Raw genomic sequence first — 57671 nt, 5'->3', positions numbered from 1 at the left:
ACTCGCCGGTGTCTTGCTCCAGCAGCCAGATCTCTTGATCCTCGATGAGCCGACGAACCACTTAGATCTAGAGGTGATCGAGTGGCTCGAGGGTTACCTCTCACGATCACGGCTCACGCTCCTACTGGTGACCCATGACCGTTACTTCCTCGATCATATCTGTACTCGTATCGTGGAGATGGATCAGCAGCAGCTGTATAGCTATGAGGGCAACTATGAGACCTTCCTCGCCAAGCGGCAGGAGCGTCTAGAGCAAATGGCACAAACGAGTGACCGACTGGCTAATATCTATCGTCAGGAGTTGGTCTGGATGCGTGCTACCCCACAAGCACGAGGTGGCAAGCAGCGTGCCCGCAAGGAGCACTTTGCAGAGCTATCTCAGGAACTCTCTCAGGCGCGGCAGATACTGCGTGAGCAGACGGCCATCGAGCCGCTTCACTCGTCCGTTCGCCTAGGTAAGCAGGTGATCGAGCTGGAGGGCGTCTCCAAGAGCTTTGAGGAGTCGAAGCCACTCGTCCGAGACTTTGACTATACCTTCTCACGCAGAGATCGTGTCGGCATCGTCGGCCCCAACGGTTGTGGCAAGACGACTCTGCTCAAGATGATCATTGGCGAGCTAGAGCCAGACAGCGGATCGGTACTTATCGGCGAGACGGTACAGTTTGGCTACTTCGGTCAGAAGTTGCCGAGCTACGCCCCCGACAAGCGGGTGATCGACGTGATCTCCGACATCGCTAGTCACATTACGGATCCTGTGACGGGACAGTCGGTCTCAGCCACACAACTATTACAGAGGTTTCTTTTCACCAGTGATCGTATCTACACGCCCGTGTCACTACTCAGTGGTGGCGAGCTCAGACGACTCTACCTCTGTACCGTGCTGATGGCTAGCCCCAACCTGCTCATACTCGATGAGCCGACGAATGATCTAGACATTACGACGCTGGGTGTACTGGAGAGCTACCTTAGCTCCTTCGAGGGAGTCCTTATTATTGTAACGCACGATCGCTACTTCCTCGACAAGCTCGTGGAGCATCTCTTCGTCTTCGAGAGGGGAGGACATATTCGAGACTTCCCAGGCAACTTTACTCAGTACCGTCTGCAGCAGGAGGTCGAAGCGCAGCAAGCGTCTGAGCAGGCTACGCCTCGGGAGACCAAAAGCACACCGCCTGCGGCTAGTCAGGCGACTCGTCAAGGCAATAGAAAGAAGCGACGCAGCTATCGTGAGGAGCAAGAGTTTCAGCAGCTGGAGCAGCAGATCCCACAGCTCGAGGGACGCATTGCGGAGCTAGAGCAGCGGATGTCTTCGGGGAGCCTTAGCAACGAAGAGCTGCTCAAGGCTGGAGAGGAGATCGCACAGACGCAACAAGAGATGGAGCAGGCGTCTGAGCGTTGGTTTGAACTAGCCGCTATCGAAGAGGAATCATGAGATTAAGACTACCCATCTGGCTGGCTCGCCAACTCTACAGTCGCGAGAATCGTCGTCACAGCAAGGTGTACGCCTTGGTGCGCTTTGCGATCCCGGCCATAGCTCTGAGCCTGGCGGTCATGCTCCTAGGCATTGCGATCATGGACGGCTTTCAGTACAGTGTCCGTGATACGGTGCGGCTCGTAACAGGCGATGTGATCCTCTGCGAGTATGGCAAGCAGCCGATAGACCTAGATAATGTGATCACCCTGACGCCCCAGATGACGCAGCGGATGAACGAGATGCCAGAGATCGCCTCCGTGCGCCCCGTCCGTACGGCTGTCGGCATGATCAAGACAGATAGTACTTATCAAGGAGTAGCCGTCACGGGAGTAGACGACTTTACATTCCTCGAGCCACTCTGCGCCATGGGTGATTTGTCTGACAGTACGCTTGCGGAGGGGGCAAATCCGATCGTCCTACCTAAAACCTCTGCGCAGAAGCTAGGACTAACGATCGGTGACAAGGTCGTACTCTACTTCCTAGGCGACAAGGTGTCAGTACGCTCCTTTACGCTGATAGCAATACTGGAGCTAGCCAATACGGCGCAGCCACTTGCCTATGTGACCAACGACCTGCTGGGACGCGTGGGGGACTGGCAACAAGACCAGTACACACGCATTGAGATCCTCGCAAAGAACAGGGATCGCTCCCTCCTAGATATGGAGACCACGCTCTCAGATCAACTGATCCAGTCGCTCTCGGAGCCGGGCGTTACCAAGGAGACGCTAGGGATCTATACCGGCTCTCAGATCAATGGCGGAGTCTATCAGTGGATCGACTCGCTACGACCGAATGTACAGATACTGCTGGTGCTGATGGCGCTCGTGGCAGCCTTTACGATGATCAACGCGCTCCTGATCATTATCCTAGACTTGACGCAGACCATCGGCTTGCTCAAGGCTCTCGGCATGACCTACCGCTCGCTCACGACGATGAGTCTAGCGATCGCTCTGCGCATCATCGCCTGGGGTATGCTCTGGGGCAACCTCCTGGCAGGCATCATCATCTGGAGCCAGCATCAGTGGCAGTGGCTCACGCTTGACCCGAATATCTACTATATCTCACACGTTGCGATGCGTATCCGTCCAGGGGCGTGGATCGTGGTCAATGTGGCGACGCTCTTGCTCTGCCTCATTCTCCTACTCCTCCCGGCACGTATCATCCAGCGGATCTCACCGACGACGGCACTTCGCTTCGAATAACTACTAACTATGACGAAAAGCTCTACCGCTTCCCCCAAAAAAGGTCTTATACAGACTATCTATCAGGAGATAAAGACCCTCTTACTGGGGTTCAGTCAAGTGTTTCTCCTGCAAAGCACATTGTCAGGCGCCTTGATCCTCGTGGGGCTCTTCTGCAACTCTTGGCAGCTAGCCCTCTTAGCTCTCTTGGGTTGTCTGGTCTCACGATCGGCTGCCTCGCTCTGGCGAGATACGGAGCAGGAGATAGCCGATGGTCTATACGGCTTCAACGGCACCTTGGTGGGTATCGCTCTAGGAGTCTACTGGGAGATTAGTTGGCTCTCGATACTTCTACTGGTGGTTGGGGCAGCACTCTCCACTTGGTTGGCGCGTGCCTGTCGTCGGCATGCTCAGCTACCAGGGTTGACGGCTCCTTTTATCATCGCTGTGTGGGCGCTGCTACTAGTGAGCATGCTAGCTCCAGAGCGTATGGGACTGCTCGACACCGCAGCGCAGCTAGAGGAGGGTGCCCCCTTGTGGCGGATGCTCGGTGTGGCGCTTGGGGATAGTGTCGGGCAGGTGATGTTTCAAGCGAATGTCTTGACAGGTCTCTTCTTCTTTCTGGCGATCGCCTGGGAGTCACGCCGCAAAGCGCTCTACACCTTGCTAGGAGTCTTCATTCCTATGCTTGCGATACCGTTTGTCCCAGAGACTGTATGGCGTGAAGGCTTGCTGGGCTACAACGCCGTGCTCTGTGCCATCTATTGGGCAGGCACTAGCGAGCGCAGCTTACGCTATGCGGTCGTATCGGTAGTGCTCTCTGTGCTCATAGAGCTGCTCGCACTTTACGCTGGTCTGATCCCGCTGACGGCTCCCTTCGTGCTCTCTGTATGGGTCGTCTGGCTATGGAGTAGACGTCGTCAGCTAGCTATCGCTAAGAGATAAAGTTAGACGGCTGAGCATAATACGTGGCGAGGGGGGTTGCGTCGCAAACATTTAATGCTTAACTTTGTACGAGTAATAGGAGTGCTCCCTCCTAGGGGGGCTTTCCGCCTTTGTGCAAACGCTTGCATACACATTAAAAATACAATATAACTCTCATGACAAAAGTAGGTATCAATGGTTTTGGTCGTATCGGCCGACTAGTCTTCCGCGCTTCGATGAAGCGTGATGATCTCGAGGTAGTAGCAATCAACGACCTCATCGATGTCGAGTATATGGCATATATGCTCAAGTATGACTCTGTACATGGACGCTTCGACGGGACGGTCGACGTACAGGATGGCATGCTCGTAGTCAACGGTCGCAAGATCCGTGTGACAGCTGAGAAGGAGCCACGTCTGATCAACTGGGGCGCTGCCGGCGTAGAGTATGTCGTAGAGAGTACAGGACGCTTCCTCACCAAGGAGCTCTCACAGGGACACATCGAGGCTGGCGCTAAGTATGTCGTCATGTCTGCTCCCTCTAAGGATGACACTCCTATGTTCGTCACTGGTGTCAACCTAGAGAAGTATGTCCGCGGTACGCAGTTCGTCTCTAACGCTTCTTGTACGACCAACTGTCTCGCTCCGCTCGTAAAGGTGCTCAACGACAACTTCGGCGTAGAGCAGGGTCTTATGACTACCGTACACGCTGCTACGGCTACACAGAAGACGGTCGACGGCCCCTCACTCAAGGACTGGCGTGGCGGACGCTCTGCTATCGGCAACATCATCCCCTCCTCAACGGGTGCTGCTAAGGCTGTCGGCAAGGTGATCCCTGAGCTCAATGGTAAGCTCACCGGTATGTCTTTCCGCGTACCTACGATGGATGTTTCTGTCGTGGACCTGACGGTACAGCTCAAGCGTGGTGCTAGCTACGACGAGATCTGCGCTGCTATGAAGAAGGCTTCGGAGACCAACCTCAAGGGAATCATGGAGTACTGCGACGAGCTACTCGTGAGCCAGGACTTCGTGAGTGATCCACACACCTCTATCTTTGACGCTAAGGCTGGTATCGCTCTGACTGATACCTTCGTCAAGGTAGTCGCTTGGTATGACAATGAGTGGGGTTACTCTAACAAGGTACTCTGCCTCATCGCTCACATGGCTGAGGTCAATAAGTAATCACGCTAAGACTAGCGAAGAGTTTTCACTCTAAAACAATCGGACGCAAGGCGCAGGTGGTAGAAAGAGCATCGAGTGCAACCTCTACCTCTGTGACTTGCGTCTCGCTTTTTATCCCTAAAGCGTATCACGAGCCGTGGCAGACTCTGCGAGGCTGTTGCGGTAGTGGTGCCTTCCTTTACTTATATATTAAGACGATAAGCTGATGGACTTTTACGAACTAGATCTAGAGGATGAGGTCCTCGACGGACTGGATGCGATGAACTTTGTGGAGACCTCTCCAATCCAATCGGAGACGATCCCCCCACTTCTAGAGGGGCGAGACGTCATCGGTTGTGCGCAGACTGGCTCGGGCAAGACGGCAGCTTATCTGCTCCCCTTCCTCAATAAAGTAGCACGTCAAGAGCTACCCAAGGAGCACCTTGGAGCCGTCGTCATGGCGCCCACACGAGAGCTCGCCAAGCAGATCGATCAGGAGGTCGAGGGCTTTGGCTATTACGTATCGGTCTCCACGCTCGCTATCTACGGAGGCACTGACGGCATCGCGTGGGAGCAGCAAAGACGAGGCATGGCGCTTGGGGCGGACATCGTCATCGCTACACCAGGGCGACTGCTCTCGATGCTACGTCTCGGGGCGTGTGATCTGTCGCATGTGCAGTACTTCGTATTAGACGAGGCGGATCGCATGCTTGATATGGGCTTTTACGAGGACATTATGGAGATCTACAAAGCACTGCCTGAGGATTGCCAGCATGTGATGTTCTCTGCTACGATGCCTAAAGAGATCCTCAAGCTCTCAGAGAGCATATTGGTCGACCCCGTCCTTGTCGAGCTAGCTGTGGCAAAGCCTCCTAAGTCGATCATGCAGACCGCATACATCTGCTATGATGCGCAGAAGCTCCCGATCATCCGATCCCTCTTTACGAATCCTGAGTCTGAGGTGTCACGCACCATCATCTTTGCGGGAACCAAGGCGACTGTCCACGCACTTGCTCAGACACTCTCTAGAGATGGACTACCCGTTGCCGAGATGCACTCGGATCTGTCTCAGGAGCGCCGTGAGGAGGTCTTGAGAGACTTCCGCATGGGACGCATCAAAGTACTTGTAGCCACTGATATCGTGGCGCGTGGTATCGACATTGACGATATTGCGGTAGTGATCAACTATGAGGTGCCTCGCGACTTTGAAGACTACGTTCACCGCATCGGGCGTACAGCACGTGGTGCCGATGGCAAGGGCTTGGCGATCACACTCGTCTCGCCCAGTGATCAGCAGGACTTCGCACGCTTGGAGCACTTCCTCGAGCAGGAGATCTATCGTATCCCGCTCGACCCTTCACTAGGCGAAGCTCCCGCCTATGCCCCTAATGAGCGTGCTAATAGTCGTGGCGCCGCCAGAGGCAAAGGCAACGGACGTAGCAGATCGCAAGGCAAAGGCAACGGACGAGGTAACGCCCAAGGCAAAGGTCGCTCTTCACAGCGCAAGGGTCGCTCTGGCGGTCGCAAGGGTAGCAAGCAGTAGCCGACTAGCAGTAATTGACGCTATGAAAGCTCATCAGCGTATCGGCATCCTGAGCGATACGCACGGATATATCGATGATCAGATCTGTAAGGCGCTTGCCGCGTGTGATCTGATCTTTCATGCAGGAGACATCGGCGCTCCGCAGGTGCTAGAGCGGCTGCAGTCCATAGCCCCCACGCTAGCTGTCTATGGCAATATCGACGACGCTGCGCTACATGCACAGCTTCCAGAGGTGGTTCATACAGAGGTGGCGGGTGTGGAGCTGGTTATGACACATATAGGAGGTTATCCAGGGCACTATGAGCGTGTCTTTGCGCCTTATCTCACACCGTGGCGTGAGCATCCGATGATTACCATCTCGGGGCATAGTCATATCCTCAAGGTGATGCCCGACAAGTCCCGTCCGGGATTGCTCCATATCAACCCTGGAGCGGTGGGGCGCAGTGGGTGGCATCAGAGTCGCACCCTTATACGTTTGCAGATTACCTCAGGGCGACCACACGATCTAGAAGTGGTCGAGTGGCCTCGCTGAGATACCGATCGTTTGAGCGATCGGTTAGATCCCCTTAGCCTCATCCATAGAGATCAGATTGTTCATCAGGGCGTAGATCGTCAGACCACTAGGCGAGTGTATGTCTAGCTTGGCGGCTATGTTGCGCCGGTGCGTCACGACCGTGTGCGGTGAGAGGTGCAGGACATCGGCTATTTCCTTATTGGTCAAGCCTCGTGCTACCCACGTAACCACCTCACACTCTCGCTGCGAGAGGGGCGTCTGCTTTGCCTCCTCGCTCTCTAGAGACTCCGTATCAGGTTGCTCTGCTTCTTGTATTAACTGTATCAAGCTCTGTGGCTCGATCGTTGGTAAGCAGACGAAGCTGTAGCCTTTGTAAAGATCCTCTGGGAGTAGATTGTGATTGATCGCAACGAGTATAGGCTCCTTGCCGGCGGGTAGTAGATCTGGATTGTACTGTACACCCGTCAGGAGCGGGTTTGCGATGATTATGTCAGGAGCGATGAATGTAATATGCTGTCTCAGGGCATCTAGATCGAGTAGATCCACACATAGCTGTACGGAAGAGTCGGGGAAGCCTCTACGCAGCGCTAGCTGCAAGCCATAAGCGAGGAGCTTGTGGGGCTCGATGATAAGTATCGTGTGTTGCATCCGATGGTGCTTTTATGCGTGTCTGTTGCTAGCTTGGAGCGTCTCCTCGATCTGCTTGATGATCGGTACGAAGAGACAGTCCTCTATATGATTGTGCCACATCAGGTCACTCTCGGTGGTAAAAAGCTCGTGCAGGACATTTGTCAGCGCATAGTCTCCCATCGACTGGTAGTACTTGATTAAGATATTCTTGAGATCGGTGATCTTCATCTCTATATGGTCGTGTCTACTCTCAAACTCGTCGATCGAGTAGCCCTTGTCGCAATCTCCCTTTAGCAGACGATGGACGTAGGGGAAGAGCACCTCGTCCTCGTATCCCATGTGCTTGTGTACCTCCTCGACATAAGCATCGTAGAAGCGGTGGATCAGGGCAGCCACCTCTGGCGAACCCTCCTCGACAGCGGTAAAAAGATCGCCTCGCAGATTTGGAAGCTTATAGTCCAGGAAGTAGTGATGCGATCGCTGCAGATAAGCTATGAGCGACTCAGCCGAGATCTCTTGTAGCAGCTCCTCTGAGATCGTGTCGGACTGAGTCGTCAGCATATTGACGACAGCGAGGAGCGTATTCGTATCGACACCATTAGCCCGGCACACCTCATCGACGCTCTTGTCTCCGAAGCCTAGAGGGATGCCAAAGCGAGTGATCACCATGAGTAAGTCATAATGCGTCAAGATCAACTTACTCAGAGAGGTGTGAGCGTCGAAGGGATGATTGAGGAGGGTAGGGGGATTCATAGACAGATTAGTTTTTGGTAAGTGTGTTGCTCTAACTAGATACCGCAGACAAAGATACAAACGATCGGCTGACCGCTCAATACCTATCTGTAGGTAGAGGTTAGAGATTAGATTTTAGAAGTTAGAGATTAGAAGTTAGAGAGTTGTGGGTAGGGGTGCTAGTGCTGCTAGTAGCTCTAGTAGCACTAGTCCCCTTGGCCAACAGCCAATGGCTAGCCGCTAGTCGACTAGGACGCGGTATAGCTGGTCGCCTATGCGAACGAGGTAGGGTCCTGACGGTAGTGTCGAGCTGTTGTATGGCTCACCGCATCGTGCGGTGCCGATCAGTATGCCCTGAGCTGTGTAGAGAGACATCTCCGTATCTGCTGCATAGCCCTCGACGATGAGTCGATCGTTGGCAATATAGACACGCGGAGTCTCTGCCGTCGGTGTGGTGAGTGCATTGCCCCGGCAGAAGGTTACCTCCAGATTGATCTCCTTATCGACCTTGACACCGACCTCTAGTTCGTCTCGCCAGTCGGTCATCTCCTCGCCGTTGACGATCCACTTGTCCACCCGTAGCGTCGGGTCTGGCGTGGCGACACAGTACACCGTCTCGCCCTCCTTGACCAGTGTCCCTGAGTTTATGATCTCTTGTGTACTGCTGAGTCGTACGGAGAGGTAGCCTCCAGGACCATAGGTGAAGTTAAACGGATACTGTGGCACCGTAAGCTCCCTAAAGACAGCGGTCACATGACCATCACGATAGAGCTCGTAGTAGAAAGGACTCCCCTCGTCTAGTGCTCGCTCGCCGTCGGTCCTCCAGTAGTCTAGCTCATGTCCCTTGTCCGCTTTAGCCACGAAGGTGATCTCTGTGCCTGCAGGGATACGGTCGCCCGACTTAATCTTTACCGCTGTGCCCATATTATTCATATAGTAAGCATCCTCGATGATGCCACCACCCTCACTATCGTAAGTGATCGTGTAGCCCTCTGCGGGGAGCTTCTTATAGTGAGCGACGATATTTACATCGTCTGTGATAATGTACTCAATGAGATATTGGTAAGCCTCGTGACAGCGCTCGCCATTGATCTCATAGTAGTCTACCTGATAGCCATCCTCTAGCTCAGACTGTATGTACACCTTGGTGCCACGCTCCACGAGATCGCCCGAGGCAAGCTCTTTCCAGGGATTGACGATGGCGACACTCAGAGTCCCTCCCTCATTCATAGAGAAAGTGACCCGCGCCTGTCCCGTAGGTTGCTCGCTAGCAGTGCGTGGCACACGAGCCACGATTTGATTCGTCTCGGCCGCCGTTGCATAGTGTGGGTAGTAGTCATTGTGCGTCTGAATGCCTACCAGTAACGTGTCTAGTTGCTGCCCTCCTCGTGTAAAGAGCGACTCGGATAGCTTGAAGACACCCCTCTCTACACTGTATTGATCTGAGAAGATCGGTGTATTGGGTGCCTCTCCCTCCTCAGAGGCGATCATCACGTTGGGATAGGTCGTGGTGTAGCTCTGTCCCTTGGCATCTTGTACTGTCTGCTGGAAGGAGAGATCTATCGTCCGAGGCGATACATGGATAGGGTCAAGAGTTATCTCGGGGCACTGGTCATAGTTGACATCAGACTCTCGCAGCTCATCGGTAAAGAGCGGCAGTTGATCATAGGTGAGAGCATTGCCCATAAGGTTAGCCTTCCGAAGTGTGGCGAGTCCCTTGACGCCTACCAGACGACGTAGCTGCGGATTGTTGTACACCTCTAGAGAGCTAAGCTGTGTCAAGCCCGTGAGATCTATCGCTTGTAACTGTAGCTGCGTATTGAGCTTGAGCTTCTGCAGATGCTTCTGTTGCGTCAGGTCGAGGGTGCCTTGCAGTGAAGGCATCTCAGGGGTGCCGAGACGTGTCGAGAGCGAAAGCTCCTCGAGTGTGCCGTCTTGCGGTAGGGTGATGCTCCGCAAGTTTTGCACCTTAAGTACCTTAAGCTGCGGACAGCGAGAGACATCTAGGTGGTAGGGCGTCGTAGAGCCCGACATGGGACAGGCGAAAGCAAAGTCTAGTCGCTCTAGGACGGGTGAGGCTATCTGGCCAAAACCTAAGACATTGAGCTGTCCCTCCGTAGCCCACGGCTCCTCGAGCATCGTCACAGAGGTACCATCGATAGTTATCTTAGTCCCCTCCGCCACAGGCTTAGCATAGGTGTGGGTGACAGCCTTAGCATAGCGACTCTTGGGGTCAGCTAGCGTCTCGCTCGACCCGTCTCCCCAGTAGATGGTGACCGAGGCGCCAGGTAGCGTGTTGTACTTAAAGGTCACGGAGCTACTCCCTGGAGTCACACATAGCTTGATAGGATACTCTAGAGCGTCCTGAGCCAGTAGCGCCTGGAGTGGTAGTAGGCAGAGTAGGAGCCAATAGGTAATCTTTGCTTTCATACAGATATGGATCTATTGATACGATGACAAAGGCTCTCGACACAACTATGGGAACTTAGTTGCAGAGCCTTGCAAGATCAACCAAGCTCCCGTTGATATGGCGAAGATAGTTATTTCTGATGACAAAGTGTAATCAGATAGGTCTGAGCGTCCGTTGTCGAACAGACCAAAACAACGAGTACTGACTCCGTAACTTTTGATACAACGGACGCTCAGACCGAGCGTCCCTACGGAGATCGGGGTTACAGCGTTTGATGAGTAGAATTGTCGTGCTGACGTAGCTTGTGTAGGGGCGGACCTGCGTGTCCGCCCGCAGAATAGACTGCGCTCAGGTGAGGACGGGCGGACACACAGGTCCGCCCCTACGGAGATCGAGGTTACAGCGTTTGATGAATGGAATTGTCGTGCTGACGTAGCTTGTGTAGGGGCGGACCTACGTGTCCGCCCGCAGAATAGACTGCACTCAGGTGAGGACGGGCGGACACACAGGTCCGCCCCTACGGTGGAAGCTTCCACCCCGCCGAGCGGTTCACCCGAAGAGAAGTCGACTGAGTTTCCGAAACGAGAAAAAACTTCGCATTTTACTTGCATATAAACTTAGAAAGCAGCGGGCTAGACGTCAACCACAAAGGCGCATCAAGCAGTACTGCTTGATGCGCCTTTTGTGTGTATGACGGGCATGTCATACATCTGTGGTGAAAGTCCACACGGGGCGTAGTTGCCAACGAACCCCATAGCGACTTGCAAGTTTCAAGGGGTGACCCTTGGGAGAGAAGAAGCAATAGCGAATTCGTGGCCTGACGAACAGAAACCTAATACCAAGGCGTATCAAGCGGACAAGCTGGCACGCGACAGTGAAGCTCCAAAAGGCAACCGTAACCTTGATGCGTAAATTAGGCAGGTAAACGATGAAAGATGTATGGCTTATCCCGTGAGGCCTCGGCAGTCCTCAAGGATAGTAACAACGAATGTCGAGGAGTCAGCAGAGGTCGAAGTAGCCGTTCTCGCGCAGAACAAGGCGAAGGACCGAATAATTCGTAACGTTAATCAAGAATGTATGTTCCGATGTACATTGCTGACGAGTGGCAACGGTCAAAACGTCAATGCGATCGACCACATAGAGCTAAGCACGCGAGCATCGGAAGCGGAAATTAAGAAAGACGGAAGATGAAACTAATCGAACAGATACTCGCCAAGAATAATGTACGCGAGGCACTCAATCGTGTTGTGAGCAACAAGGGCGCCTCGGGTATAGACGGTATGAAAGTCGAGGAGCTCCGCGACTATATGAACGCCAATTGGACGAGCATCAAGCAGTCGATCCTAGAGCGTAGGTACAAGCCAGCCCCCGTACGGAGGGTTGAGATACCTAAGCCCAACGGAGGCGTACGCAAGCTCGGTATCCCGACCGTTGTCGACCGAACCCTTCAACAATCGATTGTCCAAGTCCTGACTCCCATCTTCGAGGCAGAGTTTCAAGAGAACAGCTACGGCTTCCGCCCCGGCAGGAGCTGTGAGCAAGCCGTTCAGAAGCTTTTGGAATACCTCAACGAGGGAGCGGAGTGGATAGTTGACATAGACTTGGAGAAGTTCTTCGACAATGTTCCACAAGACAAACTGATGAGTTATGTGGGTCGTGTGATCCATGACCCAGACACCGAAAGTCTGATACGCAAGTATCTGAAGTCGGGCGTAATGGAGAATGGTCTTTACGAAGCCACAGAACTCGGCACGCCCCAAGGTGGCAATTTGTCCCCCTTGTTGAGCAATGTGATGCTCAACGAGCTAGATAAGGAAATGGTCAGACGGGGGCTGCGCTATGTTCGATACGCAGACGACTGCGTCATAGCAGTAAGAAGCGAAGCAAGTGCCAAACGAGTGATGCACTCTGTCACCCAATGGATAGAGCGTGTCCTCGGGCTTAAGGTCAATGCCACCAAAACGCACGTCTGCCGGCCGAGCAAACTTAAGTACCTCGGTTTTGGATTTTACAAATCCCCTCAGACCAAGCAGTGGACGGCAAGACCTCACGAGGACTCCGTAGCGAAGTTTGTCAGGAAGCTGAAGAAACTATGCAAACGCTCGTGGAGCATCTCCATGACTGCCCGTATCACAATGCTGAACAGAGTGATACGTGGATGGATAAACTACTTTGCCATTGGAGCTATGAAAGGCAAGATGGTAGGGATAGACGAACATCTGCGCACGATGCTACGTAAGGTGATATGGAAGCAATGGAAAACACCTCGAAAGCGAGCCTGGGGGCTACGCAAGCTTGGTATCTGCAACGACTTAGCCAAGCTCACCTCGTGCAGCGGAGACCGCTACGAATGGGTGGTGAGACGTACATGCGTGGTACGAGCAATATCGAAAGATGTGCTAGCCCGCAGAGGCCTCGTAAGCTGTTTGGACTACTATGCGATTAGACACTCTTTGAAAACGAATTAAACCGCCGTATGCCGAACGGCACGTACGGTGGTGTGAGAGGAAAGGAAACGAAAGTAGGTCAGAAAACTTTCGTTTCCCGACCTACTCGATTAAGTCTCGTGATATGCGAGACGAGTAGTTTCTTTAGTCTAGTATGGTGACCCAGCCGTGTGTATCAGGCTCGTCGCCGTACTGGATGCCACGTAGCTTGTTGTAGAGCTTCTGGCAGATAGGACCGGGCTTACCATCCTTAGAGATCTGGTAAGTCTTGTGCTCATCGAGGTCATCGACACGTAGTATCGGGCTGATGACAGCAGCCGTACCACAAGCACCAGCCTCCTCAAAGGTAGCTAGCTCCTCCTCAGGTACATGACGACGCTCTACCTTCAGACCGAGGTCCTCAGCGAGCTGCATCAAGCTCTTGTTCGTGATAGAGGGTAGGATAGAGGTAGACTCAGGTGTGATGTAAGTGTTGTCTCTAATTCCGAAGAAGTTAGCTGGACCGCACTCATCGATATACTTCTTCTCCTTAGCATCGAGGAAGAGGCAAGCGCTGTAGCCCTTCTCATGAGCTAGGACGGTAGGTACCATACCAGCAGCATAGTTACCACCGACCTTGATCGTACCAGTACCCAGAGGAGCGGCACGGTCATAGCCACGCATGATAGCCATAGGAGTAGGCTTGAAGCCCTCCTTGAAGTAAGGCCCTACGGGAGATACGAAGACGATAAAGAGGTACTCAGGAGCTGGCTTGACACCTACCTGCTCACCTAGTCCGAGTAGGAGTGGGCGGATGTAGAGTGAAGCACCGCTCTCGTAGGGAGGTACGTAGTCCTTGTTGAGCTCGACAGCCTTCTTGACAGCCTTGATAAAGAGCTCTTCGGGTACGGGAGCCATGACGACACCCTCAGCTGAGCGGATCATACGCTTAGCATTCTCCTCGACACGGAAGAGGCGGATCTTACCATCCTTGCCACGGTAAGCCTTCAGACCCTCAAAAGCCTCCTGACCGTAGTGCAGACAGGTAGCGCCCATGTGTAGCGTGACCGTCTCCAGTGAAGAGACCTCTAGCTCACCCCACTTGCCATCACGATAGTAACAGCGTACGTTGTAATCGGTCTTGAGGTAACCAAACCCCAATGATGACCAGTCCAAATTCTTCATACTATATATAGGTAATAAAGTTGTTAGTAAAGTCCGTAGTAACGATCGGTCTACAAAGATACCTATTTTATTTGGTATTAGACGACTCAAAACTAACCTCTCCCCGCAAATCTTACGACTACCCCTTTGGAGGGACGCACGGCTCGACAGAAAAAGTCAATCTCCACGTAGGTATTTCCAAATTCTCCACGTGGAAAAGAAAAATTCTCCACGTGGAGACGAAATAAAACTTCGGAGGAATCAAATGAAACTTCGGAGGAATCAAATGAAACTTCGGAGGAATCGTTTAGCGCCTACGTGGAGAATAAAAAATAGCCACGTGGGGATTTGAGATTCTCCACGTGGCTATCGTGTAGTAGGATCTTCAGGAGCGTTTGTTAGCTCTGCTGAAGATCTCTGAGCATAGGCACTATCTGACGAGGACTTTGTATGCCTTCCCGTCTATCGATACGATGTAGGTCGCATCGGAGAGGTGGCGGATAGTGGTAGCTCGGTGTGGCTCGGTAACGAAGCTGGCGACCTGATCGCCCGTGGTGTCGTAGACGATCACCTGTGCCTGCTGCGGGGTCGTCACCTCGATGGTGTGCGGAGCCGTCGTGATGCGGTAGCTTGCCTCGTCGATACGCACGATGCTGTTGGGACAGCCAGAGCCGTCGCCTGTGACATCGACCTGCCAACCCTTTTGCGTGGCTATGTCGGTCTTGGCGGTTGCCACCTCGGGATTGCCTGCGATGCGGATCTCTCCAGTGGTGACCTTAGGCAGTGCCTCGAAGAGCTGATTCATATCGCAGGGCGCTATGACGCACTGGTCCACCGCTAGGTAGTTTAGCTTGTTGCAGCTACCTAGCGTCAGGCTCTGGAGCGGGTTCTGTGTTAGCTTTACTTTGGTCAGGTTGGGCGACTCAGGGATCTCTAGTCTGGTGAGCCCGCACTCCATCGCTGAGAACTGCTGTAGCGCCGAGTGTGGCGCGAAGGTTATCTGCGTGAGGTTGGGATTGACAGAGCAGAAGAGTCGGTTGAGCTTCGCACACTTGGAGACATCTAGCTGGGTCAAGAGATTGGATCCACAAGCAAATCCCTTCAAGCTCTCGCAAGCATCGAGACGGAGTTCTTTGATCTGATTATTGGCACAGTTAAACTCTTCGAGCTTCTTGCAGCTTGACAGGTCAAGCTGCTGAATGCGGTTGGTGTGACACATGATGAGCGTCGCCTTGGACAGGTTGGAGAGGTCGAGCTGCTCGATGTTGTTGGCACTACACTCGAGCTCTTGGAGGAGCTTGCAGTGAGCAATGTCTAGGCGGTCGATCTGATTTTCGTAGCAGTAGAGATACTGCAGGTAGTTGAGCCCGGTGAGGTCTAGCTCCTTGATCTGATTCTTACCACAGCTGAGGTCTACTAGGTAGGGACAACCCGTGACCTTGATGGAGGTGATAGCGTTTTCGTGGCAATAGAGCGTGCCTAGCTCCGGATTGTTTGAAGCGTCGATGGCGGTGATGGCCTCTCCGTTCTTACTACAGCTAAAGTCTGCGACATTGCTATGTAGCCGGACGGTACTCCCTGGGCATACTATGTGAAACTCTGAGGGATTGTCGTAGTCGGAGCTGATGAGCATCTTCTGAAAGGTGCCTGGAGTAGCCTCTATCCAGACGTAGGAGTCAGGCTCGTAGACACGCATCGTCACCGTAATGTTGCTCCCAGGCTTGGTGGTTAGCGTGATGACTGGGGTTCCCGCAGGGGGCGCCTCGACATCTCCCGAGGGGCAGCCCGTGTTGTCACCCTGTACGTCCACCTGCCAGTTTCTCTGCTGGGCTAGTGTGGTGGTAGAGGTGGTGGCACCAGGATTGCCAACGATCGATAGATTGCCCTGACTCTGAGGTGTCGGGAGAGAGCGAAAGAGATCGTTCAGACTGCAGGCGTCCATACTGTTTTCATCGGCAGATAGGTGAACGAGGGCTGTGCAGTCGGTCACATCTAGTGCGGTAAGCCGGTTAGCGTATATGGAGAGCCTCTCGAGAGCTGCGAAGCCTGTGAGCGTGATCGAGGAGAGCTGGTTATTGCTCGCATTGAGACTGTTGAGGAGCGTGCAGCCAGCTATCTGTAGTTGAGTGATCTGATTGTCGGAGCAAGAGAGCGTGGTGAGCGTAGCTCGGGACGATGTGAGGTCGAGCTGCGTCAGTTTGTTTTCTGAGCAGTCGACACTTGTGAGCTTAGGAGATAAGTGGCAGTCTAGAGCGGTCAACTGATTATCATAAATGTCTAGATCCTCTAGCAGAGGCAACTTGTTCAAGTCTAAGCTCTGAATCTTGTTTTGGTAAGCAGAGAGGAGGCTTATCTCATTGGTTTCAGGGAGTGCGATAGATGCGATCTGGTTTTCTCCAGCGTAGACCGCCTGTAGTTTGGAGCAGGTGGAGAGGTCTAGGGCAGTGAGCGCGTTTTGGGCGCAGTTCATCTTCTGCAGCTTTACAGCACTCGTGAGCGCTAAGGAGGTAAGCTGATTATTGAAACAGGATAGCTCCTCTAGGGCGGCACAGCCCGACAGGTCGAGCGACGTGAGTGCATTCGTAGCGCAGCTCAGGAGACGGAGCTTAGTGCACCCCTTGACGGATAGGGAGGTGAGCGCATTATTGTCGCAGTAGAGCTGCTCGAGGGGTGTGAAGTTCGTCGCGTCTACACCTGTGATGGCCGCTCCATTGGCAGGGCAGCCGAAGACGTGGAAGGAGCCATAGATCTTCACCCGCCCGGCGGTGGAGGTGTACTTAAAGACTGTTGGCACGCTGGGATTGTCTCCGATAGAGAGTGGCGTAAACTCTCCCTCTTGTAGCTCTATCCAAGCTTGTCGTGCGTCAGATCGCGCTATGAGACCAAACTGAAACGTCTTGCCAGGCTGTACCTCTAGCGTGATGCATTTCGTTCCCATCGGGGGAACACTCTGCGCCCACATCGCAGATGTGGTGAGCAGAGTGAGTAGGAGTAAGAGAGCTTTCTTTGTCATAGCTTCTTCTGTTGATTATAATGATAGACCCCGTGAGGGGGTGATCCTATTAGAGTACGAGGATGGGGGCCGTAGCGCAGCTCCCGTCCGCTCTATTGAGCAGTGCGACATACTTGCCGGTCGCTAGAGGCAGTGCCAGCGTGGTGGTTCCGGAAGGCTCGAGACGTGCTACGACAGCACCCGAGAGGTCAACGATCATCAGCGACGTGACAGAGACGGCACTCTCTAGGTGGAGTTGCTGTGCCTCGCTGTCGTAGTAGATGCGCAGGTCGTCTGCTATCGGAGCGGGCGCGTCGGTGCCGTTGAAGTATCCGTCGACCGTTAGCTCCCAAAAGCCTGACCGCAGTGTCGGCTGCAGGTCGTCTGACTCCCCCTCTTCGTCATCGTCGGCCCGTAGCGCCGAGCGAGGCTGTGTGCTGCCCATCTTGACACTAGAGATGAGACATACGTAGCGACAAGCGTCCTCTTTGGAGACTCCGTGGAGCGTTAGCTTAGCCTCATTAGCGTTAGGGACAGGCTGTAGCGTGGTCATATTGTACCACCGATAGTGCTCGTCGCCGATGAGCGTGCCTGGATAAGTGGCGTCAAAGGTAACGTCGCTGCCTGACGTGACGCTCTCCTTATGAGGCTCACTGTAAGCTTGCTGCATACCAAAGCGGAAGATGCAATCTTTGTTTTTGATGAACCGATCCCACGCCTTAAAGTCCGCAAAGGAGAAGCGACAGTTGCGCACATCGATCATATCTAGATTCTCGAGCTTCTTGTAGATCGCAGGCACGGCGCCTGAGAGATTGTTGTCTCTGAGGGCGATCTTGCCCAGCTCAGTCGCATCTTGCCACGTAGCGGGGATAGAGCCTGTGAATTGGTTGTATCCTAGGTCCAGGTACCAGAGCTTCTTCGGCAGTTGTTGTGGTAATGCACCTGTGAACTGGTTGTGGTCGGCAAAAAAGGCTTCGCAGTCCTCCATTGTGCTCAAGTCTTCTGGCAGAGAACCTGTAAACTTATTGTCAGAGCAGGAGAAGCGCTGCAAGCGAGGTAACATCGTGATGCTCTCGGGGAAGGGCCCTGTGAACTGGTTGCTGTTGAGGTAGAGTCGTCCTGGCTCTGTAACGCCTAGTCCCAGCTCTAGGGGCTTGCCGAGGTTGACGAGGGTGCTCAGGTCTGGTATCTCGCCGCTCATCTTGTTGTTTTGGACAGAGAGGATCTGCAGTTCGGTACACTCACCGATAGAGGCGGGAATAGAGCCCGTCAGCTGGTTGAAGGAGAGCTCTAAAACCTGCAGATTGCGACAGAGACCGATCTGCTCGGGCAGCTGTCCTGAGAGATTGGAGAAAGAAGCATCGAGATGCTCCAGCTGAGGCATCTTAGAGATGTCAGGGAGCGTACCGGTTACCTCTGAGATCACATTGCCCTTGTCATCTACATTATAGAAGTTTGCCAAGTGTAGGATCTTCAGATTGACCAATTTGTCTAGGTTAGGCAGCTGTCCCGTCCATAGATTGCTACTGAGCATCAGCGCCTGCAGTTGCGTCATCGAGCCAAACGCCTCAGGGATAGGGCCTGAGAGCTTATTGTTGGAGAGACCCACGAGACGTAGCTCAGGGAGTGCTGTGAAAAAGCTCTTCGGCAGTTGTCCCGTCAGTCCTACCCCATCAAGCGCAATGCCCTGCACGTGGCCGCCTTCGATGATTACGCCAGCGTACTTGTCTGGTCCTGAAGCTGCACGCCAATTGTACCCCTCAGCCCAACCAGCACCACCGCACTGGTCATAGATCTCGAGGAGAGCCTGCTGCTCCGATGCGGGGATGACGCCCTGAGCCTGTAGCGAGGAGCTAGTGCTCCCCCAGCCGAAAAGGAGGAGGAGACTAGCTAAGATGATCGTATAGAGTTGAGATTGCTTAGCGTACATATACCTTGTAGCTTGATTGATTGACCGTAACGATGTAGAGACCCTCTGCTAGTGGCAGCTCATACGTACCAGCGGGCAGATAGTGAGAGGCTAGCTGTAGACCGCTAGGCGAGTAGATAGAGACGAGACTCTCAGCGTCAGCCAGCTCTAGGTGGAGCGCAGCTAGAGCGCCGTACACGACAGCAGGGGCGACCGTCTGTGGCTGCTGCACGGCAACGGTGATCGTCGGGTCGACCTTGTAGTTCTTAAAGTTGCACCACGCATCGGCTGCTTGGTAAGCTTCTTTGATCTCCTCCGAAGCGACAACGACCGTGACCGTCTCGTAATGCTCCTCGGTGAATGCGTTCTCTGACGTGACAGGAGGCTCCTCGCGCAGCGTTGTGATCGTCTCTAGGGCATCACAAGCGAAGAATGCCATATCCTTAATCTCGTTAACATTTTCGCCCAGCCAGATCTGCTTGATGTGTGAGCAATTGACAAAAGCTTGCTCGCCGATGTCGGCAACCTTCTTAGGAAAGCGAACTTCCCGCAGCGAGACACAGTCGAAGAAACCATAGTCTGGTATTAGCTCGATGCTATCGGGGAAGACGATCGCCTCTAGCGAAGTGCAGCCATGGAAGACGCTCTCGCCAAGGTTCAGAGCCGTCTGAGGGAGCGCTATACTACGCAGCGCAGTGCAGTAGCTAAAGGCATCCTCCTCGATGTCGGTCACACCCTCCGGTAGCACCACCTCCTCGAGAAGCATCGCTTGACTACAACTAGAGGCGGGGATCGTCGTGAGCTGCTTAGGATAGGTCAGCTTGCGCAGCTGAGCGTAACCCTTAAAGTTGAAGCCTTCTAGCGGATTGGCCTCAGCATCATAGGTGACCTCGCTGAGATCTAGCTCCTGCATGCGAGGTAGCTGAGTAAGCGCCTCCAGGTCGGCACTCGTTATCGTACCCGTTAGTTTGACCGCACGGTATAGTTCAGGCGTTGTCAGAGCGGTGATGGTACCCTCTAGTGGCTTCTCGGCAGAGACTGCAGCAGTGAGCGTCAGCATCTCCGATACGTTGGCAAACTCTTTCCACCCATCAGCTGCTGTGTAGGCATCCTTGGCACCCTCAGGAACGACAAGCGTTAGCTCGCTCATAGCAGAGAGATCGGCTAGACCAGCTAGATCCTCCTTCTTGTTAGAGACGACGGGCGTCGGATTGGTCACGATCAAAGTCTTGAGTGCATCACAACCACCGAATGCCTTGTCGCTCATCTTCTTCATCGAGCGAGGTAGCGTCACCGTCTCCAGGCTCTTACAGTGGGCGAAGGCGCCATATAGTATCTCCTCACACCCGTCAGGTATCGTCACTTCAGTGATCGCTGTGCGAGCGAAAGCACCGCCCATCAGAGTCTTGAGCTTGGAGGGTAGGACGATACTAGCAAGTGCTTCGCAACCGCTGAAGGCGTTGCCCCCGATCCTAGTTACGCCAGCGGGGATCATGATCTCCTCTAGTGCAGCACAGTTCATAAATGCTTGGTCGCCGATAGTCTCCATCGCCATACTCTGTATGGTGACACTCGTAAGAGCCACGCAGCCATTGAATGCGTCATGCTCGATAGTGCGCATCAGTGGTGGTAGTTGTATCTCGGAGAGACTCGTGCAGCCTTCGAAGGCTGAGACACCGATCGTGCTAAGCATCTCTGGTAAGTCTAGCTCCTCAAGAGAGGTACAGCCCTTAAAGGTAGAAAAGGAGATCTCACGCATCGTAGCGGGTAGCGTCACCTCGGAGAGCGCCTCGCAATCCTGAAAGAGAGACTTACCTATATAGCTGACCTCTCCAGGTATCTCCACCTGTGCGAGGAGCTTGCACCCCTCGAAGGCTGAAGACCCAAGCGAGTCAATCGACTCAGGGAGCTCGATAGCCTCTAGGCTCTCGCACCAGCCAAATGACAGTTCGCCCACATAGGTAAGTGTGCTAGGCAGATGTATCTCGGTTAGCTTGGTGCCGTTTTGTAAGCAGCGAGTCCCTAGTCGAGTCACACTGTTCGGTAGTGTTATTGAGGTGAGGCTCTCTGCCAGTTCACCCGCAAAGAGGAAGTAACCCGGCATGGTCCCAGGTACTGTCTCGACAGTCTCCGACATATAGGGATTGCCCTCGTAACTACCGCCAGCGACGACCTCCACGCCAGAGAGGTCGAGTGAGGTGATGCCAGCCGTCTTCCTCAGCGCTCCGAAGTCGTCCGCATTGAGCGACCCCGTGATCACTAGATTAGACAGCTCGGTCGTTTCGCTCAGCTTCGCCTGGAGCGTGCCTGGCTCAGTGACCTCGATCGTGGTCTGAGCCGATAGTGACGCTATGCTCCACCATAAGAGCAGTGAGAGCGCATAGGTCAATAAAGTGTAGTAATGCTTCATATACTATGTGATTTGATTAGTGTCATGGGAGCGCTAGAAGAGGCGATCGCTCCGATATTTGAGTCTCATCGCACGCTAGCACCACAAATGTACCCATTCTCACCGAGAGGCACAAGGTGGTCGAGCAGACCTCAATCTCGCAAATCGCTACACGTACTTGCCAGAAAAAGTCAATATCCACGTGGAGAATCTCAAATCCCCACGTGGATATTTTTTATTCTCCACGTGGAGGCGAAACGATTCCTCCGAAGTTTCATTTGATTCCTCCGAAGTTTTATTTCGTCCCCACGTGGAGAATTTTTCTTTTCCACGTGGAGAATTTAAATTTCCTCCGTAGGAAATGGATTTTTCGTGAGATGAAGAGGTGAGCGGATTGGGCTATTTTTGGTATCTTCGCATAGAAAACAAAAATCAGCATGACACAGAATATAAAAGTAGGAGACACTATCCGCTACCTCAATGCGTCGGGCGGTGGTGTCGTCAAGCGCATCGAGCGTGGTGTGGCGTGGGTCGAGGGCCCCGACGGTTTCGAGCTGCCCACACCGATACATGAATGCGTGGTGGTAGACAACCGTGACACTTTCGTACCAGCATATAAGCCTCCCGTAGTGAAGCGACAAGAGCCGGCAGCGCAGCCAAACAAAAGCAGTGCGCCCGTGGCGACTCCCGCTACCCCAGAGACTGTCGAGAGCGCAGAGCAAGACTTGAGCTTTGTGGCTCCTATATCTAAGGGTCCTTGGTTTGACCGTCCAGGAGGTGAGCAGCTACAGGTGCATATCGCCTATCTCCCCGTATCGTATGAGCACTTCGGACAGTCTCCCTACGAGACTTATCTGATCAATGAGAGCAACTATCATCTCCTTTTCACCTATAGCACGACAACCTCAGCGGGAGGCTACAAGCTCCGCTCGGCGGGCGTCCTAGAGCCTGATATGCGGGTACTGGTCGAGGAGTTTGACGCGTCGGAGATCAACGATCATGCCGTCTCACACTTCCAGTTTATCGCATACAAGCCTGAGCGTACCTATCGCTCCATGCCACCCGTAGAGCGTCAAGTACGGATGGATGTGGTCAAACTGGTGAAGCGTCACGCCTTTCGTGAGAACCCCTTCTTTGATGAGGATGCGCTTGTGATCCCCGTCCTAGAGGCATACGATGGCACCCAGCAAGCTCCTGCAGAGGAGCCAGCACCAGCGACGAATCGCTCAGGAGCCTTGCCTCAGCGTGCTATCGAGCGTGCAGAGCAAGCGACAGCAGCACAAAAAGGATCACAGAAGGCACCGCAAAAGCCTACTAAGAAGAGTACAGCTAAGACTAAGTCTGAGCCCAAGCGCCCCGACGCCCCAGCAGCTCCACAGGCTGTGCCTGCGACGCCTGAGCAAACTATCGAGAAGGTGGGACTAGAGGCGGAGCGTATCCTCCCGAATGCTACAGGGATGACCCCACACGAGGTGCTGCTCTACCAGCTGAAGAACTTCCGCCGTGAGCTAGACAAGCGCCTCGATCGTCGTGGCAGCAAGGTGGTCTTCATCCATGGAGCTGGTCAGGGTGTCCTGCATCAACTGATCATCAACCGCATCGAGCAGGACTACCCGATGGTGCAGTATCGAGACGTCACGTTCGACGGATTCCCGATGGGCGCTATCGAAGTCACTATCTCCGAAAAATAACGACACATCGTGCTAGAGATCGAGCGCAAGTACCTCGTCAGTCGTGATGACTACCTCCGAGAGGCGTCTCACCACCACCATATCCGTCAGGGCTATCTGACAGCAGACGGACGGGTGACGGTGCGGGTGCGCATCATCGACGATGAGGCGCGACTCACTATCAAGGGAGGCTCCACTGCTGACGGACTGATCCGCTCCGAGTGGGAGTACCCGATCCCTGTCACCGATGCTGAGGAGATGCTGCGCCAGTGTGCTAGCAGTAGCCTTGAGAAGGTGCGCTACTACGTGCCTTACGAGGGCTTCGTGTGGGAGGTAGACCGCTTTGGCGGGCGGCTAGAAGGTCTGGTCATGGCAGAGGTGGAGCTGACGAGCCCTGCAGATCGTCCTGAGCTACCCACTTGGCTGGGGCGTGAGGTGACGGGCGACCCGCGCTACTACAATGCTATGCTAGCGCAAGAGCTGGCGCCACCACCCACCACTTGAGACTGTTGCAAAAGTCGACAGTCTCTACTTAAGAGAATCAATGTAACTATATAAAGATAACTACCTATGACAACTCACCTAAGAAGAGTACTGCTGCTCCTGCTTACCAGTCTCACCCTCTCGGCCGTAGCACTGGCTGATGGAGGTATGTGGCTACTGGAGCAGATGGCTGACCAAGCTGACGAACTCCAAGCTAAGGGGCTACAGATCCCTGTGGAGGAGATATACAATCCCGATGGCCCTTGCTTGCAGCGGGCAGTCGTGATGTTTGACGGGGGCTGCTCAGGCGTCTTCGTCTCGAACCAAGGACTCGTTTTGACCAACCACCACTGTGGCTACGATCAGATACAGAGCCACTCAGCCGTAGAGCACAACTACCTACGTGACGGCATCTGGACGCAGTCCATGCGTGAGGAGCTACCCTGTCCAGGACTAGAGGTGATCTCTATCGATAAGATCACCAACGTGACCGACCAGGTGAACAAGCTGCTCAAGGAGTCTCCCTACAAGGAGGATCCGATGGCGGCTTTCTCCATTGCGACGCTCACCAAGATGATCCCCGCGATCGTAGGCGAGGAGGCAATGAAGCAGCCTGGCATTCGCTACGAGCTGAAGCCTTTCTATGGGGGTAACCGCTACTACCTCTTTACCAAGAAGGTCTTTACCGACGTGCGTCTTGTAGCGGCTCCGCCCAGTGCTATCGGTAAGTATGGCTCCGACACGGACAACTGGATGTGGCCTCGCCACACGGGAGACTTCTCCATATTCCGTGTTTATGTGGACAAGAACAATAACCCCGCGGACTACAGCGCTGACAATGTGCCGTACAAGCCAGAGCGCTTTGCAGCGGTCTCTACTTCAGGCGTACAGCGCGACGACTTTGCGCTGATTATGGGCTTCCCCGGGACGACCAATCACTTCTTCACAGAGGCGCAAGTAGACGAGTGGTCTGAGATAGATAATAACATACGTATCGAGATGCGTGGTCTGCGTCAGGAGGTGATGCTACGTCGTATGCTTGCTGACGAAAAGGTCAACATACAGTACGCTGCTAAGTATGCCTACTCGCAAAACGGCTACAAGCGCGCTCAAGGTGCCAACTGGGCAATCCGTACCCGTAACCTACAGGCGACTAAGCGTGCGCAGCAGGATGAGCTGGCGCAATGGGCTAAAGCAAACAACCGTACCGAGGTGACCAAAGCTATCCAGACGATCGCTGACTGTGTCGCTGCGCGTCGGGAGGCGCGTCGTGTGCAGTGGTACCTCATGGAGGGCATTCTGACGCCAATCGAGTTTCTACAGATACCGCTAGTGGACGGCAAGAAGCTTCAGCAGTGGAGCGACCCGAAGGTGCGCGAGGAGATCATCAGCGAGCTGCGTAGTGGCTACGCTGCTTTCTATAATAAGGACTATGATCCAACGGTCGACAAAGAGGTTGCGACAGTACTCCTGCAGCGCTACACGGAGCGTATCGATGAGGCGCACTGGCCAGAAGCTCTTCGTGAGGGGGTGGCTCAGTATCACTCGGTACAGGCTTATGTGACTCATCTCTTCGACAGCTCGATCTTTGCTGATCCAGCACGCTTCGAGACTTTCCTCAAGACTCCCTCACGTGAGCAGCTGCTGAACGATCCGATGATGCAGTTTGCCGTATCGACCATCAATCTCTTTGTCCAGATGCGTGAGCAGCAGGCTGCTTACGATGATCCGATCAAGCTGGCTCACAGAGACTATGTGCGTGGCGCGATGGATATGCAAGGTGCGCGCAAGGTGTGGCCCGATGCTAACCTGACGCTCCGCTTTACCTACGGTAATGTGCGTGGCTACACTCCTCGCGACAACGTCTACTACGGTCATCAGACGACCCTCACGGGGGTGATGGAAAAGGAAGACCCCACGAGCTGGGAGTTTGCCCTGCCTGACCAAATCAAAGAGATTTACAAGCAAAAGGACTACGGTGTCTATGCGTTACCCAATGGCGAGATGCCAGTCAACTTCTGCGCTACGACCCATACGACGGGCGGTAACTCGGGGAGCCCTGTCTTCGACAGTAAGGGACGCCTGATCGGACTGAACTTCGACCGCAACTGGGAGGGTGTCGGTGGCGACATCGAGTACCTGCCAGACTACCAGAGGAGCATTATCCTAGATATACGCTACCTCCTCATGCTCGTCGACAAGTATGGTCACTGTCAGCGACTGCTCGACGAGATGAACCTTGTTAAGTAAACCACCTATGGAGACACTACAACTAGAGGAGCAGATCGTCAAGATGCTCCGCACCGTCTACGACCCTGAGATCCCTGTCAATATCTACGACCTAGGTCTTATCTACAACGTGGATATACAGGAGGAGGGGGCTAAGGTGGTGATCACGATGACACTCACGGCGCCCAATTGCCCGGCCGCAGACTTTATCCTACAAGATGTACAGATCAAAGTCGAGAGCATCAAGGGTGTCAAGCGGTGTGACATAGAGCTCACCTTCGACCCATCGTGGGATAGCTCGATGATGTCCGAAGAGGCACAGCTGGAGCTGGGCTTCCTCTAGGGCAAAGCATAGCTGACGCCCTACCTATGGGAGCTATATACTTTCTATCCGATGCACACCTAGGGTCGCCTTACCACGACGATCCTAGGCGTGCTGAACTACGACTGGTCGCCTGGCTACGCTCCATAGCGGACGATGCCGAGGCGGTCTACCTGCTGGGCGATATGCTCGACTACTGGTTTGACTACAAGTATGTCGTGCCGAGGGGATCGGTACGCTTCCTCGCAGCCCTGGCTGATCTCGTGCAGCGAGGTGTCGAGGTGCACTACATCATGGGCAATCACGACCTTTGGCTCACTGATTACTTTGAAAAAGAGCTAGGTGTCATCGTGCATCGTGATACGGTCGTCTGCCAGCTCAAGGGGCGTACCTTCCGCCTGTCGCACGGACATCGTGAGTATGCCCTACGCTACAAGAAGGAGCGATGGCTCTTCGGTACATTCGAGAGCCGGCTCGCACGCTGTCTCTATGCAGCGATCCATCCTCGCTGGACGGTCGCCTTCGCACAGCGATGGGCTTACCGCAATCGCCTGCGACAGATGCGAGCTGCCGACGATCCGTCACGACCTGGCCACAATCCGCAGATGAATGTGGAGCGAGACGAGTGGCTCGTGCAGTACACCAAGGAGCTGATCCCGCAGCACCCCGAGATAGACTACTATATATATGGTCACCGTCACCTGCTGCTCAATCTCTCGCTCCCCGACGATCGTCGCTGCATCATCCTCGGCGACTGGATTCATTATAACTCTTACGCCCGCTGGGATGGCGAGGCACTCACCTTATCGCTCTACGACGAGCAGTAAATAAAACATCGGCTCATCTCGTCTTCGAGGTGAGCCGATGCTTGTAATTACTCAGAGGGGTCTGCTAACTGACTAGAGATGGTCCGCAAAGGGACGCACGGAGAGCCCCATCTGACGATAGTTGTCGACTAACTTACCGTCGTCAAAGATGCCCGCAGCACCCTCGCCGATCCACACGTAGTATGCTGACGTGTCACCATCAGGCGTGCTGGTCCAGTAGAAGCCATCGGTACCTACGTATACTTGGTTGCCCTCATCGACCTGACCCGCAAAGGGGAACTGACGCTCTACATCATTTTGCTTATCTTGAGCCCAAAAGCTCTCCTTAGCGACCTCTTCGATAGTCCCGTCAAAGCTCTCTCCGAGAGGACGTACGGTAACTGTCAGGAGACCGCCATCCTTCCCTTCTGATACTTGGTAGCGGTAGGCGGCTAGGAGCTTTTTGTCCTGAGCTGGGGGGAAGCCCTCCTCGGCAGCAGCCTTGGCAGGAGCTAGGCGGAGCGCATAGGAGATGCCATTGCCCATATTCTTGTAGTCAGAGCTGTAGGTAGCTTTTGTGTCTCCTATCTGAATAGCCTCCTCGACGGCTAGATGCTTGTTAGCGACTTGAAAGATGAGCGTAGGCTCCTCCAGGCTGGTGATAGGCGGAATGATCCCAGCCCACTCGTATCGTGAGCCTACGTGGGTACCTTGTGGCACTGACGTGAGCGCCTCTGAGTAGGTGAAGAAAGTCTTCACAGAATCACCCTCAAGGAGAAGATTCCCCTCAGAGATATAGTCGAGAGGCGTGACAGCCTTGACGACGATAGGCTTAGCCGGCTGTGGCTCTTCGTCACACGCTACGCAAGCCCCAAGTGCTAGTAGGATTACTAAGATGATAGACGGCTTTATCTGGATCATATTATGGATGGATTAAGTGATTTCGCTCTTGCTGAGACAGGTAGCTCACCTCATCTCTTCGCAAATCTACTCAAAAAAGCGGATAGTGCTACACACGCTCTAGACTCAGCAGGGCTGACGCATGACTCAGCCCTGCCCTCTAATCTCTAACTTCTAACCTCTAACTTCTGCCCTCTAATCTCTAATTACATATCTTTACAGGGGAATTCGTCCGATTCCCTCCTTTCTCGAATATCCACGTGGAAAATCTCAAATTCTCACGTGGCTATTTTTTATTCTCCACGTGGGCGTCATTCAATTCCTCCGAAGTTTCATTTGATTCCTCCGAAGAATTTTTTCTTCTCCACGTGGAAAATCTCAATTCTCCACGTGGAGATTTCAAAATATCCACGTGGAAAACACTTTTCCCCGACACAGCGCCGTATCGATATGTAGCCTGTTCTAAATAATTGTAACGCGTCAGCCCCTGGTGGAGAGTTTAGATATTTTTTGTTTGTTGAGAATAATTGCTATATTTGCCAACGGGCATGTTGCTCAGTCTTATTATAGGCACTCGTTCGTCACAAATATCACTGAGTAACCAAACATTTTACAGAAGCCGCTCTCGAGCTACACTTCTTACAGAGTGGCAGAGATGCTAGAGCTCCAGTATGATACGAAGTCTATAACTAATAATCAATACAAGATCGCTTATGAAACGAATATTACCACTTATGCTGACGCTGCTCACGATGGTACTGACGGCACTGACCGGTACCGCTCAGGAGACGGCGGTGACGAACTACACGAGGCAGGGCACTGCCGGTGCAGACTCTGGAGAGAGCTATAAGGTAACTTATGAGGCTGGTACTGGAGGTAAAATAACTAAGGCCTCCTATCAGAACCCAACAGCTGCTTGGCAAAATGTAGATGTCCAATCTGGAGATATGGTCCCTGCAGGTGCCATGATGGAATTAAATGCCGAGCCTGATGAAGGTTATGAAATTGACCAATGGACAATCAATGGTGAGCCAAGGGGAAATGGATTCATGATTTTCCCAACAGTCAATGCTGCGCTGGATATAAAGGTGACCTTCAAGAAGCCTGCAACGCACAAAGTTCACTTCTCACTAGAGGGTAATGGAACTATCAAAGGGCTCTACCCTAAAAATGGATGGGATACAGAATTTTATGATGGAGATGATCTCCCCGAAGGAGTTCTAGTAACCTTCTTTGTAACGCCTGACAATGACTATGAAGTAGACAAATGGGTCGTCAATGGAAGCGAAGAAGCTCCAGATAGAGATTTTCCTCACATCTTGCGAAAGACTCTTACGGAGGAGCTTACTGTCAAGGCTGTCCTCAAGAAGGGCACGCCCAAGTATAATGTGTCTCTCGGCGTTGGCGAAAACGGCAGTATCAGAGGAAAGTTTGTTGATGAAACAGGTGCAAACAGACTATTTTTTGAAGGCTCAAATATTCCTATTCAAGAAGGTACCGAACTTGAGATACGCGCTATTCCAAACCTTGGCTATATGGTCGACCAATGGCATACCACAGCTGAAAATACGCCACTAGTCCCTTCACCCGATGATCCGAACCTTTGTGTGGTTACAGTGACTGAGCCTATGGCAATATATGTTACCTTCAAAGAGGGTGAATCAGGCTATCAAGTTAACTACGAGGCTGGAGAGCATGGCACTATAGAAAAGGCTGTAGTGTGGCTCCCCGATGGCGCTACGCCATTTGAGTCTGGACAAAGTCTTCCTGCTGGGCAAAGGGTTGAGTTCACAGCAAAGCCTGACAAAGGCTATGAGGTAGATCAGTGGCTCGTAAAGAAGGGAAACAACGAAGAGACCTTTACAGGCATCACTGAATTCCAAACGGAGATCGAGGGCAAGATGGATGTCAAGGTCACCTTTAAGAAGGGGGCACCTGCTCAATACCCTGTTTCTTGGACGGTAGAAGGCGGAACTCTTGAAGCTAAGTATAAGGCTCAAGGATCAGAGGAGTGGACGATAATCGATAATGGTGGTCGCGTCACTGAGGGCACCGTGGTAACACTGACCGTTGATCCAGGAGACAATGAGATCAAGGAGTGGTACATCAACAATGCCCTCATGGAAGAACTCGCAGGTGTCAATGAAACAACCATCACTGTAGAGGGTGAGACTGAAATTGAGGTCTTGTGTGCTCCTGCCACGCCTCAACCTAAGACCTATAAGGTTACTTACTCGGTCTCTCCCAAGGATCAGGCTACGCTGACCGTCACTGACGCTAAGACCAAGGAGACTATAGCCTCTGGTGCTGACGTCGTAGAGGGTACCGAGATCACTTGTCAAGTCACCATTCCTGAGGGATGGGAGCTAGAGAAGTGGACCATCGGTGGCACGGACTATACCGAGGGTGCTAAGGAGTCAACCATCACATTGACCGTAGATAAGGATCTCGAGATACAAGCAGTACTGCAGAAACAGTCCGAGCCTCAACCTACGACCTATAAGGTGACCTACTCTGTATCACCTAAGGATCAGGCTACACTGACCGTGACTGACGCTAAGACCAAGGAGGCTATCACCTCTGGCTCTAAGGTCGTAGAGGGTACGGAGATCACCTGCCAGCTAGCAATCCCCGAGGGATCTATGTGGCAGCTAGAGAAGTGGACCATCGGTGGCAAGGACTACACCGAGGGTGCTAAGAAGTCAACCATCACACTGACCGTCGATAAGGATCTCGAGATACAAGCTGTACTACTAGACCACACCTCTGTAGCGGCTCCTGCGGAGACTCACTACGTAGTCTCTCTACAGGATGGAGAGCTGATGATCCAAGGACTCACCACGCCTACTCCTATATATCTATATAGTACGGCGGGCGAGCTGATGCTATCTCGTCTGATGGAGACATCAGTGCTTTCACTTCGTGCTCTACCTCAAGGTGTTTACTTCCTCGTCGTAGAGGGTCAGGTCTACAAGGTAATCAAATAACCTGACAGCCAATTAAAGCAATCCCTCTGGGACCAATTGTCGTGGAGGGATTGTAATGAATACGCTTAACATCACACAATATCAATCATATGAATAAAAGAAACTATACGAGTCTCAGTAGTTTGTGGCGCACGTTGTGCCTACTTGCCTGCTGTGGCTTCCTATCCATCCCATCGCTATTGGCGCAACAACCCAAAGGGTGGGAGATTGCGTTAGCACCTCCAGGAATAGAGGTGCCAGATAATGTGACAGCAAACGGATTTACTGCCACTTGGACCAATGTCGACGCTCAGCAACTCAATGATGATGGCACGCCTTGGAATAAGATATTCTTTCGGCTCATTACCACTAGAGAGATCGAAGCAAAGGCAGATGGTGCATATAACATCCTCAATTCGAAGATCAAGCCCAATCCTACAGGCAAAAGAGAGCTAGTCTCTGAGCAACAAGCTCATCTCGATGCGCAACTCTCTCAGCCAGACTGGTCAGCAGCCCTAGTTTACTGGACTCCAGATGGCTTTTCTATCAATGCGAAGGATTTAAAAAGTTATGGAATTCCTGAGGATATGATAGGAGTCAATGCTCGTCTAACGTCGCCCGTGATAGATCTCTTTAATGGAGATCGTACATACACGCTTGAGTTCACTGTTAAGGTGCTACAAGCTGAAGGCGATGTCAAGATGAAAGTCATGGGCTACGGAGAGGAATATAGCTACCTATCAGGGGTTCCTGGTGTGAAAGATATTACGGTGAAGAATGATGGCAAACCGCATAAGTACCGCTTCAAATTTGACGGGGGTACTTGGTGCCATCGTATCGTCATCGAGATTGATGACTATGCAGAGGTCGAGTTTTCTAAAGACATCGTTGTCAAGCAAGATCTCAAGAAGGGTGATCACGCCTATCGAAGCACCAGCTACTTTATGATACCCTACGATCAAGCTAAGTGTGATCGTGAAGATCTAGCTGATCTGTCTAGTCCCGAGAGATTTGCAGCTAAGTACTCATTCGATGTGACAGGGCTAGGTAGTGGTGTTCTAGATGCAGCCAAGGCAAAAGCCGATGGTGAGCGCATTGCTTATCGAATGCTCTATGCGGATGATCGGCCAGGCCAACAAAATAGCCAACGACTAAGGAAGTCTATGTACTCTGAGCCTGCTTATCTAGATGATGTAGAGGACTCAAACAACTACCTTTATGTAGGCTACTGCAACTATGAGGCTCCTAACTACAATGCAATTGAGCCTACTGGAGTGTCTTGGGCCGGCTATCATGGCGGTGCCATCAAGCTAACCAAAGAGAAGCTTAAGGATTATGTAGGAAGCAAGGTTGTTGGCATACGCTTTGCCTCAGCTGCTTGCTTGCAGAAGGATCAGATTAATAATGATCCAGGGTTCTTTACTCCGAAGCTCCCCTGTATCTTCCTCGCTAAAACCGTGCTGACACAAGACCGATCTGATGTCAACAATCCCAAAGTGCTAACTAAGTGGGATCCAATTCAGATTACTACGGTCGACATGCTTAAGGATGGGTGGAATACGCTCTTCTTTAACGAGCCGTATGAGATTACTGCTGAGAGCGAGTTCTTTGCAGGAGCTTATGCTTATGACGCTGCTGCTGCGGGTGGTATCCTCGTCAGAAGCTATCAGTCACCAGGCGTAGACCCCAATTCTGCATGGATCTCCTCCAACTGGGGTGAATATGATATCGAAAAGGTTCGCTTTGATGGTATAGTGAATGAGGCTGAAGGCCCTCTGTTGATGCAAATTGTTATCGAACCTAAGGAATTAGGACCGACAACACTAAATCGCGGGGTAATAAATAAGCTTCACGCACCTGCATATGTTTACTCCAATGAAGAGATTAAGCCTACCATAGAACTTTTCAATTCAGGAGTCAAGGCTATCTCTACGATTAAGGTGGAGACGGATCTTGCAGGTCACAAACAAACACAAGTCATAAAACTGCCTAAGTCTCTTGCATCATCGCTCTCTAAAGTCGTGGAGCTACAGCCAATCGACCATGAGGGTATCTTCGGCAAGACTGAACTTAAGGTTACACTCCTAGAGGTTAATGAGGTAGCTCTCGAGGCGCCCTCTGTACTAACAGCTAAATTAGAGATTCTCAAGCGAGACGAGGCCTATGCACGTACTACGCTAGTTGAGATATTCACCTCTGAAGGGTGTCCTAACTGCCCAGCAGGTGATCAGCGTATGGAGGATCTTATCAATAAGCCTGAGAATGCAGAGATCAAGGATCGTCTTGCGATTGTGTCGCATCACGCCTTTAATGTGCCAGACTTTATGATGATTCCCTACAGTCAGGGGCTAGGTGCCTTTGCTGGAGTCTTAAATTCGGGAGGTCGCATCACATTAGCTAGCGCAGGGTCTCCAACCAATATGTTTGATCGCAAGCCTCAAGCAGGCATGATGGGTGCTAGAGGTAGTAATGGAATTATCTATAGCATGATAAGCAGTCAGAAAGAACTTGATCTGATTTCAGAGGCTTCTAAATCTGATCCTGCCTACGTAAGACTTGAGGTCAAGCCTTGGTTTAAGAAGGAGAGCAACCTCCTTAAAGTTACTGTACAGGGTCGTGCCTCTACACGCTTAGATCGCTCTCGTCCGGTCTACCTGACCATCATGATGACTCAGGATCGTATCAAGCCTCGCAATCAGATGGGTAAGAAGCCAGCAGGCTTTATGCACACCAACGTGCTGAGGTATGTCGATGAGGGTGGCTTTAAGGGCTCTGAGGTGACTTTTGATGAAAAGGGCGATTTCCAGATTGTCAAGCACATCTCAATCAATACGACCAACGCTACGACAGGCACACTTCCTGCGAACCAGTTCCTCTTAGAGGAGGATAACAAGAATGTCGAGGATGTAATGAAGGAAGTCAATGTCATTGCCTTCCTACACTACTATGAGGAACTCCCGACCAATGACGATGTGGAGGATAATGATCCGAGACTCCTCAAGAATGAGGTGCTCAACGCAGCACAGCGTCGTGTCTCCTTTACGGACTTTGATAGTGTCGAGGAGATCATTACTCAAGATGTCCAGGTGACTATCGAGGAGGGTGCTGTACGTGTCAACGTCCCTGTCGCTGGGCTACAGGTGTACGACATGACAGGTCGTCTTGTGCCCGCTACGGGACTTACGGCTGGAGCTTATGTCGTTCGTCTTGAGCTACAGGACGGCTCCAAAATGTTTACTAAGGTTGTTGCCAAGTAAATCATAATCCTAAATGCTCCCCTAGGTCTCGACAGAATATGCTGACTTATGGGGAGCATTTAGACTTTTCTAATCAACCATCAAAGCTTACATTATATACAACAGATACAGACAATGCACTATTTGAATAAACTATCAATGGTCTCGCTATTACTACTGAGTGCCACGGTCTCTCTCTTTGGTCAGGACTTGTTCTCGGGAGGAGATGGCTCTCAAGAAGATCCATATCAGATCGCTACGGAGGCTGACCTACGCACATTAGCTACAGAGGTCAACAGCAACTTCAACACCTTCGCTGGGCAGTACCTCAAGCAGACAGCAGACATCACCTTCACGTCTGACGAACCTATCCAGCCTATCGGTGGCCCGATCCTTGATGACTTTACGCGACCTAATGAGATGTGCTTCCAGGGAACGTATGACGGTGATATGCACAAGATCTACAACCTCAATATCTATGATGATCGTCAGCTGGTTGAGGGTGAAGTAGTTCACATGGGTGTCGGGCTCTTTGGTGTACTAGGCGAGGGGGCGACCATAAAGAATGTGGTCATCGCCTCGGGCCACATCTATGGGTTTGCATCCGTTGGTGCTATCGTGGGGCAAATTAAGAACGACTGTACGATCACCCGCTGTAAGATCGGCCCCGATGTACGTATCACTTCTTGGGCTAATGCCGGAGGTATCGCTGGTACTTCGCTCGGCGAGGGGATGAAGATCATCGAGTGTGTCAACTATGCCAACATCGAGGTGTATGGTGTGGGGCTACACAAGACTGCTGGTGGTATCATCGCATCGTCTGCAAATACGACCATCGAGGGCTGTGCGAACTTTGGAGACATCTGGGCAAAGGGTGGCTTTGCTGGTGGTATCATAGGTTATATGCCAGCATCCGATAATAAATTCATTTTCCACTACCCTGAAATAAGAAGCTGTATGAATGCTGGGGATATCTCCTCTATGGATCCAGCCTCTGGAGGGCTAATTGGAGCTGTCCTATACAACCTGACAGGTGATCTGGGACCCATCCCTCATCAGCTCATCTCGAACTCATACAATTATGGTCAGACATTGGTGACTTTTACAGCTACCTATGGCCCTATTTGTGCATTTTATTCTAGTCGCTTTCCTGTTACCGTGTCGAAGACCTTTTACAACAAGGATCGCTACATCATGAAGCAAAAGGAGGGGCCTGATGCGGAGCTTGCCTTTTCTCTCGGAGAGGCTAAGTCTCACGAGGAGTTCACCTCACCAGCCTTCATCACAACGCTGAACGAAGGTGGCGCGTCAGACTTTGAGGCTGACAAGCATAAGATCAATGGCACGATGCCTATCCTCAAGTGGATCAACGACACCTACGATGCAGAGATCGACAAGCCCAACCAGTATCGTACCGACATCCCATTCTCGAAGTTCAAGGAGCGTGCAGGTTCATTCTTCAATCCTAATCGCTCTGGAGACTTCATCATCTACGATATGAGTCGTCAGATGCCCAATATCCAAGCTAAGTCACTAGGATGTAATCTAGACAAGGGCTGGGTAGGTCGTGTCCTACCGATACAGGGAGGCAAGTCATACCGCTTCTTTATGTCTACCTCGGCATTCCGCCGCTATCTCAAGGAGGATGGTATGTATGTGGATGGTCGTCCTGACAAGCCTGCAGACCACTGGCTCATCACGCCTGCCTTTACGGTCACGGGAGACATCCCATGGTTCCACTGGGTAGGAGCTTCGGAAGATGAAGATGCGCTTTCTAGTTACGATCTTTATGTCGTAGAGGGAGCCGAGGAGCCTATGCCTAGCAAGATCCTTGAGTCCAAGCCTGTCTATACGGTAGACAAGGAGGCCGGGATTTCCCCATTTAAGGAGACTATTGATGGTGAGGAGCGATACTACTTTACTCTTACGGCTCACAAGGTAGACCTCTCTAAGTACATTGGCAAGGAGATCAGGCTTGCCTTTAGAGATCGCTCTATAGACCAGTACAACCTCTTCATCGGTCAGATGAAGATGGCTCAGGCTAATGCCATCAGTACGGTGGATAGCCGCGTCAACTGTCTCGTCGAGGTCTCTGAGCAGACGCTCTCAGCTACTCGTCCCGAGAGTCTCTTGACACTGTACAGCATCTCAGGTCAGCAGCTAGCTCAGACATCAGATCAGCTTGTCTATCGTGGTCAGCCTGGTGTCTATGTCCTAGTCGTATCTGATGCTACTGGTTATACCGAAAGACGCAAGGTAGTACTCTACTAGTCTCTATACTGGAGATCGACCTCGATGAGCCCACAAAGAGGATTCCTTGGGGTCGATCTCTCTTTTTCCTCACATTACTAAACCCTCATTTCAATGAAACGAACGATTACACTCTTACTAGCCTGTATGGCTTTGTCGGCATCAATGAGTCTGTCGGCTCAAGAGCTACAGACCCGCAAGGCTCTGGTCAATCCACGGAATGCTGGTGCCGAGATCACCGTGCTTTCAGGGCACTCAGGTCTGCGCTCCACCTTTATCTCTCCAGCGGAGGCAAAGGGCGATCTGACGCTCTTCCTCAAGGAGGACTTCTCTCTCATGACCGCTGGTAGTGAGTTAGCACCTGACACCGTCGGGACTATCTGCGCTCCCGATGGAACGTACAAGTATCGCATCTGGCAAAACATCGACCCTCAGTACACTCACTGGCGTGGCTGGGGTGGTACATTTGATGGTCTAACCTTCGAGGAGTGCCAGGGCAAAGGCTCCACACATGCTGCTGGTGGTACTATACATCTAGGGAGCAAGGAGGGCGCCAAACTCAATACGCCGCCCCTAGATCTGATGGATGTCAAGCTACATGAGGATGACCTCACGAGTGACAATATCATCGTCATACGCTTTAAGGCCAAGGTGACACAGCCTATCGACCCTAAGCTCTGCATGGTAAGGCTCTTCGTCGAGTCTGCTGAGACCTCTTGGTATCGAGACGGTGACAATCCCGTCTACAAGGGTGAGTGGAGCGTACTACGTCCTCTGACTCCAGAGATTACGACCCTATCGACAGAGTGGGAGACCTATGAAATGGCCTTCGCAGGTGCTGGCCATAGCACCATCGTCAATATGGGCTTTCAGGTGATGCCTCTGAGTCGAGAGATCGCTGAGACTGGTGATTACCACTTTGACCTCCTCCTAGACGATGTCGAGGTGTACAAGATGAAGCCCTTCCTACCCATTCCGAAGGTGACAAGCTTTACAGACTTTACGTCTGATAGCTTTGTCGCTAATTGGGCAGCTGTCGAAGGGGCTGATAGCTATCTCGTAGATGTCTACTATATGGCTGTCGATGAGACCGTACCCCCCAATCCGATGGGACAGCGTCCTATGATCCGCAAGGACTATCTAATGGGACAAAAGGTCACGACCAATAGCTATAAGGTCACAGGCATCGACCCGCAGTACGTTTACTACTACAATGTACGAGCTGTGCAAGGGGACAAAGAGTCTTACCGCTCCGTAGACCAAGCGGTCAATGGACTCTCTGTACCAGAGCTACAGCCGGTGTCAGATCTGACTGCTGATCACTATGTCGCCTCGTGGTCTGAAGTGCCCTCGGCTGGTCGATACTTCTACATGGCTTATCATGACAGACGAGTATACACCGACTCAGAGGTTACGCTGATCGATGAGGACTTTACGGGTGTCAAAGACCTAGATGGCAACGCTACTGGATGGGGCGTCGACAATCCTCCCGCAGGTTGCTATGCTAAGGCTTACCCTACAGATCTCAACATGCCTGGATGGGAGATGTACTCTTATGCTCCCTGTACAGACTATGTGGGCTTCGACGGGTGGCAGTTCATCAATCATGGTGCTAGTGCCTCGATGCAGGCTCCCGAGCTAGACCTCTCGCATGGCGGTGGTGTGGTCCGTGTATCTGTCAGTCTGTATGGAGCCTATGATGTGACTAGCAATCAGTTCCCACAGGCAGCGCTCGCACTCTTTAACTACAATGAGGAGACTGAAAAGTATGAGCAGGCAGACCTCGTCTACATCGCAGAGGAGGCACAGAGACCTATCATCAATCAGTGGCAAGACTACTCTGTACAGCTCCGGAATGGTAGCAAGCGCTCCATCATCGCCCTCTTTGCAGTCAAGGGACCCGAGTATCTCTTTGTAGATAACTTCAAAGTCACGCAGCGCTTTAAGAAAGGCGAGTCCTATCTAGCTCCCTACTTTGGCGAGCCACTCCATGAAGGTACTTCGATAAATGTCTCTGTACCTGCTCCTCTGCAGCAAGATGCGCTCTATCATCGAGTCAGAGCTGTCAAGGCCAATGAGCAGGGGCTGCTCATGAGTAAATTCTCTAAGCTTGAGGAGATACGCAAGGCTACTGCTGTCAGTCAGCTGGTCCTAACGGAGCCTAGCGCCAAGATGATCGAAGGCGTGCTGACCATCGTCAACCCCAACGGCGACTCAGTACAAGTGTATGACGTGACAGGACGAGTACTCTATAGCTCAGCGCAGGCTGACACACAGCTTGAGCTCACACTCCCTACGGAGCAATCCTACATCGTACGTATCGGCAGCCAGCTGTACAAAGTACGCTAGCGAGATCACATACGCTATAAAAAGCGATAGCCACGTGAGAATTTGAGATTTCTCACGTGGCTATTTTTTATTCTCCACGTGGGCGTGAATCATTTCCTCCGAAGTTTCATTTGATTCCTCCGAAGTTTCATTTCTTTCCTACGTGGAGAATTTTCATTTCCCACGTGGAGATTTTCAAATCTCCACGTGGAGATCGACTTTTCCTGACAAATCCGAGTAACGATCTGTGTGGGGGCTACATGTATCGTGAGATTTGCGGAGTCGAGCTATCTACTAAAGGAGTGATGGGGTAGACGAGACGACAAAAAAAGAGCCTGTTGCTTCTTGCAACAGGCTCAGAAGAGAGTTACAGAGTACTGTACCCTCGATTCCAGGTGACCTCCGATCCGTGCGTTCGTACAGCCTCTGTGCGGGCAAGGACGAAGAAGTAGTCGCTCAGACGATTGACAAAGCGAACGATCAGATCATCTACACGGCTCTCCTCACGGAGGCGGTAGATGTTGCGCTCGGCACGACGGCATACGGTGCGACAGACGTGACAGAGTGCAGCCGTGCGTCCACCAGAGGGGAGGACGAACTCCTTGAGACGAGGGAGCGTAGCGTCCAGCTCGTCGATCTTATGCTCCAGCTTCTCAATGTCCGTCGGGTCTATCCGCATAGCTGCGAGATACTCCTCCTGATCGGGGGGCGTGGCTAGACTGCCTGCTACGTTAAAGAGGATATGCTGTAGACGCAGCAGGAAGTCGTGCGTCTCATCTGTGAGGTCCTCAGCGAGGAGGACGCCGATATGGCTGTTGAGCTCATCGATAGTGCCGTAGCACTCGAGGCGTATGTGACCCTTGGAGATGCGTGTACCGCCGACGAGTCCCGTGGTACCGTCATCGCCACGGCGGGTGTATATGGGGCTTTTCTTCATAGTTGTAGGTTATTTGAGTAGGTAATAGGGTTAATGTCTGATACGTGTCCAGAAGTCTTGGCGGGGCAACTTATGATCTAGGAAGAGTAGTTGTCCGCCGGTATAGTCGATCATCATGCCAGCCTCTCTCTGGCGGAAGGTTTTGGGCACCTTCCTCCCTATATGCCAAAGTAAGGAGCCGCTCTCCCACGGCATATCCGCTAGGGGTGCACCTTGCCACAGGATCAGCGCACGATCGTAGGCTAGTGCCTTGTCGTACTGCGTGACGAGCTGTGTGAGGGGCCACTGGTAGAGCAGCTGCAGTGCGAGTTGCCTCTGCTGGTGGTCTAGGAGGTCGGCACTCTCGGGTAGCTCCTCTAGATGCTCTGGGTAGTACGCTACGCCACGCTGGTCTAGCACTAAGGTGATAAGCCGAAAGGCTGTCGGCGAGTGGACGCTATGTCCTAGCGAAGTCCACCAGCGTCTGAGGAGTGTGCCCATAGTGTATAGCTTATGATCTGACTAGATAAAATCATGCGAAGACGAGCTAATGATACCATTAGCTTGCCTTCGCATGATATTTAGTCTTAGCTGCAATTACTCAGCTACGACGGGAGCCTCAGCAGGAGCCTCTACGACTAGAGCACCCTCGCAAAGCTGCTTGTCGCCCTTGCCGAAGTAGAAAGAGTCACCCTTCGTCCAGAAGTAGTAGCCCTCCTCGTTTTCCCACTTAGCACCGTCAGCGCTGACAGCGTTCTTCAGCTCGTAAACGACATTGCCCTCGACATCCTTGAGCGATGCATTCTCACGATTCTCGCCGGTGACTGTTAGCTCAAAGTGCTGCTTGCCATCAGCCGTAGCGTAGTTGAAGACTTCGGGCTCAGCAACTACAGGAGCCTCTACGACCATAGCGGTAGAGTCTACGGTAGTAGTCGTTGCGTCCTTCTTCTCCGTGTTACAAGCTACTAGTGCTAGACCAGCAGCTACGATTAGCATAAACTTTTTCATATTCGTATGATTGATTAAAGTGAATAGAATCCGATTGATTACGCCTGCTGCTCCTTAAAGCGGGAGCCGACCAAAGCGTAGTAAAGCATATAGAGCTCTCCTGCTACAACGAGTAGCCAGGTGTAGTGATACCCTCCGAGGAGGTCCGCTAGCAAGCTCTGTAAGAATGGTAAGAGTGCCCCTCCGATGAGTCCCATCAGGAGCACGCCTGAGGCTCTCGTGGCTAGACTCCCTAGCTCCTTAAGTGCTAGCGAATAGATAGCGCCCCACATGACCGAGTGGCATAGTCCTACAGCGATGAGCCAGTAAGGCTGATTGGTCACGACAGCGATCAGGATGAGGATTGCGGAGAGCAGCGTGGTACTCCAGAGTAGCTTGCGGTCAGAGACACGGTTCAGGAAGCTACCTACGAAGCGCCCTACTAGCATAGCTCCCCAGTAGAGCGTAGCGTAGAGAGCCACGGTGTTATAGCTCAGCGCGAGGTCATGCTGACCATATAGGATGATGTTGGCACCGATGCAGACCTCGACACCGACATAGCAGAAGAGCGCTATGCAGCCGAGACGCACACGTCGTATGCGCCACACGGTCTTGAAGCTCACCTCGGCATCCTCACTGCTGGTCGTCCCCTCGATATGCGGGACATGGAGTCGCTTGACCACGTAGGAGAGGATGAGTACGACACCCATCAGGATGATCATCGGCACGATGACCTCTTGGATCTGTACATCTTTCAGATCCTCCACCCCGCCGAAGATAACCATCGATACAAAGAGTGGCGCTAGCATGGTCATCGTTGAGTTGCCCACACCACCGATGTTTTGACGCTGTACAGCGGAGGTGCCAGGTACGGTACAGGCGATGAGATAAGGATTGACCGAAGACTGCATGAAGGTGATCCCCGCTCCACAAACGAAGGAGCCGAGTAGGAAGATCAGATAGCTCACAGGCAGCTGTACTGTCTCGGAGAGCGTGATCCAGAGCGAGGTGTGCATGAAGAGCAGTGCCGAGAGGACAAAGAGTAGGATGCCTCCCGCCAGCAAAAGCAACCCTCTGACGATGGTCATCTTGTAGCCATGCCGCTCGACGAAGCGTGACGAGACAGGTCCCAGCACAAGGTACGAGAGGAAGAAAGCGAAGATGAGTAGCGTCGTAAAGCTATTGGTCCAGGCCCCTGCTGAGTGCAGATAAGCACTCTGTATGGGTGCTTGAAACTGCTGATTGATGCTCGTGATGAAGCCGATGACGGTCATCATGATCACCATAGTTATGAAAGGCCCAAGATAGTTTGGTTTGGTTCCTGTCGAAAGGGTTGGCATACGAACTTGCTAGTCTAATCCGCTGCAAAGTTATACAAAAAGAAGTCACCAACCACAAGTTTAGTTCGAAACATACTCATAGCAGCGGTAACGAAAGAATCTTGAGATAGGTGACTTCCTTGTATTTAGCCTTAGTAGAGCTCTGTGGCTGGTGCCACAGAAGCTCTAAATCTTATCGTCTAGTCGTCATGACGCTCACGACGTGGACGACGCTCACGGCGCTCTCCATCGTCACGACGCTCACGGCGTGGACGACGCTCAGGCTCTACATAGCCCTCGGGCTTAGGTAGGAGTGCCTTGTGTGATAGACTGAACTTGCCCGTCTTGGGGTCGATCTCGATGAGCTTGACATCGATCGTGTCGCCCTCCTTGAGACCTGTATCCTCGATCGTGGCAAAGCGCTTCCAGTCGATCTCGCTGATGTGAAGCAGTCCATCCTTGCCTGGCATAAACTGTACGAAGCAGCCGTAAGGCATCACGGAGGAGACGGTACCCTTGTAGACCTCGCCCACCTCTGGGGTAGCGACGATGCCTCGTACCATAGCTAGTGCTGCATCGAGAGACTCCTTGTTGGAGCTGCTGATCTCGACGATACCATAGTTGTCCACCTCTTCGATGTTGACCGTGGCACCACTCTGCTCCTGAATGCCCTGGATGATCTTACCGCCCGGGCCAATGACAGCTCCGATGAACTCCTTGCCGATGCGTAGCGTCTCAATGCGTGGTGCATGAGGCTTCATGTCAGGACGAGCCTCGGGCTGTGCCTCCTCGATCTTGTCGAGAATGTGGAGACGACCAGCCTTAGCCTGTGCCAAAGCTTTTGCTAGGATCTCATAGCTCAGACCATCGACCTTGATATCCATCTGCGTAGCGGTGATACCATCACGCGTACCGGTCACCTTAAAGTCCATATCGCCGAGGTGATCCTCGTCACCTAGGATGTCAGAGAGGATGGCGTAGTTGGTCCCCTTGTTCTCACTGATGAGACCCATGGCGATACCGGAGACAGGCTTCTTCATCTGGACACCAGCATCACGCAGTGCGAGCGTACCAGCGCAGACAGTTGCCATAGAGGAGGATCCGTTGGACTCAAGGATATCACTCATCACACGGATTACGTAGGGGTAGTCCTCGGGGATCATACGCTTGAGCGCACGGTGTGCTAGGTTACCGTGACCTATCTCACGACGGCTGATGCCGCGCGAAGCTTTTGCCTCGCCTGTGGAGAAGGGCGGGAAGTTGTAGTGTAGGAGGAAACGCTCCTTACCGTAGTTGAGTACATCATCGACTAGCTTCTCATCGCTCTTAGTACCGAGCGTCACTGTAGATAGAGACTGCGTCTCACCACGTGTGAAGATAGCCGATCCGTGAGGTCCTGGTAGGCAGTCGGTCTCGATCCAGATAGGACGTATCTCGTTGGTACGACGACCATCGAGACGCTTGCCCTCGTCGAGGATCATACGACGCATAGCCGCCTTCTCCATATCGTGATAGTAGCGGTCGATGATCATACCCTTAGCCTCAAGCTCCTCTTCGGTAAACTGCGCCTTGAACTCCTCAACGATCGCCTCAAAGGCATCGCCACGAGCATGCTTGTCGGTACCAGCGGTAGCTACCTTGTAGATCTTGTCATAGAGCTCACGCTGCATACGCTCACGTAGCTCCTCGTCTTGCTCCTCAGCGGGGTACTCGCGCTTGGTCATCTTGCCGACAGCCTCCGAGAGCTCTAGCTGAGCCTGGCACTGTACCTTGATAGCCTCGTGAGCTACCTTGATAGCCTCGAGCATCTCCTCCTCTTGGACCTCTTCCATCTCGCCCTCGACCATCATAATGTTGTCGAGTGTAGCTGCGACCATCAGGTCAATGTCTGCACGCTCTAGCTGCTCGAAGGTAGGATTGATGACAAACTCCCCATCGATGCGTGCTACACGTACCTCACTGATAGGACCTCCGAAAGGAATATCGGAGACCGCTAGTGCAGCCGAAGCTGCTAGTCCAGCGAGTGCGTCAGGCATATCGACACCGTCAGAAGAGAAGAGGATAATGTTCACATAAACCTCTGCATGGTAGTCATCGGGGAAGAGTGGACGCAGTGCGCGATCCACTAGTCGGCAAGTTAATATCTCATAGTCTGAGGCGCGTCCCTCACGGCGTGTGAAGCCTCCGGGGAAGCGGCCTACGGCTGAATACTTCTCTTTGTACTCTACCTGTAGTGGCATAAAGTCTACATCGGGCTTAGCCTCCTTGGCTGCTGTTACAGCTGCGAGTAGTACGGTAGAGCCCATGGTGACGGTGACAGCACCGTCGGCTTGCTTGGCAAGCTTGCCCGTCTCGATGGTGATCGTGCGACCATCGGGTAGGGTGATTGTCTTGTTGACCGGATTGATCATAAAAATCGTCTGATTACTTAGTTCTATTGTCTTATACCTCGATAAAATCGTCCAAAGTTACAAAAACTAATGCAGATTGCGACAATTCGTCCTGCACAAGTTCCACATCTTATAAGAATTAACCCCTTTTACAGCGTGCGGTGATCTATGTAGACGGTGTCCGCAAAGAAGGCTCCTCGCACCCCCTCGGGATAGCGGTCTACGACGATGACGGTAGGGTGAGCGATAGAAAGAAAGCGTGCCAACTCTTCGCGCGCCTGCTGTCGGGCATTCCGTATGTAGCCTGCACGGTAGACCTCATCGATGAGTCGCTGCGGGATACGCCGCTTGGCTCTATTCTCTTGCTCTGCAGTGAGTGTCTTCGTGGTGAAGCCCTGACGTAGTGAGTGTACATCGATCACGGTGTAACCGATCTCGTGCGGTGTAACCTCTTCGGGGGGAAGCTGCACATAGAGCGTGTCGCCCTGTAGCTGCGTGGGGAGCTGGTCTATATCGAAGTCTATGTAGGTACGAGCCTGTATGACGTAGGCTAGCACCATACCATCGATGGTATCGACCATGGGGATCTCTTGATAGCACTCGCCTGTGGAGAGCTTGAGCACCTCCTCGATCGAGCGAACGGTCATAGCGTGTGTGACTACATCGCTGTAGTCCTCGCTCTTGTTCTTGTTTTTGGAGCAGCTACGCCATAGGAGGACGATACCGACTAGAAGCAGTATCGCTAGGAGTATATAAGGGATGCGCTTAAGCCATTTGCCCATAGAGATGAGAAGCTACAAAGGTGAGAGATGAATCAATGAGTAGGCTGTGTCAATGCTGAGCCGCGCTCTACAATGACGACCGTAGGCGGTAGCTCGTAGGAGAGGAGGAGCTGCGTGAGCCATCGGCGTAGCTTCTCGATAGAGCGCTGTCGTATCTGAGCGATGAGCTGATCATTGGAGGTGATCTCCTGCTGGAGCACTTGGTAGGCGCGATTCTTGACACGGGCACGATCTTGCGGAGTGATAGGGTTCCGGAGGGGTGCTACATACTCGTACTCAGTCCTTAGCGTGAAGTCTCGCCCGCGCAGCTCCACCTGTATGGGGGATATGTAGACGGTGAGCTGCTGCTTGTCGCTGTCGTAGCTTACATCGTCTGCCGAGAAGCCTGTCAAGTCGGTATAACTCACCAATGTCGCATCAAAGGAGTAGATGCCTACACGGTTACCTACTTTCGTCTGATTGCTCAGCCACTTGGCGAAGTCCTTAAAGCTACTGATGTCGTAGAAAGATATCTTGGGATCCTGCAGGGTGACCGCCTTCTGGAGCGTCGTCTCCGTGAGAAGCAGTTTGCCAACGCTCTGGTACTGCTGTACGATCGCCTCTTGTAGCAGCTCTTCGGGCTTCTTTTGCTTGGAGCAGCTAGGCAGGCTTACGAGCAAACAGAAAAGTGCTGAGAGCAGTAAGAGGCATTGGCGCCGAAGATGCTTCATAACTTTGCGATACTATAATGTAGGTCGTAGGAAGAGAGTTACTGCTCGACCATCTTGAGGACAGCGGGGAGCATCTCTACAATATCGCGGGCTATCATGCTACGTGGGGAGCATCGCTCGCCATAATGATTGGCTGTCAAGCCATGGATGTAAACGCCTAGCGGTGCGGCCTCGGCGGGTGCGTAGCCTTGTGCTAGGAGCGAGAGGATGATGCCCGTGAGTACATCTCCGCTGCCGGCGGTGGCGAGGGCTGGTGTGCCTGAGCTGTTGAAAATAACCTCGCCAGTGGGCAGGCAAGTAGCAGTGTTAGCCCCCTTGAGTACGACGATGAGCTCCTGCTCCATGGCTAGCTCCTGCGCTTTCGTCAGGCGGTGATGGTCATCAAGGGCATTGCCTATGATGCGGTCCAGCTCGCCTGGATGCGGTGTGAGTATGGTCTCCTTGGGTAGGACGCTCAGCAGCTCGGGGTGGAGAGCTAGGAGATTGAGCGCATCGGCATCGAGGAGTAGTGGAGTGGCAGGCTGTATGTTTTGCAGGAGATGCTCCAAGAGATGTAGCGTGAGCGGTGCTGTGCCAATGCCAGGTCCCATGGCAATAGCTTGATAGCTGTGTAGCTCCTTAGGAAGAGTACCAACGATGGTCTCCTCTTTGTCCTTCTCCACGAGAGCCTCGGGAATGATTATGTTCGCTAGCTGAGCTAGTGAGCTAGGTAGATGCATTGTAAGCTTGCCTAGTCCTGAGCGCATGGCGCCCATACCTGCCAGCATAGCCGCGCCCGCCATCGCCTCGGATCCTGCGATGAGAAGGGCATGTCCTTGCGTCCCTTTGTGTGCAAAGTGTGAGAGCGGCTTCAAGGCTCTACGAGCATCTTGAGGCGTGTAGAGGTAGTAGTCCGTCTGTATGGCAGGATCTTCGTCCATGTTGAGACTGAGCGAGAGGATGCGTAGCGAGCCTGTATAGCACTCGTTGTCCGATAGGAGGAGGGCTATCTTGGGACTTTCGCAGGTAAGGGTGTAGTCCGACTTGATGATCGCCTGCAGGTTGTTCTCGCTATTGTCCTTGTCATATAGTCCCGAGGGTATGTCCACCGCGATGACGGTGGCTGGCGAAGCGTTGATCAATTGATCTACCAGCACGGCAAAGCCTCCCTCTAGAGGGCGCGAGAGCCCTGTGCCAAAGAGTGCATCGATGACGAGCGTCTGAGCAGTCAAGAGCGGTGGCTGAAACTCATCTGCGACAATGGTTAGGGCGTCAGGGTGAAACTCCTGAAGCTTCGTCTGCTGCCAGGCGCAAGCCTCCGAGAGCTCCTCCTCTTGCTTGCAAAAGAGGTAGCAGTGTACCCTATGTCCCTCCTGCAGTAAGCGCCGTGCGATGGCTAGGCCATCAGCTCCGTTATTGCCAGGGCCTGCGAAGACGTAGACGATGCCTTGTGGCAGGTCTGAGATACTCCTAAGCTCTACGACAAAGCGCTGAGCGACACGCTCCACAAGGTCGTGGATGGAGAGATGATCACGCTCGAGGATATAACTATCCGTGCTGCCCCATTGGCGTCCGACGAGTATCTTTTTCATTGTTTCAGCTGGTCTGTTTAGTTGGTTGGTTGCGACTTAGCTATGGTCTTGGAGCTTTTGTCTAGAGCTAATCCATCGATCCACGGACGATGCCGCGCTTGCTGTCGCTGATGAAGTTGTAGATGAGGTCGCGCTCGTAGCACTGCGGATAGCGACTCTGTATCTCTACGAGCGCCTCGCTGTTGTTGAGCCCACCCTGATAAAGTGTGCGGTAGATGTCATTGATGAGGAAGATCTGCTCATTGGTAAAGCCTCTGCGACGCAGCCCTACGATATTGATGCCGCAGTAAACGATCGGATCGCGCCCCACGAGACAGTAGGGTGGGATGTCCTTGGTTACCTTAGAGCCACCCTGTATCATCACATGCTGCGAGATGCGTACGAACTGATGTACCAGTACAGCACCGCTGAGGATCGCATAGTCGTCTATCTCGACCTCTCCAGCGAGCTGGGTTGCATTACCTAGGATGATGTGATCCTTGAGGATGCAGTCATGTGCTACATGTGAGTAAGCCATGATGAGACAGTTACTACCGACGACTGTCGTGCCACGCGAAGCGGTGCCACGATTGACGGTAGCGAACTCTCGGATAGTTGTATGGTCACCGATGACGGCTGTGGTCTCCTCACCTTTGAACTTAAGGTCTTGTGGTACACCGGCGATCACGGCGTAGGGATGTATGTGACAGTCGCTACCGATACGCGCTCCGCTGCGTATTATGCAGCCTTGGTCTAGGACTGTGCGGTCACCGATGACCGTGTTGGCCTCTATGGTGACAAAAGGTCCGACCGTCACCTCAGCACCTATCTGTGCCTCAGGGTGTACCTGAGCGAGAGGAGATATAAGCGTTTGAGCCATATAGTAGATATGATTGTTTACTCCTTATTCTTTACTATCTGAGCCATAAAGTCAGCTTCACAAACCAACTGACTACCCACGAAAGTAAGTCCCCTGACACTAGCCAAGCCACGGCGCACCTCACTGGTGAGCATCACCTTAAAGAGGAGGGTGTCTCCAGGGACGACCTTGTTTCTGAACTTCACATTGTTGATTGTCAGGAAGTAGGTCGAGTAGCGCTCAGGATCCTCGATGCCGCTAAGTACGAGTAGCCCAGCCGTCTGTGCCATAGCCTCGACGATTAGTACACCCGGCATGACAGGCTCTGTGGGGAAGTGACCGAGGAAGAAAGTCTCGTTGAAGCTCACGTTTTTGACCCCCACAATATGGTTCTTGTCTAGGTGGATCACCTTGTCCACAAGGAGGAAAGGATAGCGGTGTGGTAAGAGTCCCTTGATCTGGTTAAGATCAAGTACCGGTGCCGCATTGGGATCGTAAACAGGAGGTTGTGTCTCCATTCCTTTGATCTCCTTGCGGATCGCCCGTGCCAGCTTATTATTGATCTTATGCCCAGGCTTGGTCGCTATGATATGACCCTGCACGAAGATGCCTGCTAAGGCTAGATCGCCTAGTATGTCGATGATCTTGTGGCGTGCGGGCTCGTTGAGGATGCCCTCTTTCGGGTTGATCACACCCAGCTGATTCACCTCAGCAACGGGACGATGGAGAGCCTCCGCCAGTGCTTTAGCATCGCTCTCAGAGAGTGGCTCATCGTTGATCACCATCGCATTGGCTAGGTCTCCGCCCTTGATCAAGCCCTGACTGAGGAGAGGTAGTATCTCTCGTACGAAAACGAAGGAGCGTGCCTCAGCGACCTCCTCGCCATAGCGACTAAGGTCGCGCAGCGAAGCGTATTGGTTGCTCAGTAGCGGAGAGGCAAAGCTTAGGTGCGCCTCTACGCCGAGCTGATCTGATGGAAGAAGGAGAATGGAGGCTCCCGTCTCTTCATCTCTGACCTCGATAGGCTTACGTACGACAAAGACCTCACGAGTCGCAGACTGCTCCTTGAGTCCAGCCTCTTGGATCGCCTGTACATAAGGATAGGCTGAGCCATCTAGTATAGGGGCCTCGTCACCATCGACCGTGATGAGACAGTTGTCCACGCCGAGTGCGTAGAGAGCACTGAGACAATGCTCGAGCGTAGAGACCTGCACAGCGCCACGCTCTATACAAGTAGCACGCTGCGTTGTCGTGACGTAGTCCGCATAAGCGGGGATCGTAGGACTCCCCTCGAGGTCGGAGCGACAAATTTGGTAACCACTATGGGGCTCCGCAGGTGAGAGCGTCAAGGTGTGGTTGGCTCCCGTGTGAAGCCCTACACCTTGGAAGGTGAGTGTCGTAGCGAGTGTGTACTGATTCATAACGTGAGTGTGTCTGCTTTTAGAGTATCTATCTATTTAGTTCCCGAGGAGGCCTGCTCTTCGAGCTTGTCTACTCGGCGCATCAGCTCAGGAAGCTTAGGGAGCGTTGCGAAGGCACGTAGCGCCTTGCCCACAGGCATAGCGGGAGTACCCATCACGATGCTGTGCGGCTGGAGGTCACCCAGTACGCCTGTCTGACCACCGAGCCTCGAGTGGTCGCCTACGGTGAGGTGACCTGCTATGCCCACCTGACCGCCTAGCTGACACCACTCCTTGATGTGTGCCGAGCCGGCTAGTCCTGCTTGGGCTGCGATGACCGTGTGCTCATCGACGGTGCAGTTGTGTGCTATCTGTACGAGGTTGTCGATCTTGACACCCGAAGCGATGCGCGTCACGCCCATCGTAGCGCGATCGATGCAACTATTAGCCCCTATCTCCACATGGTCTCCTATCTCCACATGTCCTATCTGCGGGATCTTGTCATAGCCATGATCCGTAGGAGCAAAGCCAAAGCCATCGGCGCCAATCACTGTGCCCGAATGAATGCGGCAATGATGCCCGATGATGCTATCCGAGTAGAGTGTGACCCGTGGGTGTAGTGTCGTGTGGTCACCGATAGAGCAGTTGGCACCGATGACGCAGTGTGCCGAGATGACGACCTGCTCGCCCAGCTTGACATCCGCTTCGATACAGACGTACGGGCCGATGATGCACTCCTTGGGTATCTCTACCGAAGGGTCTATGATAGCCGTCGGGTGGACGCCCGTCCAGTGAGGTTCCTGCTGAGAGACGTAGAGTCGCATCAGCTGTGAGAGCGTCTCGTAAGGGTTTGCTACACGGATCAACGTCGTAGAGCAGGGCTGTGTCGGAGCAAATCGCTCATCGACGAGTACGGCTGAGGCATGTGTCGTGTAGAGGTAGGGCTCATACTTCATATTGGCTAGGAAGCTCAAGTCTCCCATCTTCGCCTGCTCAATGCCTGCGAAGCCTTGTAGCTGAGCCGTGCCGTCGCCCTCTAGCGTACCACCGATTAGCTTGGCAATGTCTGCAACTGTGTACATCTACCTTATATATATTAGTCTATGATACCCTTGTCTAGGAGCGTCTGCTCCATCTGGCGTGCTAGGTCAGAGGCAGCCTGCGCAGCAGCCGATGCAAAGCGCTCGTCATTGCCGGCATAGATGATACCACGCGAACTATTGACGATTAGCCCGCAGTCGCTCGTCATCGCATGCTCTGCGACCGCCTCCAGGCTACCACCCTGAGCACCTACACCAGGTACGAGGAGGAACGCATTAGGAGCCACCGCCCGCACACGCTCCATCAGATTGCTCTGCGTAGCTCCTACGACAAACATAATATGGTCCGCACCCTCCCAGCTTAGAGCCGTCCGGAGTACCTGCTCGAAGAGGCAAGTCTCCTCGCCCGTATGGAGCATCTGAAAGTCCTGCGCCCCCTGATTGCTCGTCAAGGCTAGTAGGATCACCCACTTGTCGCTATACTCTAGGAAAGGTAGCACACTGTCGCTACCCATGTAGGGAGCCACGGTGAGCGCATCGACCTTAAAGTTCTCGTAGAAGGCACGCGCATACATCTTGCTCGTATTGCCTATGTCACCACGCTTAGCATCGGCGATGATCAGCTGCTCAGGATAATTCTGACGTATGTATTCCACCGTATCGCCAAAGACCTGCATGCCGAAGGCTCCGAGCGTTTCATAGAAAGCTAGGTTGAGCTTAAAGGCTATAGCGTACTGTGCTGTGGCATCGATGATCGCTTTGTTGAAGTCCAGAATAGGATTATCCCCCTTCAGCAGGTGCGGAGGCAACTTCTGTATATCTGGATCAAGACCCACGCAGAGGTAGCTCCGCTTGGCTCGTATTTGTGCTATGATTTGCTCGCGATTCATGAGATAATCTTCTGTTTATTTGAAGTAAGTAGTCATATACGGTCTACTAAGGTAGTGAAAAAACTGGACATCTCTCATCTGCGCTCACGGATCTGATGCTTTTTCCGGCTAATTTTTAATTTGAGGCGCTGGGTAGAAGGTCGATCCCCACGTGGGAATTCTCAAATATCCACGTGGAGAATAAAAAATCTCCACGTGGATATGAAATGAAACTTCGGAGGAATCAAATGAAACTTCGGAGGAATCGTTTCTTCCCTACGTGGAGAATAAAAAATCTCCACGTGGGAAATCGAAAATCTCCACGTGGATATTCTGTTTTATAGTCTCAGTTGATTGGAATACGTCAGTTTAAAGTTTGCCCAGCACCTCAAAATAGGAGTTAGCCCATCACTTGATGCGGAGACCGAGCGTCTTCGTCAGGTAAGCCACCTCTTTGTAGTGCTCGGCATAGTAAGCCGCACGCTCTTGTGCCGTGGAGGCGTGCTGCGTCTGTTCAACGGCTGCGACCTCTGTCGTTAGTGTGAGGTGATCGTTGTGTAGCTTAGCCTTGAGGTAACGCAGCAAAGAGCGTTCGATCCGCTCGAACGACTCCAGCTGTATGTTGCTCACCAAGGAGACTTTGAGTCCATGAGGTGGTTGTAGTTCTGGTGTCACCGTGTGGAGTAGCTGTGAGAGGTAGGCATCGTCTGTCAGCTCCTCATCGGCAAATGCGAACCACCACTTGAGAAGCTCATCAGGCGTGACGGGCTCGTTACGCTGTCCAGACTCTGTAGCATCTGAGTCTTCGTCTGCTTGGGTAGCAGAGGCTTCTTGCGCCGTGAGCGACTCTTGCGCCTGACGCTTGAGAGCCGAGATGCGTAGGGAGGAGCCTTTTGGAGCGTATTGTTTCGGTTGACTAGTCGCTAGCTGAGGACTCTTTTTTTTTTCGCTGGGTGTAGGTGTAGCCTGATAGGTGGCTTGTGGCGTCTGCACGCTACTCTCTTGTGGTGCTGTAGTCGCTGGGGCAGTAGGAGCAGCCGGGGCTGTCGAGGAGGACTGACTAGACGATGGAGCTGGCGCTGGCGCTGCCGTCGCAGGGGCGACCGTAGCATTCTTAAAGGCGCCACACATCTCCGAGATTCCCATCAGTGTCAGCTCGACTAGGAGACGCTTAGCTTGCGATGAGCGGTAGTTACGCTCGCAGGCGACCAGCTTGGAGATAGACTTGTAGAGAAAGAGCGGGTGGATCTGCTGCGCTAGCGTCATAAATCGCTCTGCATGAACACCTGTATAGGGGAAGAGCTGCACCGTCTCTGGGCTTCGTGCCACCAGTAGATTGCGCATAAAGTCTGCTAGTCCGATGATCAGCTGTCGCATGGCGACCCCTTTGCCGAGGAGCTCATCGAGGAGTAAGAGTGTACGCTTGTAGTCTCCACTGTATAGGTAGGTGGTGAAGTAAAAGTAGTACTCGTCGTCTAGTATGTTGAGCGTCTGCAACGTCTGCTCGTAAGAGATGACACCATTCTGTGCCGTACTGGCCAAGCGATCGAAGAGCGAGAGCGCATCGCGCATACCTCCGTCGGCGATCCGCGCTATCGTGTCGAAAGAGCGCGGATCGTACTGCAGCCCCTCCGCATCTGCCACGCGGCGCAGCTGCTCAGCGATCTGCTCTGGCGGTATCGGCTTGAAGTCGTACACCTGACAGCGTGAGAGGATGGTAGGGAGGACTTTGTCCTTTTCAGTTGTAGCTAGGATAAAGACCACATAGCCTGGTGGCTCCTCAAGCGTTTTGAGAAAAGCATTGAATGCGCCCGACGAGAGCATGTGCACCTCGTCGATGATGTAGACCTTGTACTTGCCTTGCTGTGGACGTATGTAGACATCTTCGTTGAGACGGCGTATATCGTCGACCGAGTTGTTGGAAGCAGCATCTAGCTCGTATATGTTGAACGCTCGCTGATGCAGAGCCGCCTGACAGTTGGGGCATACGCCACACGCCTCCCCTTGCGGGGTGAGCTGCTCGCAATTGATCGTGCGAGCTAAGATACGAGCTGCCGAGGTCTTACCCACACCACGAGGACCGCAGAAAAGGTAAGCGTGAGCTATCTTGCCTTGCTTGATAGCACTCTTGAGCGTGAGGCATATAGCCTCCTGCCCGAGCATCTCATCGAAAGTCTGCGGGCGGTACTTACGCGCTGATACTACAAAGTTGTCACTCATCTGCCTTAGGGTTATCATCGTCTGAGTGAGCCTCCTCATAGCGCTCCTGCTCTGATTTGCTCAAAGCTGAGAGACCATTGTTCTGAACGATTTTGGAGAGACGCTCGAGAGACTTCGTCTCCTGAAGCTCCGTAGAGGCAGTCGGCTTAGCCTTCGATCCAGGGACGAAGTCGTGACGATAGAGATTGATAAAGAGTACGATCAGTGAGAGGATCAGCGGCCCGAAGATGACTCCCCAGAAGCCGAAGAGCGAGAGACCGATGAAGACTCCGAAGATCGTGATGAGCGGGTGGATGTTTGCCATCTGCTTCTGTAGGAGTAAGCGAGCCACATTGTCCACGCCGCCGATGACGATGAAGCCGTAGAGAGCTAGTAGGATAGCGTTGAGCCAGTCCCCATTGATCCCCATGACGACTGCTATCGGGATCCACACGAGCATCGTGCCGAGCACAGGGATGATCGTCGTAAAGGTCGTCAGCACCGCAAAGAGCAACGCATTGTCTACCCCAAAGATCAGGTAGCCTATGTAAGCAAAGACTCCCTGTACAATAGCTAAGAGCGGGATGCCGATAGCGTTGCTCTTGACGATACTAATGGTCTCGTTAGAGACCGTCTTCTTATTGCACTCTGTAAAGGGCAGGAGCTCCTCCACCGCTGCTTCAAACTGGTCATAACCTCGTAGCATGAAGTAGAGGAGGAAGAGGATGATAAAGGCGTTTAGAAAGAATGAAGACATCCCTTGCAGCAGCCCCTTTACGAGAGAGGTCGAGAAGCTCGTCAGCTTCTGTATGTTTTCATTACTCCAGAGCTCTATGCCAAAGCGCTCCTCCACTTGTTTGACCACATCCTGCGCTTGTGTCGTCAGCACATTGAGTGACTCAGGATCAAAAGCGGAGAAGAGGTCGATCAGCATCAAAACAATCCCCAGTAGTGGTATCAAAAAGAAAAAGATAGCCTCTACCGTCAGGAGCGATGCCGCCCAGTTGCGGCCCCATCGCTTGCGCTCGACGAGCCACTTCATCTGACCTCGTAGGAGGACATAGATCGTCAAGGCTCCCAGCACGCCACTCATGTAGGGGAGGGAGTGCTTACCGATGATCAGTAACAAGAGGAGAATCAGCGTGATCAGAGAGGTGCGAGGGGTCCAGAAGGAGACTTTATATACAGGCTCTCCAAGCTTCGTACGACTATGTGTCAGGTCTTCGGGAGAGATTTGATTACAACACTGGGTCGTAGACGATGATTGAGAGGAGTCGTTAGGGACTTTGCTATTTGTTGTCATAGAGCTAAGAGTAAGGGTGAGAAGTATCGTATATAGATCAGCCAACTTTCACCCAAAGGTACGAAAAAAGAGGTTAGAGGTTAGAAGTTAGAGGTTAGAAGTTAGAGGTTAGAAGTTAGGGATTAGAAGTTAGAGATTAGATCTACCGTTAGGTCCTTTACCTTGTCTGCAGAGAGATGGATGGGACGCATGGACCCATAAGTGTAGCTCACACCGTGAAAACAATCAGAGCCTACCCACGACGTCGTGGATAGGCTCTGACAATTGGTCTCGCTCGCTCTCAGATTAGAGCGAGTAGAGGGAGAGAGCTTACTTCTTAGCTGCTGCGAGCTTTCTCTGTTGCTGCTTGTTGCGGACTAGGTAAGCAATAGGCGACGCGACAAAGAGCGTACAGAAGATACCGTAAACGATACCGATGAGTAGCGCAAAGGTAAAGCTACGCATAGAGGCTCCACCGAGGATAAAGATGATGAAGACCACTAGGAAGGTCGAGAAGGAAGTCTGTACGGTACGAGCTAGCGTACTATTGAGTGCTTCATTCATCACAAGCTTCTCATCGCGGTTCGGATAGTTGTGTAGCGTCTCACGAACACGGTCGAAGACGACGACCACGTCGTTGATCGAGTATCCAATGATCGCCAGTAGCGCGGCGATGAAGTTCTGATCCAGCTCCATCGTGAAGGGCATGATCTGCCAGAGCAGTATGTAGCTAGCCACGATGAGTAGCGTGGTGGTAGCCACAGAGGCGAAGGCTCCTAGCGAGAAGGCCCAGTTGCGGAAGCGGAGTAAGATGTACAGTCCCATGAAGATCAGGGAGAGAACCACCGCTATGACAGCCTGACGAGAGATATCCTTAGACATACTCGGGCTGACACGCTGTGAGCTGACGACATAGTTGTCGACAAACTGCTGCTGTGTCGTACCCTGTGGAAGGAACTTCTGTACGCCCTCGAAGACCTTACCCATGACGAGTAGCTCCTCATCTTCACTCTCCTGAGTCATGCCGATGCCATAGTTGGTCGAGATACGTACCTGATTGCCCTCTGTACCGATGGAGGTGACGAGGACATGCTCATCTAGGGGCTGCATCAAAGCCTCACGGACCTCAGCCGAAGAGACTGGCTGCTCAAAGGCGACGATATAGTTACGACCGCCTGAGAACTCGATACCTCTATTGAGACCCCATACGAACGAGCCAATGAGACCGAGCACTAGGATAGAGCCAAAGATGATGAAGCCCTTGTTGCGGTTCTCTAGAATCTTGTACGTGGGGTTGTTTAGCAGGTTGCGTGTGAGGAAGGTTGTATAGGTAACCTTGTCCATACGTCCCTTCTTGTCAAGCGCCTCGACAACGATACGTGTCAAGAAGACGGCCGTGATAAAGGAAGCGATGACACCGATGATGAGCGTCGTAGCGAAGCCACGGATAGGACCTGTACCAAAGGCATAGAGTACACCACCCGTGATGACGGTCGTGAGGTTGGAGTCAAAGATTGCTGAGAAGGCATTGCCGTAACCATCTTGTATAGCACGAGTCATAGACTTGCCAGCACGTAGCTCCTCCTTGATACGCTCGAAGATCAGGATGTTCGCATCCACCGCCATACCGAGCGTCAGCACAAGTCCTGCAATACCGGACAGCGTCAAGACGCTGTGGAAAGAGGCCAGGACACCGAGCGTGAAGAAGCTGTTGAGGATCAGAGCACCATCGGCAATAAGACCTGGGATAAGACCGTAAGCGAGGCACATATAGATCATCAGTAGGATGATCGCAATGATAAAGGAGATGATACCTGCCTGGATAGACTCGCTACCGAGGGTTGGTCCGACGACACTCTCCTGCTCGATCTCGACAGAAGCCTCCATACGTCCAGAGTTGAGGACGTTGGCAAGGTCGGTCGTCTCATCGACCGTAAAGGCACCAGAGATCTCAGAGCGACCACCTGTAATCTCCGAGTTGACATTAGGTGCTGAATAGACGACACCATCGAGGACGATAGCGATATTTCTACCGATATTGTCACCCGTCAGGCGCGCCCACTTGCGGGCTCCCTCATCATTCATAGTCATAGTGACGACGGGACGGTTCTGACCGAGGTCGTTGCGCACCTCACTACGTGCCGTAGTGACCACCTCACCACCTAGATCGGGGAGTGCATTGCGGTTACCACGGATAGCGTATAGCTCGTAGATGTCTGTCTCCTTGCCTGTCTGTGGGTTCTTGATAGGCGAGTTACCCCAGAGAAGCATTAGGTCCTCACGGATTATCTTCTGCTTCTGAGCCTCCTCGAGCATCTCATCGATCTTGTCTAGATCAGCACGACGAGCGTAACCGACGACGGTACCACGATTGGTCATGTTGAGCTTGCTAAAGAGGACATCCTCTACACCTGTGGTAGCAGGCTTCTGTACTGCTGTCGAGTCAGCCACAGTAGCTGTCGAGTCAGCTGCGGTAGCGGCCGTATCGGCAGGCATCAGGTCGTTGCCGTTTGCCATAGCGGTGAGACGGTTGTTGGCATCGATGAGGTCGCTAGCGATCTCGTCGTAAGTGTAAGTGCGCCAGAACTGTAGGTTAGCGCTGCGCTGTAGTAGCTCACGGACACGCTGAGGCTCTGTGACACCAGGTAGCTCGACAAGGATACGACCCTGCCCCTCGATGCGCTGTACGTTTGGAGCGACCACACCAAAGCGGTCGATACGCGTCTTGAGGAC

The 57671-nt window shown here is 52.8% G+C and carries 39 protein-coding genes (2 of these 39 only partly in view); 16 read left to right on the top strand and 23 right to left on the bottom strand.

The features are described 5' to 3' along the window. The 6 genes from abc-f to PORAS_RS02075 all read left to right on the top strand — a co-directional run. Nucleotides 1–1429, top strand: the 3' portion of a protein-coding gene (gene abc-f / locus PORAS_RS02100; protein ID WP_004331873.1) for a ribosomal protection-like ABC-F family protein. It extends 473 nt beyond the left edge of the window; only the last 1429 of its 1902 coding nucleotides appear in the window; the start codon falls outside the window, past its left edge; it ends in the stop codon at nucleotides 1427–1429. Further along, nucleotides 1426–2673 carry an ABC transporter permease gene (locus tag PORAS_RS02095; protein ID WP_013759996.1) on the top strand — a complete coding sequence of 416 codons (1248 nt, stop codon included), beginning with the start codon at nucleotides 1426–1428 and terminating at the stop codon, nucleotides 2671–2673. Before abc-f ends, PORAS_RS02095 begins: the two co-directional genes overlap by 4 nt. 9 nt (nucleotides 2674–2682) lie before the next feature. Beyond that, entirely contained in the window at nucleotides 2683–3597 is a 915-nt protein-coding gene (locus PORAS_RS02090) for an urea transporter (protein ID WP_013759995.1), read from the top strand. A 155-nt stretch (nucleotides 3598–3752) separates the two neighbouring features. Then, the gene (gene gap / locus PORAS_RS02085; RefSeq protein WP_007364614.1) at nucleotides 3753–4757 is read left to right on the top strand and encodes a type I glyceraldehyde-3-phosphate dehydrogenase; all 1005 of its coding nucleotides are present in this window, start codon (nucleotides 3753–3755) and stop codon (nucleotides 4755–4757) included. 205 nt (nucleotides 4758–4962) lie between these two features. Further along, on the top strand, nucleotides 4963–6279 hold the full coding sequence (locus PORAS_RS02080) for a DEAD/DEAH box helicase (RefSeq protein ID WP_004331876.1): 1317 nt from the start codon (nucleotides 4963–4965) through the stop codon (nucleotides 6277–6279). A gap of 22 nt (nucleotides 6280–6301) precedes the next feature. Continuing rightward, nucleotides 6302–6811, top strand: coding sequence for a metallophosphoesterase family protein (locus tag PORAS_RS02075; RefSeq protein WP_004331919.1), 510 nt, complete (start codon nucleotides 6302–6304; stop codon nucleotides 6809–6811). A gap of 24 nt (nucleotides 6812–6835) precedes the next feature. Here the strand turns inward: PORAS_RS02075 and PORAS_RS02070 are convergent, their stop codons facing one another. The 3 genes from PORAS_RS02070 to PORAS_RS02060 form a co-directional block, all read right to left on the bottom strand. After that, the gene (locus PORAS_RS02070; protein WP_013759994.1) at nucleotides 6836–7441 is read right to left on the bottom strand and encodes a response regulator transcription factor; all 606 of its coding nucleotides are present in this window, start codon (nucleotides 7439–7441) and stop codon (nucleotides 6836–6838) included. A gap of 12 nt (nucleotides 7442–7453) precedes the next feature. Next, complete coding sequence (locus tag PORAS_RS02065; RefSeq protein ID WP_013759993.1) at nucleotides 7454–8176, bottom strand: hemerythrin domain-containing protein; 723 nt, start codon at nucleotides 8174–8176, stop codon at nucleotides 7454–7456. A gap of 219 nt (nucleotides 8177–8395) precedes the next feature. Beyond that, nucleotides 8396–10585: an InlB B-repeat-containing protein gene (locus tag PORAS_RS02060; protein WP_013759992.1), complete on the bottom strand. Its 2190-nt coding sequence runs from the start codon at nucleotides 10583–10585 to the stop codon at nucleotides 8396–8398. Nucleotides 10586–11752: 1167 nt separating this feature from the next. Here PORAS_RS02060 and ltrA point away from each other — a divergent pair. Continuing rightward, nucleotides 11753–13033, top strand: coding sequence for a group II intron reverse transcriptase/maturase (ltrA, locus tag PORAS_RS02050; RefSeq protein WP_013759989.1), 1281 nt, complete (start codon nucleotides 11753–11755; stop codon nucleotides 13031–13033). A gap of 123 nt (nucleotides 13034–13156) precedes the next feature. On the opposite strand, the gene PORAS_RS02045 is transcribed toward ltrA, so the two are convergent. From PORAS_RS02045 to PORAS_RS02030, 4 genes are all read right to left on the bottom strand, one after another. After that, nucleotides 13157–14176 (bottom strand): branched-chain amino acid aminotransferase, encoded by a 1020-nt coding sequence (locus PORAS_RS02045; protein ID WP_013759988.1) that lies wholly within the window; start codon nucleotides 14174–14176, stop codon nucleotides 13157–13159. A 409-nt stretch (nucleotides 14177–14585) separates the two neighbouring features. Then, nucleotides 14586–17168, bottom strand: a complete 2583-nt coding sequence (locus tag PORAS_RS02040; protein ID WP_013759987.1) for a leucine-rich repeat domain-containing protein — start codon at nucleotides 17166–17168, stop codon at nucleotides 14586–14588. Nucleotides 17169–17217: 49 nt separating this feature from the next. Next, nucleotides 17218–19077, bottom strand: coding sequence for a leucine-rich repeat domain-containing protein (locus tag PORAS_RS02035; protein WP_013759986.1), 1860 nt, complete (start codon nucleotides 19075–19077; stop codon nucleotides 17218–17220). Then, nucleotides 19067–21466, bottom strand: coding sequence for a leucine-rich repeat domain-containing protein (locus PORAS_RS02030; RefSeq protein ID WP_013759985.1), 2400 nt, complete (start codon nucleotides 21464–21466; stop codon nucleotides 19067–19069). Before PORAS_RS02030 ends, PORAS_RS02035 begins: the two co-directional genes overlap by 11 nt. Nucleotides 21467–21882: 416 nt before the next feature. Between PORAS_RS02030 and PORAS_RS02025 the strand changes: the two genes are divergently transcribed. The 5 genes from PORAS_RS02025 (at nucleotide 21883) to PORAS_RS02005 (ending at nucleotide 26976) form a co-directional block, all read left to right on the top strand. Then, on the top strand, nucleotides 21883–23136 hold the full coding sequence (locus tag PORAS_RS02025; protein WP_013759984.1) for a DUF2027 domain-containing protein: 1254 nt from the start codon (nucleotides 21883–21885) through the stop codon (nucleotides 23134–23136). 9 nt (nucleotides 23137–23145) lie between these two features. Next, on the top strand, nucleotides 23146–23619 hold the full coding sequence (locus PORAS_RS02020) for a CYTH domain-containing protein (RefSeq protein WP_013759983.1): 474 nt from the start codon (nucleotides 23146–23148) through the stop codon (nucleotides 23617–23619). Between the two features lie 66 nt (nucleotides 23620–23685). Further along, nucleotides 23686–25848 carry a S46 family peptidase gene (locus tag PORAS_RS02015; protein ID WP_013759982.1) on the top strand — a complete coding sequence of 721 codons (2163 nt, stop codon included), beginning with the start codon at nucleotides 23686–23688 and terminating at the stop codon, nucleotides 25846–25848. A 7-nt stretch (nucleotides 25849–25855) separates the two neighbouring features. After that, entirely contained in the window at nucleotides 25856–26170 is a 315-nt protein-coding gene (locus tag PORAS_RS02010; RefSeq protein ID WP_004331871.1) for an iron-sulfur cluster assembly protein, read from the top strand. Nucleotides 26171–26196: 26 nt separating this feature from the next. Next, nucleotides 26197–26976: a UDP-2,3-diacylglucosamine diphosphatase gene (locus PORAS_RS02005; protein WP_004331891.1), complete on the top strand. Its 780-nt coding sequence runs from the start codon at nucleotides 26197–26199 to the stop codon at nucleotides 26974–26976. Nucleotides 26977–27048: 72 nt separating this feature from the next. On the opposite strand, the gene PORAS_RS02000 is transcribed toward PORAS_RS02005, so the two are convergent. After that, nucleotides 27049–27876 (bottom strand): fibrobacter succinogenes major paralogous domain-containing protein, encoded by an 828-nt coding sequence (locus PORAS_RS02000; RefSeq protein WP_013759981.1) that lies wholly within the window; start codon nucleotides 27874–27876, stop codon nucleotides 27049–27051. Between the two features lie 692 nt (nucleotides 27877–28568). On the opposite strand from PORAS_RS02000, the gene PORAS_RS01995 reads away from it, so the two are divergent. The 4 genes from PORAS_RS01995 to PORAS_RS01980 all read left to right on the top strand — a co-directional run bounded on the left by PORAS_RS01995 (nucleotide 28569) and on the right by PORAS_RS01980 (nucleotide 38656). Beyond that, the gene (locus PORAS_RS01995; protein ID WP_013759980.1) at nucleotides 28569–30842 is read left to right on the top strand and encodes an InlB B-repeat-containing protein; all 2274 of its coding nucleotides are present in this window, start codon (nucleotides 28569–28571) and stop codon (nucleotides 30840–30842) included. Nucleotides 30843–31087: 245 nt separating this feature from the next. Further along, nucleotides 31088–34078, top strand: coding sequence for a DUF1223 domain-containing protein (locus tag PORAS_RS01990; RefSeq protein ID WP_245528041.1), 2991 nt, complete (start codon nucleotides 31088–31090; stop codon nucleotides 34076–34078). 114 nt (nucleotides 34079–34192) lie between these two features. Continuing rightward, nucleotides 34193–36328 (top strand): hypothetical protein, encoded by a 2136-nt coding sequence (locus PORAS_RS01985; protein ID WP_013759978.1) that lies wholly within the window; start codon nucleotides 34193–34195, stop codon nucleotides 36326–36328. Nucleotides 36329–36421: 93 nt separating this feature from the next. Continuing rightward, nucleotides 36422–38656, top strand: a complete 2235-nt coding sequence (locus PORAS_RS01980; protein ID WP_013759977.1) for a hypothetical protein — start codon at nucleotides 36422–36424, stop codon at nucleotides 38654–38656. A gap of 346 nt (nucleotides 38657–39002) precedes the next feature. Here PORAS_RS01980 and PORAS_RS01975 read toward each other — a convergent pair whose 3' ends face one another. From PORAS_RS01975 to secDF, 15 genes are all read right to left on the bottom strand, one after another. Beyond that, entirely contained in the window at nucleotides 39003–39572 is a 570-nt protein-coding gene (locus tag PORAS_RS01975; RefSeq protein WP_013759976.1) for a cob(I)yrinic acid a,c-diamide adenosyltransferase, read from the bottom strand. A gap of 30 nt (nucleotides 39573–39602) precedes the next feature. Then, nucleotides 39603–40052 carry a hypothetical protein gene (locus PORAS_RS01970; RefSeq protein ID WP_013759975.1) on the bottom strand — a complete coding sequence of 150 codons (450 nt, stop codon included), beginning with the start codon at nucleotides 40050–40052 and terminating at the stop codon, nucleotides 39603–39605. A gap of 96 nt (nucleotides 40053–40148) precedes the next feature. Then, nucleotides 40149–40559 carry an MliC family protein gene (locus tag PORAS_RS01965; protein ID WP_013759974.1) on the bottom strand — a complete coding sequence of 137 codons (411 nt, stop codon included), beginning with the start codon at nucleotides 40557–40559 and terminating at the stop codon, nucleotides 40149–40151. A 38-nt stretch (nucleotides 40560–40597) separates the two neighbouring features. Further along, nucleotides 40598–41824 carry an MFS transporter gene (locus PORAS_RS01960; RefSeq protein WP_013759973.1) on the bottom strand — a complete coding sequence of 409 codons (1227 nt, stop codon included), beginning with the start codon at nucleotides 41822–41824 and terminating at the stop codon, nucleotides 40598–40600. A 233-nt stretch (nucleotides 41825–42057) separates the two neighbouring features. Next, nucleotides 42058–44268 (bottom strand): polyribonucleotide nucleotidyltransferase, encoded by a 2211-nt coding sequence (locus PORAS_RS01955; protein ID WP_004331870.1) that lies wholly within the window; start codon nucleotides 44266–44268, stop codon nucleotides 42058–42060. A gap of 128 nt (nucleotides 44269–44396) precedes the next feature. Beyond that, complete coding sequence (locus PORAS_RS01950; RefSeq protein ID WP_013759972.1) at nucleotides 44397–45029, bottom strand: DUF4230 domain-containing protein; 633 nt, start codon at nucleotides 45027–45029, stop codon at nucleotides 44397–44399. A 32-nt stretch (nucleotides 45030–45061) separates the two neighbouring features. Continuing rightward, nucleotides 45062–45739, bottom strand: a complete 678-nt coding sequence (locus PORAS_RS01945) for a DUF4230 domain-containing protein (RefSeq protein WP_013759971.1) — start codon at nucleotides 45737–45739, stop codon at nucleotides 45062–45064. A 38-nt stretch (nucleotides 45740–45777) separates the two neighbouring features. Continuing rightward, the gene (locus PORAS_RS01940; protein ID WP_013759970.1) at nucleotides 45778–47310 is read right to left on the bottom strand and encodes an NAD(P)H-hydrate dehydratase; all 1533 of its coding nucleotides are present in this window, start codon (nucleotides 47308–47310) and stop codon (nucleotides 45778–45780) included. Between the two features lie 67 nt (nucleotides 47311–47377). Continuing rightward, a complete protein-coding gene (lpxA, locus tag PORAS_RS01935; protein ID WP_013759969.1) occupies nucleotides 47378–48169 on the bottom strand; it encodes an acyl-ACP--UDP-N-acetylglucosamine O-acyltransferase in 792 nt (263 codons plus the stop codon). 17 nt (nucleotides 48170–48186) lie between these two features. Then, the gene (locus PORAS_RS01930) at nucleotides 48187–49569 is read right to left on the bottom strand and encodes a bifunctional UDP-3-O-[3-hydroxymyristoyl] N-acetylglucosamine deacetylase/3-hydroxyacyl-ACP dehydratase (protein ID WP_013759968.1); all 1383 of its coding nucleotides are present in this window, start codon (nucleotides 49567–49569) and stop codon (nucleotides 48187–48189) included. Nucleotides 49570–49601: 32 nt separating this feature from the next. After that, nucleotides 49602–50630: a UDP-3-O-(3-hydroxymyristoyl)glucosamine N-acyltransferase gene (gene lpxD, locus PORAS_RS01925; RefSeq protein WP_013759967.1), complete on the bottom strand. Its 1029-nt coding sequence runs from the start codon at nucleotides 50628–50630 to the stop codon at nucleotides 49602–49604. A gap of 14 nt (nucleotides 50631–50644) precedes the next feature. Then, nucleotides 50645–51478, bottom strand: coding sequence for an orotidine-5'-phosphate decarboxylase (pyrF, locus tag PORAS_RS01920; RefSeq protein WP_013759966.1), 834 nt, complete (start codon nucleotides 51476–51478; stop codon nucleotides 50645–50647). Nucleotides 51479–51865: 387 nt separating this feature from the next. Then, nucleotides 51866–53716, bottom strand: a complete 1851-nt coding sequence (gene dnaX / locus PORAS_RS01915) for a DNA polymerase III subunit gamma/tau (protein WP_013759965.1) — start codon at nucleotides 53714–53716, stop codon at nucleotides 51866–51868. Then, entirely contained in the window at nucleotides 53670–54959 is a 1290-nt protein-coding gene (locus tag PORAS_RS01910) for an AI-2E family transporter (protein ID WP_013759964.1), read from the bottom strand. The genes dnaX and PORAS_RS01910 overlap by 47 nt, the downstream gene beginning before the upstream one ends. A gap of 309 nt (nucleotides 54960–55268) precedes the next feature. Continuing rightward, a protein-coding gene (gene secDF, locus PORAS_RS01905; protein WP_013759963.1) for a protein translocase subunit SecDF crosses the window boundary here: on the bottom strand, nucleotides 55269–57671 show its 3' portion. It continues 528 nt past the right edge of the window; only the last 2403 of its 2931 coding nucleotides appear in the window; the start codon falls outside the window, past its right edge; its stop codon occupies nucleotides 55269–55271.

It is taken from the genome of Porphyromonas asaccharolytica DSM 20707 (assembly GCF_000212375.1).
Classification (GTDB): domain Bacteria; phylum Bacteroidota; class Bacteroidia; order Bacteroidales; family Porphyromonadaceae; genus Porphyromonas; species Porphyromonas asaccharolytica.
Note: the sequence above shows the minus strand (reverse complement) of the source record. Positions and strands in the feature narration are given on the sequence as shown.

Bases quoted from the DNA above. Each gene is read 5' to 3' on its own strand.
- PORAS_RS01955 (WP_004331870.1), bottom strand. From the start codon at position 44,268: ATGATCAATCCGGTCAACAAGACAATCACCCTACCCGATGGTCGCACG.
- PORAS_RS02005 (WP_004331891.1), top strand. From the start codon at position 26,197: ATGGGAGCTATATACTTTCTATCCGATGCACACCTAGGGTCGCCTTAC.
- PORAS_RS01970 (WP_013759975.1), bottom strand. From the start codon at position 40,052: ATGGGCACACTCCTCAGACGCTGGTGGACTTCGCTAGGACATAGCGTC.
- PORAS_RS01950 (WP_013759972.1), bottom strand. From the start codon at position 45,029: ATGGGCAAATGGCTTAAGCGCATCCCTTATATACTCCTAGCGATACTG.
- PORAS_RS01975 (WP_013759976.1), bottom strand. From the start codon at position 39,572: ATGAAGAAAAGCCCCATATACACCCGCCGTGGCGATGACGGTACCACG.
- PORAS_RS02070 (WP_013759994.1), bottom strand. From the start codon at position 7,441: ATGCAACACACGATACTTATCATCGAGCCCCACAAGCTCCTCGCTTAT.
- gap (WP_007364614.1), top strand. From the start codon at position 3,753: ATGACAAAAGTAGGTATCAATGGTTTTGGTCGTATCGGCCGACTAGTC.
- ltrA (WP_013759989.1), top strand. From the start codon at position 11,753: ATGAAACTAATCGAACAGATACTCGCCAAGAATAATGTACGCGAGGCA.
- PORAS_RS01930 (WP_013759968.1), bottom strand. From the start codon at position 49,569: ATGAATCAGTACACACTCGCTACGACACTCACCTTCCAAGGTGTAGGG.
- pyrF (WP_013759966.1), bottom strand. From the start codon at position 51,478: ATGAATCGCGAGCAAATCATAGCACAAATACGAGCCAAGCGGAGCTAC.
- PORAS_RS01995 (WP_013759980.1), top strand. From the start codon at position 28,569: ATGAAACGAATATTACCACTTATGCTGACGCTGCTCACGATGGTACTG.
- PORAS_RS02010 (WP_004331871.1), top strand. From the start codon at position 25,856: ATGGAGACACTACAACTAGAGGAGCAGATCGTCAAGATGCTCCGCACC.
- dnaX (WP_013759965.1), bottom strand. From the start codon at position 53,716: ATGAGGAGGCTCACTCAGACGATGATAACCCTAAGGCAGATGAGTGAC.
- PORAS_RS01960 (WP_013759973.1), bottom strand. From the start codon at position 41,824: ATGGTGATCATGATGACCGTCATCGGCTTCATCACGAGCATCAATCAG.
- PORAS_RS02030 (WP_013759985.1), bottom strand. From the start codon at position 21,466: ATGAAGCATTACTACACTTTATTGACCTATGCGCTCTCACTGCTCTTA.
- PORAS_RS01985 (WP_013759978.1), top strand. From the start codon at position 34,193: ATGCACTATTTGAATAAACTATCAATGGTCTCGCTATTACTACTGAGT.
- PORAS_RS01980 (WP_013759977.1), top strand. From the start codon at position 36,422: ATGAAACGAACGATTACACTCTTACTAGCCTGTATGGCTTTGTCGGCA.
- PORAS_RS01940 (WP_013759970.1), bottom strand. From the start codon at position 47,310: ATGAAAAAGATACTCGTCGGACGCCAATGGGGCAGCACGGATAGTTAT.
- PORAS_RS02015 (WP_013759982.1), top strand. From the start codon at position 23,686: ATGACAACTCACCTAAGAAGAGTACTGCTGCTCCTGCTTACCAGTCTC.
- PORAS_RS02060 (WP_013759992.1), bottom strand. From the start codon at position 10,585: ATGAAAGCAAAGATTACCTATTGGCTCCTACTCTGCCTACTACCACTC.
- lpxD (WP_013759967.1), bottom strand. From the start codon at position 50,630: ATGTACACAGTTGCAGACATTGCCAAGCTAATCGGTGGTACGCTAGAG.
- PORAS_RS02045 (WP_013759988.1), bottom strand. From the start codon at position 14,176: ATGAAGAATTTGGACTGGTCATCATTGGGGTTTGGTTACCTCAAGACC.
- lpxA (WP_013759969.1), bottom strand. From the start codon at position 48,169: ATGGCTCAAACGCTTATATCTCCTCTCGCTCAGGTACACCCTGAGGCA.
- PORAS_RS02000 (WP_013759981.1), bottom strand. From the start codon at position 27,876: ATGATCCAGATAAAGCCGTCTATCATCTTAGTAATCCTACTAGCACTT.
- PORAS_RS02040 (WP_013759987.1), bottom strand. From the start codon at position 17,168: ATGACAAAGAAAGCTCTCTTACTCCTACTCACTCTGCTCACCACATCT.
- PORAS_RS01965 (WP_013759974.1), bottom strand. From the start codon at position 40,559: ATGAAAAAGTTTATGCTAATCGTAGCTGCTGGTCTAGCACTAGTAGCT.
- PORAS_RS02025 (WP_013759984.1), top strand. From the start codon at position 21,883: ATGACACAGAATATAAAAGTAGGAGACACTATCCGCTACCTCAATGCG.
- PORAS_RS02075 (WP_004331919.1), top strand. From the start codon at position 6,302: ATGAAAGCTCATCAGCGTATCGGCATCCTGAGCGATACGCACGGATAT.
- PORAS_RS02080 (WP_004331876.1), top strand. From the start codon at position 4,963: ATGGACTTTTACGAACTAGATCTAGAGGATGAGGTCCTCGACGGACTG.
- PORAS_RS02095 (WP_013759996.1), top strand. From the start codon at position 1,426: ATGAGATTAAGACTACCCATCTGGCTGGCTCGCCAACTCTACAGTCGC.
- PORAS_RS02090 (WP_013759995.1), top strand. From the start codon at position 2,683: ATGACGAAAAGCTCTACCGCTTCCCCCAAAAAAGGTCTTATACAGACT.
- PORAS_RS01910 (WP_013759964.1), bottom strand. From the start codon at position 54,959: ATGACAACAAATAGCAAAGTCCCTAACGACTCCTCTCAATCATCGTCT.
- PORAS_RS01945 (WP_013759971.1), bottom strand. From the start codon at position 45,739: ATGAAGCATCTTCGGCGCCAATGCCTCTTACTGCTCTCAGCACTTTTC.
- PORAS_RS02035 (WP_013759986.1), bottom strand. From the start codon at position 19,077: ATGTACGCTAAGCAATCTCAACTCTATACGATCATCTTAGCTAGTCTC.
- PORAS_RS02065 (WP_013759993.1), bottom strand. From the start codon at position 8,176: ATGAATCCCCCTACCCTCCTCAATCATCCCTTCGACGCTCACACCTCT.